Genomic DNA, 57,671 nt, shown 5'->3' on the forward strand with positions numbered 1-57,671 from the left:
ACTTGCACAACGACGGCAATCGTTGTACAAACGATTCAAGCGTACATTCTTTACTATAACTCAATTCGTATTCAAGCGAAACTAAATAACCAGTCGCTGATTGAATATCGGCAACTGGCTATCTAGAATAGAATTAGGTGTTTTGATCCCTGTCTCATTAACGGGGGTCAGTTCCCGTCCCTTCCGGCTTTTTGCTATTGATTTGGCTGCTTCTATTAAGCAACTCCTTATACTTGACAGCTTCCTTACAGCATTCTAGAGATCGTGCTAACTCCACATCTCTTCGTTGCTTTTTTGTACGACTCCAATCTTAATATACGTATAAGGAAACTCATGATCCCCCGACATAACATGAAAGATAGGAGTCGTTTGTTCCATGCCATTAGCTCGTATGTGGTAGAGCAGCCTGGCATACGCTTCTTCGGTATTCATTTCGAAGTTTGAGTAAAGACAAAGCGATATCATCGACTCTATTCCGAAATAACTCCGAAACTTAAACCCCTCAGTTTCTTTAGGTAGATCCTCTTCGATTGAAATGAAGAACTCCACTTTTACAACCTCATCCAACGGAACATTATTTAAACTGTAGAAAAAAGGCCCCTTCACTGAAACTCTCATCTTATTGACTTCTTCCAGAAACTGCGTGAGATGCAACTGCAACTCTTCATAGTGGAAGCTATATTCCCGCGAGATTACGTTAGAAGCCTGAAGGTCATCATGCGGGTTAATAATCAAGACCGCTCTCCTCCTTGCGAATCGGGGCGTAGATGTCAATTACCGGTTCACCATAAGCTGGGATATGAATGTTAAAGAATGGCTCTTCAAGGATCACTCCGTTTTCAGTGGCTGCCATTCGAAGCAGCTCGTATGATTCCTCCAAACTCTCCTCGCTGTCACTATGCCGAAATAGCAATCCGTCCTCGTATACTAAATTCGGATGGAAGCTGAAGCCATTGAGCCCTTCGACATCCACCTCCTCATTAATCGGCACATGGAAGGTGTATATGGACGTCTCCCCGTCAATACTCGCTTGAAACATAAAGGGTCCTGTAGGATAGAGGTTATTTTTAAGGACACTATTGCGAAGCTCGCGTGCGTACAGAGGCCACTCCGTAGTAAGGCACTGCACTTCAAGGCTCAATATATTCATAAATGCTATAGGTTGTCTTTTAATTCTCATTTGGTCAGGCTATCCTTTCTTGTTTCTTTGTGGTGGCCGCTCATAGATGAAGACTGGGTTTACAAACTTATAGTAGGCCAGAAAATAAAACTCCGGATAGGCGAAACTAAGGACTAGCTGTATGGGCACAATGCCTAGAAGAAGCAAGAAATTCCCTTTTCCCGTTAACGCCAAGACCATGACTACAATAATAAGCAACACAGAAAACAGAATCGCTGAGGCAGCCCACAGTTTGCAGTGCCCCTGATAATAAATTCCTCTTCCCTCTTTTCTGGTCTCTCCTTTGATAATATTTATCTTTGCCCTTTGTACAGACCACAGTAAATAAACTACGCCCAGCATCAGCAATACGAGACCATACAGCATCAGTTTAATGCTGTCTCTTTCTTCTTTTACATCCATTAGATAAAATAGATACGGATCGATAGTCATTTTAACAAGAACAATATTAACAACAGTTACATGTAAGCGCTGATATCGAAACGCTAGCTTTTCAGACAGAAAAAAAAGCATAAAAATACCATGTATGACCCATAAACCTAAGAAGAATGTTACAATAACCGTAATCCATGGAGTCTGTGTTTCATGTGAACGATCTGCAAAAAAAGGAATAAGGTTCATGAATCCGCAATATAAAAATGTTATGAGCAAAAAAGCACTTAACCCTTCTGGACTAAGCCGATGCCTGCCAACATCATAGATTCTATGTATTTGATCCTTCGTGAAGGTGTTCAGATTCATCTCTCCTACCAAATAATTTTATCGAGCTTACGAAAGCCGTCCACTAAGCCGTCTGCTATGTTATTGGCCATATCTTTTGTCACATCCACCACACTTTTCTTTGGTTCCTCCCCTAAAATCTTCAAGTTAGCTAAGAGATGAATGCCGCCCCCTATAACCGCACCAGCTACAGTACCTAGTGGCGGCATAAATAATGATCCTATCGCCATTCCGGCGGCCATTGCCGCTGAGCCCGCCATTACATCGACGGACGTATCTACAATAAACTTCTTTTTCTGTTCAGAACTAGCTCCTGCAAAATCAACATTTCCATTCTCGTTTCGGATCGTGTCAAAATTACCGCTAACGTCAAAGTATAACCCAACAATACCCGGAACCTTTGCAATCCGATCCCAATTCGTAACTCCCTTTCCAAACCATCCTCTAGGATCCAGATCCTTCAGCGGATTAATGGCTCCAGCAAATGCTGTGCTGGCTCGTTGCACTATCCCTTTACCGAGATAATCATCTAGAGCTTCTCTCAATTCTGGAAAAACATCGCTTGAAAATTTATTTATATTAAAAGTTATCTTCCCTTTAGTTTCATTATTGTAAAGCGCGATTCCATCCTTCATTAAGGCTTCAATATCATGTTTACGGAAGGTATGCCTTCTTGGAAGCAAGCCCTCAAATAGGCGCTTCCGCACATTCTCCCATTCCCCTGGATCCATCTGTCTGAGAAAAAAGGTACGCGGATCCCAAGTCCATTTTTTAATCTTAATATAGGTCTTCCCGTCCCTTGCTTCCAGAAAAAACTGTAAACCTTTCCTTAGAAGCCAATCGTGAGGATCGGCCAGCACACCGCTTACTGCGATGAGAGCCGACCTTGCCACCTTCCCGACTTCTTCTTTAGTTACCGGATTAGAACCCGTTACCAGCTTAATCGCCTTTCCTTTAAGCTCATTTTCCAAACTCTCGTATTCGCCTATACTATTAATAACGAACCGATCAAGAAGATGCAATTGGGACATCGCATCTACCAAATGATTGCCCGCTGTCCGAAGCTGCTCGTCGACATTGCAACGGTTTTGTATCTTCAAATCTATATTTCTTCGCAGCGAATTATACTGATTTTCAACACTGTTAACTGCATCGATTCTTCTTTTAATCGTGGGCTGCGTCTGCTTGAGAATTTCGAAATCGAGTTCAAATTTTTTCACTTTGGTTTCACCTACCTATTCCTCGTTGCTTGTTTCTGACGTTCAGCAAGTGCTTGAGCTGCAAGCTCTGCCTGACGGCGCTCCTCGTCCTCGATCTGATTTGCCACACGCACCAAAGTGCTGTCTGCATGGTCCAGCGACAACGATGCTTGTGCAATTTTCTTTTTTACTTGGGCCACAGCCTGTTCAATATACTGCATCTCGGGAGCCTTCCATCCCGTCTTTAGCTTCTGCAAATACGTATCCACGTCCCGTTCCGCTTGTTGAAGCGAAGCTTTGCTCGCACGAATTTGCCCAGCTTGGCTATTCGCTTGCGCTACTAAATCGCCCATCCCCCGACTTCCCTTCCTATATAATCAAATAAAATGTTTACCTTGTTATGTAACTACTAATTGTTAATTTATAACTATACTTTAACATATTAATTATCCTATGGAAATATAGTACTATTGGGTTTGAAACTAGATAAACTCTAGGAAAATACAAAAAAAATGTGATTCGAATGGGAAAGTTTGTTGCAATAATTATAGTTATCTATAGCAATAACTTTACTTACAAAAAAAAGCGCCCCTGCAAACGCACGCGCGCAGCAAGGGCACTTCTATCTTACTTTCCACTCTTACTTATTTATCCATTTCAAAAGCTTCAAAATTTGTTTCTGGCTAATTTTCCCGCCTGTAAACCGGTCAATTTGGCGAAACGGCATATTGAGCACAAAATAAACGTTATTCGCGAGCAGCGGTTTATCCATTGCGTTAAATAGCTTGTTAAAAAACATAACCGCGCCATAAAGCGTTTTACCAATTATATTTTTATTTTTGGCTTGATTGATCGTGTCGTTAAGCCCCAAATCCCGCTTAGGGTCCCAATAAGGCGATGGCGGCACATAGCCCAAAAGCTGATGATATTCCTCCGTCGTCACCTCGTGAACACGCCCGCTGTCATAATGCGGGAACCGCCCTTTTGCATGTCCGCACAGGACGGAATCTCCCTCCATGACAACCCTTTCACTCAAATGAATGGACTGAATTGAGCTGCCGATTTGGATATCATAAGCGCCTGGCTCCACGGTCCAATCGCGAACTGTTGGATTATAATACGCGAAATCGCGGTTTTCCAATTCGATAACGATCCGTTTGCTTTCGCCCGGCTCCAGAAATACCTTCTCGAACCCTTTTAGCTCTCGTTTCGCTCTAAAAATGGCGGAGTCGATTTTCTGAATATACAGCTGTGCCACTTCTTCCCCTGCAACCGAACCTGTATTCGTCACGGTAAAAGAAATCTCGTTTTGCTCCACGGCCAAATCGCTGTAACCAAACGTAGTATACGACAACCCGTATCCGAACGGGAACAGCACAGGCTTCTCCACGGTATCAAAGTAACGGTACCCGATAAAAATGCCTTCTCTATGCTCCGCAGTCGCCTCTTTGCCCGGATAATACGGAGCCGATGATACATCGCCGTAAGCGAGGGGGAACGTTTCGCTAAGCTTGCCGCTTGGATTGTATTCCCCTTTCAAAATAGCCGCCAACGCTTCAGCGCTTCCTTGCCCAGAAAGATAGGTATGAATGACGGCTTTTACATCGTGGATAAACGGCATTTCAATGGCGCCGCCGCCAGCCAGTATAACAACGATATTGGAATGGACCTTCGTCAAAGCTTGCAGCAGCACAAGCTGGTTTTCCCGCAAGCTAAGGTCAGCGCGATCTACGCCTTCCGCTTCGCTTCCTTCATCCAGTCCTAAAAACAAGAGAACGGTATCCGCTTGCTCCGCCAGTCTGACCGCTTCCGTGACCAAACCGTTATCCTTGCCGCCCATTCGTTTGAACCCTTGTGCGTAGCCGACAATTGGCAGCCCTGCCCCGCCCAGCACATCCAAATGATTAGACAGCTTCGACGGGTTGATTAGCGAGCTCCCTGCCCCTTGATAACGAGGAGTTTGAGCAAAATCGCCGATAACCGCAATCTTTTTATCCCGAGACAGTGGCAATATAGCTTCATCATTTTTCAAAAGCACAATGGAACGTTTAGCCGCTTCAATTGCTTTCGCATGATGCTCAACCACATTGATAGTTGGCGCCGCCTTTTGATCCAGCCGCGTTTCAAACACTAACTGAAGCAGCTCGTCGACGGCTTCATCCAACACATCCTCCGCCAATTCCTTGTTGCGAACCGCCTGCACAATTTCCCGATCCGTAATTCCGTTCGTCGACGGCATCTCCAGCTGATTGCCCGCTTTAAGTCCGTCGACACGGTCATTATTGCCGCCCCAGTCAGTGACGACTACGCCGTCAAAGCCCCATTCGCCCTTCAATATATCTTTCAGCAAATAGTTGTGTTCATTGGCGAATGTACCGTTTACCCGGTTGTAGGAGGTCATAATCGTTTTCGGACGGCCCTTCTCCACGACGCGTCTAAAGCCTTCCAAATACAGCTCCCTGAGCGAGCGCTCATCAACTACCTCATCAATCGTCATACGCATATGCTCTTGGCTGTTGACCGCAAAATGTTTAGGGCAAGCCGAAATGCCATTCGACTGTATGCCCTCCACCATCACGCCTGCAAGCTCGCCCGTCAAATAAGGGTCCTCGGAAAAGTATTCAAAGTTGCGGCCGCATAGCGGATTGCGCTTAATGTTGAGGCCGGGACCCAGCAGGACGCTTACCTTCTCGCTGGCCGCTTCTTTGCCAATCGTTTGGCCGACTTCACGGATCAGCTCTCTATCCCAGCTATTGGCGAGAGTGGCCGCCGTCGGGAAGCAAGTGGCGGGCAAACTTTTGTTCAAGCCCAAATGGTCGGCCTTGCCGCCTTGCTTCCTGAGGCCATGCGGGCCGTCCGTGAGCATAATGCCTGGAATGCCTAAGCGCTCAATCGCTTTTGTATTCCAGAAATTCGCCCCGGACATCAAACCCGTTTTTTCTTCCAGTGTCATCCCTTTAATTAACTCTTTATGCTTCAATCTGTTCACCCCGCATCGAGCGTACTCCGTTCACCGAAGTGACATGCTTATTTTTCAAAAAGGTACGTTTGCAAAATCGTATACAAAACATGCTGGACGCTTGTGCGAGCTCCATTCGCAATGCCCGAAGGATCCTTCTTGTACGCTTTTTCTAGCCGCTTCTCATTTGTAGACGACGACATAATGTCGAGCATCAAGTCGTTGCCTGCAACAACCGCATCCGGCGCTTTCATAAAGCCAAATACTGCATCGCTGGAAACAAATCCGTCAAAGCCCCATTCCTCGCGCAGCACATCGTTCAGCAATACGGAGTTCGCTCCCGCCCATTTCCCGCCGATAATGGAGAAGCTGGACATGGCGCCTAGCGGACTGCTTTCTTTCACTGTAATTTCAAAAGGCTTCAAATAAATTTCGCGAATCGCCTGCTCGTTCGCCCAAATCAGGTTGCCGGAGCGTGCATTCGTTTCCTGATCGTTGAGCGCAAAATGTTTCATAAAAGCAATAATGCCTTGATCTTCCGCTCCGTTGATCATCGCTGCCGCTATTTTGCCGGACAGAACTGGATCTTCGGAGAAGTATTCAAAGTTGCGGCCGCCTTGCGCCGTACGGTGAATGTTCATGCCAGGAGCATACCAGCCTTGGATGCCGTAAGCGCGCGCCTCTTTGCCGACCGCTTCTCCCATTCGGTATGCGAGATCCTTATTCCATGTGGAGGCAATAACGATCTCCGACGGGTACGATGCCGCTGTAACTGGTTTAAAGAAGTAGCTGAACCCGGCAGGGCCGTCCATCAGCAGCGTTTGTGGAACGCCGAGACGTTCGATTCCTATCGTATGATAAGCGCCGTTTGCCACATATTTAAACAATTCGTCTAATGTGAACTGGTCCATAAAGGCATCCCACTTCGGATCGTCAGCGGCGAGTCCTTTCAAGTCTTCCAGCTTAATGCCGTTATCTGCACCAAATGTCGGCATTTCAAGCTTCGAATCCTCAAGCTTTTTCGAAAATTCATCCAGTATAAATTGCGGCGCCTCATGGCTGATGCCCTCATCGGAAGGATAAGTGCCTTCCCAATCGCTGCGCGACAAATACGTCAAGTCGCCGTGTGCATTTTCGAAGCGATTTTCGTATGGCGTACCGGTATCCTTGTCTTTTTCGAATACAATTTTGTCTGCCAACTCAAGATCGTAGCTAGCGACAATGTCATGGACGTTGCGCGCCACTTTGATCGTGTACGTGCCTGGGTCAAGCACATACGCTTCTTCCGTCTTCATATCGTAGGAAGCCATTTCTTCCGTATCAAACGAAAGCGTGAGCACTTCGGATTTGCCTGGCTCAAGAAGAGACGTCTTAGCAAAAGTGGCCATTTCGATAGCCGATTTTTCAATACCGCCCGGAATGTAAGGAGCCGAGTAGTATACTTGAACAACATCTTTGCCCGCTGTATCGCCGACGTTTTTCACTTCAACTTGCAGCTCGATTTTGTCCTTGGACAGCTTTTGCTCCAGCACATTCCACTCGAAATCGGTATAGCTTAGCCCGTGTCCGTAAGGATACAGAACCGTTTTCTTATAACCTGCCTCGTCTCCGGCAAAATAAGTTTCATAGAAGCGGTAGCCGACATAAATGCCCTCTTGATAATTAAGGAACGAATATTTCAAATTGTTGTAGCCGTAGTCTCCAAAGTTTTCGCTGGCCGGAGCCGAAGAATTGTCATACACATACGTATCTGTGATGCGGCCCGACGGATTAATGTTGCCCGCCATAATATTTCCTAATGCGTTGGCGCCAAAAGGACCCGGCGTTCCAATCCAAAGCACGGATTGAATGGACTCATATTCTTCGACGAAACCAAGCTCAAGCGCATTGCCCGCGTTGACAACAATCGTCACATGCTCAAAGCTTTTTGCCACCTTTTCAATTAAAGCGCGTTTGTTTGCAGTCAACTCCAACTGCTTGGCAGTGGCGTCGCTCGCTTCTACACTTTCGCTGGCAATGACAATAACCGCATTTTCCGAATAGGCTTTTGCTTGCGCTATCGCCTCATCCGTTAAATAATCGATGGCCGGTTCATCGCTCGAAGTACCCGCCAGCATTCCTTTGACAACCTGAATGATTCCGGTATTTCCTCCGGTTTTTACTCCGGCCTCTTTGCCGACTTGCTGGTAAAAATCATAAAGTTCAGGGTTGTAAGCAATGCCCGCATTTTTTAGTCCATCAAATAGATTGACCGCGCGGGAAGTGTCGCCTGCGCCCGAACCGCCGCCGCCATAACGCAAAGCAAGCGAGGCTACGCCGAACACATTGACCTTCTTATCCTGCAAAGGCAAATGATCGTTGTCGTTCTTAAGCAGAACAATGCCTTCATTCGCGATTTCTTCCGCTATTTTCCCACCCTGCTCCCGCGCTGCGATTGCCTCAGGTGTATCCGTTACTGCCGTAATATTTTTGCCGGACAAAGCTTCGATAAGGTCGGATGCGGTTGGGGCAAATTGGGCAAACAATAAAATGAAAACAACGGCAACAATCGACCAGCCTGTGAAGCGTCTTGGCCTGTTTTTAATTTTTCTGTAGCGCTTTGCTGCTCTTTTGGATGCTCTGCGATCCTTGCGGCTCATCGCTTTCAGTTCCATTTTGAATTGCTGCTTTTGTTCTTTTCGGAGCGCTTTATCTTGATCATTAGCAGCCTTGCGTTCCCCTTCAGGCAGAGCGGCTATTTCTTCTTTCCACTTCTTGCGTTTTGCCTTGTCTTCCTTTACTTTCAGCACCAATTGTTTTTTGTTTGCGCTTCTTTGTTTAAAGTAGTTCAACACGGTGCAACCCTCCATTTGCAGTATTCTAGTTTGTTTCAGGTTCCATGCTTCAACCTTAATATAGCGCTTACATTTTTGCTATTTGGATCTTGTCATAAAAAAAGCTAAATATTGCGTTTATCCGATTATGCTGCATAATCAAAAACGCAATATTTAGCCTTCGGCATTTGTTTTTTCCAAGTCGACCATGATGATTCCGAATGATGGAACCTCAAACTCAAGAGTGTAACTTCCCTTTATATTCACCGTTTCCACGTTTCTTGAAGGACGATTGACCGCATTCCAGTAGGCGATATCTTCGAAGGACAATTTTTTGCATTTTCGAAGTTCGGCCATATCTCTTCGTCCATCAATCAGCTCCGGCGTTAATTGTTGCTTGATTAAACGGTAAGAGCCTTCAATGTTTTTTAAATCTAGCTTGTACGAAACAAACGAGCTTTTTGCTTTTTTCCAGGCTGATTGGGATGGCTCTTGCTTAAACTGAAATAAGAGACGCAGCTCATCCTCTGGGTAAACGGCTAATATCCGGTAATGATTTTGCCGTTTGGTCACAATGCAGCTTTCACTTCGAAAGACAAGCTCCTCAAACAGTCTGCCAACAAACTCGGTCGCGTACCAATTGTCCTTATACCGGCCGTCTGGCGTACATAACGAAAGTCTGTTTGCCAGCTCATCCGGAAAATAGTGAAACAGCTTGGCCGAATCCAGCGTGAGCGGAAAATAATACTGACCCGCATTTTCGCTCTGATTAATCGCGCCGATATATTGCCATACGCTTGCATTCGCTTGCGCTAAATCGGAATAAGCCTGCAAATAATCGTCATGCTCATAACCACGCATATGGTCCAAAATTCGATGTTGATACTCGATATTGGCATTTTCGCCAATGATTCGAATATACGCGGGGTCAAACAGCGCGTCAAGCGCAGTGGCCAGCGGAATTTTGTGCATGCGCGTCCAATCGTCGATGCAATAAACAGCGTTCTCGCAATCGTCATCGATGGATACAGCCCCTTCAGGAGGCATTGGAAAATGAATGACAACGTTTGAGTACCCTTTAACCAATGCTATGGCCTCTACTAACGGCAAACATAATTCCCCGCTGTTCTGGTATTCGTAGAAGCAGCGAAATTCGTAAATCCAGCGATGGCTCGTCATATAATTTTGCTGTAGATGGAGAATCAAATCAGCCAGAATCGTTTGAAACCCTCTCTTGTCTGGAAACCCAAGCTCCAGCCAATCGTCATAATCGATAGTTTGAAATTGAAGATAAGGCTGCATGTTCGCTGAAACAATCTGCTGCAACAGTCGATCCAGCTCTCTAAACGAACCAACGGGCTTGCCGTCTATAAGCTGTGTACTCACTTTTTTAAAGATGCGCGTTACCGCAACATGCTTAACCCCAAGCCTTTGCCGCGCCTCCAGCAGCCGCTCCTTATCCAGCTCGCCCTTCACCTTCAGCACATGGTTCACTTTGGAGTACCGCCCAACCGTCTTTTGCATATTGAGCTGCACCTCAATACGATCGTGGGACTGCGGCGAACCGGCGGAAAAATCACCTAAAGGCACATACGGCGAAAGCAGCTCCAGCACGTCTTGCGACAGGGCTCCGTCCGCATGATGCCCCTTCGCTTGCTGCCGTTCTTTTCGAAACTCGGCAGGTGTAAGCTTGTATCTCTCTTTAAACGCTTCATTAAAAGCCCGCATATTAGGAAAACCGTTGGCGTGCGCAATTGTAACGATCTTTTCGTTCGTGCCTTCCAGCATTCGGAAGCTATGAAAAAGGCGAACCTCTTTGATGTAATTGCCGATCGAAATGCCAAGCTGATTTTTAAAAGAATGCGCCAAATAATATTTGCTGCTGAAAAACTTCTCCGCCAGCTCATCCAAACTTAACTTCTCCGCATAATTGACATTAATGTACGAGATTAGCTCCTTCACCTTGTCCGAAGCGGCCTCTCGCTGATCCCCTTCGCTCCCTTGCGCGAGATAACGATACAACAATCCGATCAGCCTTTTGGCATAGCCTTCCATTAAATAATCAGAGCCGTCGGACGGGAAATTCATTTCGATATACAAATATGCCATGCTATGTTTAATGAGCTCATAACCGTCATTTTTGTACACGGCCGATAACGGGATGTTTAGCTTGAATGGCGGGAGCTCCTCTTGATATTCATTCGTTAACACTTTGACTTTAAGCGTCGCATTTTCTTCACTGCCAAGTACGCGTACCATATCGCCCTTGTTCAGTACAAAAATGTCTCCCGTTCGGATCAAAATATCTGAACCGTTCCGCATAATCTCCAAATAGCCGGACAGCACGAACCATAAATTCAGCTCGGTGATGAGCAGAAAGTCGACTTGCTCGATTTGTTCGATCACAGCCGTAACGAATTGGCTTGGGACGCGCTTTTCTGTTGGAGACACGGGCACCGCTCCTTTGGTCATGATGTCGTTGCATGGAAAAGTTTAATTTCAGTATAGTACATAATGGATGCTTTTCTCCAATACAACGCTAACCAATATTGGATTAACCACCTAACAGAACAGTCCCCTCATGCTTTTACTCTATATTTATCTGATTCAATAGGGTCAAAAATATCTCTCAGACCGATATAAGTGGCTATTTTGAAGTCCATAAATTTGCTGTCTAAAGGGTGGATTGCAAGGCTTACGAGTTTGAATTTGAAGTTTCCAATGGCCCTGTTTTTTTCGTTGTATTGATTTTCTATAAACATGTTCAGACCTTCATAAATGTTTATTACCAAAATGGGAAACAGTCGCTCCCACTCTTTGTTCCCTTTCAAATCGTCTTGTATGAGCGCTTCATTTTCAAAACAAATACTGCTGCCTTCGTAAGGTTCAATGATGAAATCAATAATCGCGAAATGTTCTGAACCATTCTGTCTAACATACCTTGCTTGTTTTTCCACTCGTTTTTCTACAGAAATAATGGACACTTTATCCCACTCATAAGGCGGTTGAATCCAAATCATAGTTGGCCCCTTTCTGTCCTCGCATAAGGATGGTCTATTCATAAATAAAAACGAATCACTGAAAATCGAAAGCCCATCCCCAAAGGGATGGACTTTTTCCATGCAGACCGAATCTAATCTATCCACTCGGCCGCTTGAAGCAGCCTGACGAATACAGTAGCGGCTTCCGCACGAGTAATGCGGCCCTTCGGGTTAAATGCTGCGTTAGCCGTACCCGTCATAATGCCTAACTCCACCATCAGGCGAACGTCGGCTAGCCGAGCCGGATCTACGCTCCCAATATCCTTGTACCCGTCAAAGCTTTGGCCCGCTTTCGGCAGCGTCAATCCTTCGATTTGGATGAAGGAGGCCAGCATGCTGGAAAGCTCCTCGCGTGTCACTGCCCGGTTAGGCGTAAAGCTGCCCTGTTCAAACCGATTTAACAATCCAAGCTCATTCGCCTTAACGACTTCATCGTAGTACCAAGCGCCAGCCGATACATCGTTATAAGGAGCAGGGTGGCCTTCTCCCTTTGCCTCCGCCGTACGTCCGGATGCTCGTACAAGAAGGGCGGACATTTCGGCGCGGGTCAACTCTCCTTCCGGGTTGAAGCGGCTGCCGCCCCTCCCGTTCATTAATCCTTTGGCTGCGAGTGTCTTCACAGCAGATTGACTCCAATGCTGCTGCATATCTGTAAAGCTTACAGGATGATGCGCCACGACATACGCGCTATTGGAATCGGAGCGGATCACGACCGTCCATTTCTTTCCATTTTGCACCGTCTGCGCGGGGACAAACTCAAACTGCTTTGTCGTTTCGTTATAGCGGAAAGCTCCCCATTGAGCCGGCAAACCATGGGCTTGATCCGGGAGCGTTATCGTTCTAATGAGCGCTTCTTTGAAAAGATCAGCCTTCGCGATCGTCTTACCCGAAACGGCATGGACGATCTCCACCTTATAGTCTACAATCGAGCCGATCGTCTCGCTATTTGGCATGCTGCCAGCCAAAGCTTCTTGTATTTCAGAATCGCCCGATTGATCGGTCAACGTTATCTTAAAGCTTATTTCATCCGTTTTCAGACGATGAGCGGCAAGCGTATCCGTGAGTCCAGAAATGAGCGATGCGAGACGAACAGGCACCTGATAGCTGCCAAAAGGAGTTCCAAGCTCGATTACAAATGACGCATTTTCACTTTGCAGCTCTTCCAGCACTTTTGCCGGGATAACAGCATAAGCAGAGCCATTTTTAGGCTCAACTTCAAGCGTAACGGACGGCTTCTTTGTATCCAGAAGATCCGGATCTATAGGTTTGCCGTTCAGATCGATTGTCGGTTTAGCCGGATTGGGCGGAATAGACTCTACCAGCGGCACGGATGAGGTCGATACCTGCTTCATTGTATACGCGCTTTTATTTCCAGCCTCATCCTTCACGATAAGGTTAAAGAAATAAGCCGTATGGGCCGCGAGCCCCGTCACATTCAGCTCTCCGATATTTGCCGCATAAATTTCAATCGGCGTCCCGTTCAATTCCATTTCGCTAACCGTAGCGATGTTGGGTGAGTTAGAGCGATAAACCAAATATTCGAGCGCGCCTTGAGCACTTTCGTTATCCGTCGCTTTGTTCCAATTGAGCTTTAAAGCGCTGCTTGTAATGGATGAAGCGAGAAGCGCGCCATCTGCCACAGTCGGCGGGGTCTGCTCGGGTCCAACGTTCAATACTTGAATTTGATGAGCGGAAAAATCAGTTACATATACATTGCCCCTGCTGTCTATTCCAGCACCGAGAGGATAATGAAATTGCCCTTCCCCGCTGCCTTGACTTCCCCACTGCTCTAAGTAAACCCCATTGGAGTCAAATTTTTGGATGTGATAATTATGGGCATCCACAACATATACATTGCCGCTGGTATCTACTTCTACCCCGTGCGGGCTCATAAACTTGCCATTTCCGCTGCCCTGACTTCCCCATGCCGCGATAAAAGTACCGTTCGAATCAAACTTTTGAATACGTTTATTAATATGTTCCGCCACGTAAAGGTTGTCGTTGCTGTCAATAGCGATCCCTGTAGGCCAGTTCAACTGCCCCTCGCCATTGCCAACACTCCCCCATTTTGCAAGAAACACGCCATTCGAATCGAATTTTTGGATGCGATTGTTATACTGATCCGTCACATAGACGTTGTTACGGCTATCTATTGCAATACCGGTAGGTCCGTTAAACTGGCCGTCACCGGTTCCGTTGCTTCCCCAAGCCGTAATAAATACTCCGTTGGCATCAAATTTTTGAATGTTATGGTTATACAAATCTACAACGTAAATATCATTATGGCTGTCTATCGCCATTTCGAGCGCAAATCCAAATTTCCCCGCTGTGTTCCCTTCCTCTCCCCACTTAGCAAGGAATGTACCGTTTGCATCATACTTTTGAATCCGGGCATTTCCAGTGTCCGTCACATAGAGGTTGCCATTGCTGTCTATTTCAATATCGCTAGGGTGAGATAGTTGACCGTTTCCTTTGCCCCACTGCGAAAGATAAGAGCCGTTAGAGCTTAATTTTTGATAACGAAAATTGAGCGTGTCCGCCACATAAATGTTGCCGTTGCTATCTACCGCGACTCCATGAGGGCTGTTGAGCTGGCCTGAACCGCCTCCAAGGCTGCCCCATTTTTCAAGAAATACGCCATCCGATGAAAACTTCTGAATCCGGTGATTCCACCTATCCGCGACATAAACATTGCCATTGCCGTCCACTGCAATGCCTACCGGAACGTTAAACTGCCCATCCCCGCTCCCGAGACTTCCCCACTGAGTTAAAGGTGTACCATTCAGATCAAATTTTTGAACCCGGTGGAAATAATCTGTTATGTACAGATGACCGTTGCTGCTTATGGCGATCCCTGAAGGATATTGAAATTGGCCAAGTCCACTACCGAGACTCCCCCATTGAGCCACATAGGAGCCGTCCGAATTGAATGTCTGAATACGATGGTTGGATTGATCGACTACATATATTTTGTCGTTTGAATCTATTGCAATTCCATAAGGCATATTTAATTGTCCATCATTGCTGCCCAAGGTCCCCCATTTCGAAAGGAACCCTCCATCCGAATCAAATTTCTGAATACGATGGTTTACTGTATCCGCCACATAAACATTGCCGCTGCTGTCTACCGCAATGCCGTTGGGAAATTGAAACTGGCCGTCTCCGTTGCCTGCCGTTCCCCACTGCTTAACCAAGCTGCCGCTGGCATCAAACTTCAATATTTGATGATTAATAATATCAGATACAAAAATGTGACCGTTTGCATCATGGGCAAACTGACTAGGCTTGATGAAGTCCGCATCGTTGGAAATAAACGGTTTAAATTGGAGTCCGGCAGCCGATACAGAACCCATCGCCGGGAACATCCCGAATAAGATGGCAACGGTTAGAATAGCCCCTATTAAGCCGCGTATATTTAGTTTCCATTTCCTTCTACTCATCATTAGAACTCTCCCGTTTTTAAAATTGTTGCTCTTCGTCATTTCATAGATTTCATTATTTTAACAGATTAACTATTAAATAATAAGTGTTAAAAGGGAACATAGGGACATGCCGACAGTTGAGGTTTTCCAAAAGATTAAGGCCATTCCAATTGGAACATTCCTATGGTTTCCTCATGTTCATTTTTCTCCCCTCTACCCATTTGATATGCTACACTAATCCATAGATTCCTTAATTTTAACAATGAGACCGCAGTTCATATAGTATCCGAAAGGATACAATTTCTCCGAAGGAAAGGTGAAACTCGGATGACCGAAGGCAATTGGATCAAAAGAATGGAGAGCCGCTTTTTCGTAGGACGCCAGCAGGAAAAATCGCTGTTCCTCGACTTTCTCAACCAAGAAAACAACGAGCAAAAAGTGCTTAATCTCTATGGAACAGGGGGAATCGGCAAAAGCTTCTTGCTGGACGAATATGCCAGAATTGCCGAGGCCAACGACGTCCCGTTTTTATTGCTGGATAGCAGCGATTTTGCCCATACCCCGCACAAGCTGTGTGAAAAGATCTCCTCTTTGCTTCCCGTACCGGATATCGAGCCCCTCATCCAATCTGTTGATTACTGCTTGGAACGTTTAAACCGCATAGCGGCAAAACAACGCTTCGTCATTGCCATCGACACATACGAAGAGCTCCATTCTCTTGATAGTTGGCTTCGGGACGAGTTTGTCGCCAGAACCACTCCTTCAATTCAATTTATTTTGTCTGGACGCCGCCCCTTGCAAGGGGCTTGGGTAACCTCCCCGGCCTGGCGCAGCCTAGTGAAATCGCTGCCTGTTCCCCACTTCGACCAGGACGCAAGCAAAGCTTACGGGGAAAGATACGGCATTAAGGACGAAGCAACGCTTCTTAGACTATATGAGTTGACGCTAGGCCATCCGTTAACGTTATCTCTTTCCGTTGGCTTGACCTTCGGCGGGCCACAAGCCGCCGGGGCTAATCCCGCCAACGACGAACCGGAGCGTTTGTTCCGGGAGTTAACCTATCGGTGGCTCAGAGAGGTGCCGGACGACTCGCTTCGCGATCTCGTAGAAGCCGCATCGCTCGTTCGCAGCTTTAACCAAGAGCTTTTGCAATGGATGATCGGCAGCTCCGTCTCTAGCAAAGACTTTCGGAAATTGGTCGAATTATCTTTTATCCGTTCGAGCAAAACCGGCTATCGGATTCACGCCTTGCTGCGGACCTCTCTCTCAAGAGAAATTCGCACCCATACTCCCGAACGGTTCAATCGGCTTCGTAAGCGCAGTATCGCTTATTATCATCACCAGATTGTGAATCCCTCCTCCGAGGGGGAAATGACGGACGTCATCGCAAATCTGCAATACGGGCTCGAAGACTCCGTCCTCCTTTCTACCTTTTTAGGAGAAGCGCCCGACGGGGAGTATGAATACGAAACGGTTCAAGAGTCAAATCTTCATATAGTCAATCAATATATTCAAGATGTCAGCAAGCTGGATACCAGCTATGAACGCAACTATTTTAATTCGATGACCGGGCAGCATTTGCAAATGAGCATTCCTTCACAGCATGACCGAATTGCATTCGGTCAACTGGACCCTTCCAAATTCATTCAGTTTGGACCCGATACAATTCGAATGATTAAAAATCGCAACAATGAGACGATTGGACTTGCCGTCTTCATTCCGATCCATCGAGAGTCGCTGCCTTACTTGCAGCAACTGCCGGCTTCCAGCCCCTACTTCAGCCTGCTTGGCGAAGAACAATTGACGGAGCTTCGTATGCCGCCAGATAAGCCCGCCGGAGTATTTATTTATCATGTCGACCTAAGGAAAGACGACAGTATTTCCGCCCGCGCAGCCCTCATGCGTCTCCTCTTATCCCTTTTGTTGAATCAAGGTGTGCTGCTATTTTCCAGTCCGCTTGCCTATCATCAAGAAATTACAAAAAGGATGGGGTTTTCTCCCGTTGAGGGGGCCACTCATTACGCTTTTGGTCAGGATAACCCTTCGCCTACGTTTGTTTTGGATTTGCGCGGCCCCAACCATCGTATCTACTTCGATCGCTGGGTTCAAAGTGCCGGCTTAACCGTTACGCCAAATCTTCACGAAGATTTATACGAGCTTACTCCAACTGAACGGGAAGTCGCTCAACTGGTCCTTTCAACGGAATCCATTCAAGAAATTGCCGATCAATTATCCGTTACTCATGTGGCTATTAAGAAGCATCTCGGGAGGATTTATAAGAAGACCGGCGTATCTGGGAAATCGCAGCTCATTAAGAAACTAATGGAGAGGCAGAAACATGTTTAGAGGAGAGGGAGCTGTCCCAAAAGTTATTTTTGATTTCCCTCTTCTTGTAATATGACTTTAAGCAATAAAGAGGCCTTTAAACCCACTGTAGAAGTGGATTTGAAGGCTTTTTGGCTTTACATTTGGGACTAGTCCATCCGCCTTCCCTTTAGAAAAGCAGCTTTTCTGTTCTATGGGAAAAAGCATAACCATGACGGAGTAGTTCCCGCGGTTGAGTGACCACTAGAGCGCCCGAACCCCCCTCTTCGCACATTTAGTTGTTTCACAAACCACTAGAGCGCTCGAAAACCCCTCTTTCGCACATTTAGTTGTTTCACAAACCACTAGAGCGCCCGAACCCCCCTCTTTTGCACATTTAGTTGTTTCACAAACCACTAGAGCGCTCGAAAATCCCTCTTTCGCACATTTAGTTGTTTCACAAACCACTAGAGCGCCCGCCCCCCCCTCTTTCGCACATTTAGTGGTTTCACAAACCACTAGAGTGCTGGAAAACCCCTCTTTCGCACATTTAGTTGTTTCACAAACCACTAGAGCGCTCGAAAATCCCTCTTTCGCACATTTAGTTGTTTCACAAACCACTAGAGCGCTCGAAAACCCCTCTTTCGCACATTTAGTTGTTTCACAAACCACTAGAGCGCTCGAAAACCCCTCTTTCGCACATTTAGTTGTTTCACAAGCCACTAGAGTACTAGAAGCCCCCTCTTTTGCACATTTAGTTGTTTCACAAACCACTAGAGCGCTCGAAAACCCCTCTATCACACATTTAGTTGTTTCACAAACCACTAGAGCGCTCGAAACCCCCTCTTTCGCACATTTAGTTATGCCAATAAGCCTTAAGATCGGGTAGCTTTTACCCGTCCACGATCTGCTCAGAAAGACCATTATCGATAAAAAAACAGGAATATCGATGCAAGGATGCCCCCTCAACATCGCCATTCCTTTATATGTGCTGCTTTATTCAACCTAGCGATCTCATTAAGCAAGAAACCTGCTTTTGTGGATAGCCCCTCACTATCATTTCCGGTTTTGCAGCAAGCCTGCTCTTACGCTCACAAAGCAACCTGATTGTTTAAGCATACATCAGCAATCCATGGCCACGAACCGTAGCCCGACGCAACGTTAATATGTCCCATTTGAGGCAGCATGACGCAAGGAATCCCTAAATCCATATACTTTGAAGCATCACTTATGGAGCAATAAGAATCTGACGAGGAAAAGACAAACAAAGTTTTTTCCGCAGCCTTTGCCACCTCCTCCATGTTCTCCGGAATAGGAAAAAACGTCTCAACCGGCTCATACTGCAGCAATGGCGAGGGTGGAGCTACGAGTATCGCTCTGTGTACTTTTCGTTTCAGAGCTGACGCCGCATAATGAAACCACAAGATACACGCTAAACTATGAGCCACAACAGTAACTTTTTCTTCACTTGGAATCTCTTCTAAAATGTTGGATAACCGGTTGAGCCAGACCGTTTTGTCCGGCTGATCCTTGTCCGGGAAGTCGGGAAATCGAACGGTCTCTCCTTGTTTGACCAGCTCTTTCCGAAGCCAAGCTTGCCAATGTTCGGGGCTGCTGCCGCCAAGTCCGTGCAAAATAACAAAACTTCTGCCCATACTGGGCCTCCCTTCGATCTAATTTCTCGTCAGCTTCTTGTATACAGAGTAAATGCCGTTATACTATTAATCAAATTCATCCTATTCATATTTAATATGAGGAGAAACTCATGACCATTACACAGCTTCTCGTTTTCTCGAAAGTGATTGAGACTGGAAGTTTCACAAAAGCCGGAGAAATGCTGAATATGACTCAATCCGCTGTCAGCCATGCCATTGCAGGACTGGAGTCGGAACTCGGAGTTCCGCTCATTATTCGCGACAAAAAAAGAGGGTTAATTCTCTCCAATCTTGGCATGCGTATTCTTAAGCCTACCAAAGAAGTTTTGAATAATTTATACATAATCAAACAAGAGGCAGCCGCCGAAAAAGGACTGGAAGCCGGCACGATTCGCGTCGGCAGTTTCCCAAGTACAACCGCACGCTTGCTGCCGAAAATGATCGGCACCTTCAAAAAATTGTACCCTCAAATAGAAGTGGTACTCTTTGAGGGTACAGATTACGAAGTGAGCGAATGGGTTCGTAATGGAATCATTGATATGGGCTTTATTGCCAAGCTCAACTGGGACGAATCGATTATTCCAATTACTAGAGACAAGATGGTCGCTGTCCTGTCTAAGTATCATCCTTTCTCCAACTATCAGGCCATTCCTGTGGAAATGCTTGCGGACTCACCATTCATCATGCCAACCGGCGGCTGCGAGCTTATCATTCGAGAGATTTTCGAGAGCTCCGGATTCTCTCTTAACATACAGTTTCAAGTTAGAGAACTTACTACCATATTAAATATGGTAAAGGAAGGGCTTGGCGTTACCGTCATTCCTGAGTTTGCTCTGCCGGACAGCTTGCCCGCGGTCGTTGTTCGCGAGCTAGAACCAGCCATTTGGCGGCATATAGGTCTTCGCTGCCCTTCTACGGATGAAAGTTCGCCAGCCGCTCAAAGGTTTATTTCAATTGGCCAATCTTTATTTATGTAGTGTCGTAAAAGAGCAAAAACATAAAAGGCGCCCAAACGGGTGCCTTTTATGTTTTAATACAAACTTAAATCAGAACTTACGGCACAACCACCGTATACGGTGCGGACCACGTACTTCCATAAATATTGGTTAGCTTCACCTGATAAGTGTAAGTTCCCGAAGGCAACACATATTGTGTGTAAGCTGATTGAGGATTTGTTCCATTTTCCTGCAAATTGTGTTGAAGTAAGCCACAGTTTATACAAACGCCATTGCTATAAAGATACCAATAATCCGCATTGTTGCCGCTGGCGATAGAGAACCCTTGTTTATACATACCGCCGCCTACATGGGTAACAACTACCGTTGGAACAGCAGGCGGCCCTAAGTAATCTTTTAAGGTAATGCTCGATTTCGGCGCATGAATTTGCGTTCCATTCGTTAAAACCGCTGTTACGTAATACTCGTAGACAGCCTTTAGGAAAGGAGTCGCGTCCGTACAGGTTGTTGACGTCACATTTTGGCAAACATCATGTTGAAACCACGGATAGATCATGTCATGTCTTTTCACATTGTAGTGACTTACAGAAACGCCCGAAGGAACAGTAGGTACCGTCCAGCTCACTTTCACTTGATAGCTGCCGTTTGCTCCCTTTCCTAAGTTAACCGTACTAGCTGTAAACGAACCATTCGCAAACACAGAGCCGCCTAACGAGAGTACCAATACCATTAACATTGTCAAAATGACTACTATCCACCTCTTCACCAAACCCCCACCTTTTTCCATGAATTGTTTTCAGTTGACTAAGATGAAAAAAATGTCAACTTCGAAATGAATAATACCACATCAAAAATAGTTTTAAAAGGGAATTTTTATATAAAACAGACGTGTTATATAGAACACTTGTGTGACTAAATTAGATTTCGTTAAATATTACATATGTTTTATTTTAAATCAGTATTTTTATCAATAACTTTCCGCATGAATTAAAATAAAACTCGTTATTTAATTCAATAAAAAAAGCTGCTCCTAGTCATCAAGACTTTGGAAACAGCTCTTTCTTAAATCTATGATCTTCACTATTCGGCACTTTAGGAAAAGCGCTACTCTACAATTAAGCTATCATCTGCCAAGTTACCAATATCATCAGCGGATAACCATTGGTAATGGATCAATCCCAGTTCTTCTGCCAAAGTATAAGCCGCAGGCTGCTCTTCAAAGTCATATTTGCTTATATCAAACAGCTCTTCAATCCCATCGCTTGAATTCCCATGGCTCGCAATGAGTTCCTTTATGATAGTTAGATCAAATAAGGTTTTCTCTTCTACTATTTCATCGGTCCAATCGCATTTATACTCAAAGGCTAACTCTTGTTTGTTGAATACACGGAACTGCCAGCCGTGATCCTCAGCGTACATATAGTGGACAATCAATCCGGGATTGGATTGAATGACCGATGGATGAATATCAAAAAGCGGACCCTCTATTAAAAACGAAACCCAGCCATTCGTCTCTTCAAATGCAAAGCCCCTATTTCCTGAGTTCTTGATCAACTCTACCGCCTTTGCTCGATCATCCGTTTTGAAATGATAGCTTGAACTAAATTCGCTCATCGTCACTCTCCTCCTAGCGCTAATTTCTTGGATATAAACTGCTTGAACTTTGTGAAATAACGCTCAGATGCCTCCCAGCGCTTGGAGTTTAAATAAGAAATACTTTTACGCGCGTATTCGTCAGGAGGCTGATAATGCCGGGAAACATACTGTTCATTTTCTAAGCTGTAGAAAAAGAAAGCCTCTTCAGGGGTCTGAATTTCGATTCGGGCAGCCCGATAGGCTCCATCCTCATTCGTATGCGCCTGACGAAAACGATAATAGTGAGAGCCATCCCAAAACCCGTCATTTTCCTCGCCTGCCGGATCCAATGCCTGAATGACCGGGTGCTGCAAAATTCCCTTCAAGTCGCGGCTATCAATACTCGGCAAATACAACTCGGCTACATTCACGCAGGTCAGCAGCAATGTCCAATAATAGGTCAAATGCGATAACTGCTCCTGTGGCGCGCCGGTTATGTCCTCCCACACCGCTCCTTCTTCCGCCGTTTTTCTTTGCAGACTAACGGAATGGTCGTCCTCAACATAAATAAAATAGTGATTTTCCCCGTCTTTCATGTAAATGCCAGAGTTTAGCTTGTCCCCATCCGCATCCATATGCTCCCGATTCACTCTGAAGTAAACCTCTATTTCTTCTTCCTCAAAATCAAAATTAGTCTGTTCTTCCGCCATTAAAACACAGCGGGTCAATTTTATAATATTGTTTTCATTTAATGTGCCATCGGCAAAATAAAGCTGAACAGGCTCTTTTCTCTTGAGCGCTTCGTTCAAGTTTTTTAATGCTGGCCGCCCCTGTTTAAGCACGGAAACAAGCATGCCGAAAGAAAAACCGACATCGTCATCGTCTTCCTCTACATCCAGAAAAACGTCGTCGACTAGCACTTCCCGAATATCTACAGGAAGCTCCTGACAAACCCCTTCCCCCGACCAGCCGTCTACTTCACATCCAACCCATCGAGTTCCGTCCGTCTTGAACCGATATTCGTCATCTGTAATTAACGCGGTTGCATGTAGATGGCCGACTACTATAGTTTCTCCGTGGTTGTAGGAGCCGCACAAAATTTCTTCGACCAGTAAATTGCCCCCTACGTATACCTCTTGGCCTCCCACGGCCATATTTTTAGCAGTCAAGTTCCCCATAACCATAAGCCCTATAGCGCCATCCGTTTCCGCATTATAGAGATTGTCCACCGTAAAATCCCCATCTACGAAAATAAGTATCGTCTCCTTCTGCTCCGGAAACGGCTTCTCCCAATCGAGATCGAGAGAAGGCAGCGTTAAATCCCCGTCATAATACGCCGCAATATGATCTTCCGTAAAATCCTGATAGAAACGCGCCCACCAGGAGTTCTCGGGAAACTTTTCTTTTAGTTCTGCAAGGGGTGTAAATTGAAATGTGCTGCTCATCATTTCTCTCCTTTTGGTTCCAGATTATCTCTATATTGTAAACGTTAATAGAAGATTTCTCTATCATTAATAGCCGTTTAAGCAGAGGTTCTACGACCAAGCAATGGCCCAATCTCTTCCGGGGAAGATGGCCTATGAAAGTAAAAGCCTTGACCGAACTCGCAGCCGTATTGCTGGAGTATTTTTAGCTCTTGCGATTTTTCAATGCCTTCGCAAATGACTTGCAAATTCATGCTGTGACCAATATCAATAATGAGCTTAACGATCGAAGCAGTGGGAATAGCGGTCGTCAATTCCTGCGTAAAGGATCGATCGATTTTAAGAAAGTCCACAGGCAGATGCCGCAAGACGCTGAGGGAAGAGTACCCCGTCCCGAAATCATCAATTGAAATTTTTATGCCGTGGCTCTTAAGCTCGCTCAAAATGGGGATGGATTCATTCAAGTTCTGCATCATACTCTCCGTCACTTCCATCTCCAGCAATGAGGGCTCAAACTCTGTCTCCTTCAGAATACGCAATACGTTGGAAACGAAATGAGGAGATTTGAACTGGCGAATGGAAAGGTTGACGGCTAATGTCAAATCGGGATTGCCGGAGCGCTGCCAAATCCGAACCTGCTTGCACGCCTCGTATAGCACCCATTCACCCAACTCGACAATAACACCGGTCTGCTCAGCCAGCGGGATAAAAACGGATGGCGCGATCGGTCCTAGTTCTGGATGCGTCCAGCGCAGCAGTGCCTCAAGCCCGCGAATCCTTCCTGTGCCGAGTTCTACTAACGGCTGATAGTGGATGGCAACCTGATGATTGCCAACTGCACTCCTAAGATCGTTTTCTAACTTCACTTGGCGCAGCAAATCGTCGCTTTTAATGGCGGAGAAGAAACGAAATCCATTTTTTTCGCCGCGCTTGACGCTGTACATCGCTTTATCGGCGTATTGAATCAGCTTTTCGGTATCCCGCGTATCTTCAGGATAAAAGCTAATCCCGATGCTGAGTGTCGTATAGATTTGCTTTTCAGAGATTTGAAAAGGAGTCTGAAAAGCGTAAAGGAGCTCTTTCGCCAGCGCTTCGACCTCCTCTTTTTGCTGGTAGTGAAAGAGCAGTACAAATTCATCCCCCGCATAGCGGGAAATGAAGCATGAATGTCCAACAGTGCCGTTCAATAGACTTGCGACATCTTGCAGCATTTGATCTCCCGCGTTGTGACCCATCATATCGTTCACGTTTTTGAAGTGGTCGAGATCCAGAAACAAAACGGCCAGCGGAGTTTCTTTCAACAGCTCTTCTTCCATTCGTTTCTTGAGCATTTCGCGGTTCGGCAGTGCAGTAAGCGTATCATAGTAAGCGATATGCTCCAGCTTGCCGAAAGCTTGATTAAGCTTTGCGTTTAATTGTAGATTAACGGCGTTTTCTTCCTTCAAATTACGGAAATAAAAGGCTAGAAGCGAATAAAGAATCATATTAATAACGACGCCAATCATGATCGTACGAACCATCTCCATCGTTACTTCCGGCAGATAGGTGGAAGTAAAATAAAGAAAAAAACCAGCAGCTAAATAAGTCGGGATGGGTGATGGCAGAAGGAAAGCGAGAAGAACCATAGATAAATACATGACACTCACCAGTCTATCAAACGATAGTTCCGGCAGCGCAATAAAGAAAGCGAGGTAAGCGGCCGTAGCCAGCACATATTTGAGCGAGAGTCGTTTCACAAAAATAGAGCAAAAGATGAAACCTACAAAGAGGAGAGCAAAGGCAAGGCCCTGCGAACTAGTAACGTATCTGGTCATATTTATGGAAATAGAGATGGCCGAGAGCACAATTACGACATTCGGCGTATGATGCATAAGACGTTTCGTCCAAACCTCTGACAGTTTCATCAAAAGACACCTCGTTCGGCTGAAATTTAATTTTATTATAACCCAACATCCTATAGGAAAATGAAGGTTCTTTCTCACTTCATAGATTTTCGCCAACTAACCCTGTGTCATGACCGGCTTTCGCTTTCAGCTTAAATGAAAGGCACCCGATCGGGTGCCTCCACAAAACTGGATACTATGGATTAAACGTCTTGCTTTTTCCGTTACACCTAATATTTTGACACACTCTCACATTACCCTTTTTTATCCACTGAAAACATCTGAATAGGCCCGTCCCAATCCTCTTCTCTGACCTCTTCAAAGTTGCCGTTGGTATAGTTCTGAATCGTTTTTCTCCAAAAAAGCTGCGCCGGTATGTTTTCCTCCATTTCGGCCACTTTCCAAACGCCATGAAAACGACTGAACACTTCATAAGCTGCATTTTGGCCAACTCCAGCTCCTCTATATTTTTTCATAACAAAAAACTCTGCAATGGAATAAATCGATTTGTCGTTCTCGTCCACTCCCAGCTCTCTGACCAGAGCAAATCCGGCGAGTTTCCCTTCTACACGAATAAAAAAGGGATATCGTCCCTCTTCGGTCCAGTAATGATCCAGGTATGAGTATTCATATAATCCATTTTCATTGACATCCTCGGGATCAAACTCGGTAAAATCATATTTGTATAGTTCCAGAAGATTTCTTAAAGTCGATTTTTGCTCATATTGCACTTCGTAAATGGCTGTCATTTTGCATAAGCCTTCTTTCTAAAAAAGATGAATTCTATCGGACAGCGGGTTTTATCTGTAGTACAAATATTCATGCCGTTGTCGAAGCAAAAAATAATCAATGGTTTTCCTTTGATGCTCTTTACTTCCCCATCCTAAAGCTGGAACCAAATCATGCTTTCGGAGCATTTGATAAAGAGATTTTCCGTCTATTAGAAGATCGGCAAACCTAGTATTTTTATTCCCGTCTTGGTCAGGATCGGTTTCGTGAAATCGAGTTCCAGGTTTTATTTCTAGATGACTTACTTTTATCATTTTTCACCTTTTAAAATTTATTGGGATAGTGGTCATTGTCTATTTCATCATAACACATTTTGGAAAATAGTAGATGACTCGAAGGCGTCACGGAATACCTAATCTCCAACTAAGGTAATAGGTACAAAAAAAGCCAACACGCTTTATAAGATGAAAGCGCCTTGGCTCTTATAACTACTTAAACACCATTAACTATAAACCTGTTAAATGATCTTCCGTCCCCGTAAGTTCAGACCATCTTGCCGAAAGGAATTTCGCATACTGTTTGAATCCCAAGCGCCTTTGTACTGCCTCACATCAAGTATTTCTCCATACCGGATAAAGCAGCGCCACTCCGTCACAAAATCAACGATTTCCCCTTGGCTTCTTTCTATTCCTAATAGCTCAAGCCGTCATCTCACATTGCCAATACCGCCAACAACGATTTCTTCTGGATCTTTATCTGTTACTCTACCCTTACATAGCAATTATTTTCCACCGCCCGCTTAATCCATGCATCGATTCGATCCTTAGGCAGCAAAATATTGCCCCCATACGCGTTATTTTCATGAAACTCCCAGGCTCCGAATACTAACATATGGTATTGATGGTCTATACATTTTACAAGTCCCCAAACACCGATGTTTCCTTGTGAGCCTGCACTTATGAATAACCAATCTCGATAACTGAATATATGAGGACTGTTAGAATCTCTGAACATCTCAAAATCGTCCAAATAACCGCTGTTGCCGTCACGCTCCAAAAATATCTCATTAAAATCCGTCACCATTCGTACATCCAATACTTTTATCCGCAACCAAGCTTTAAACTCATTTCGTTCCATGACACGTTCAATGGAGCACTGAACAAAAGCAGTTTGTTCTATTTCTTCGGGATGCGAATCCCAGCCGTTAAAACTGGTAAGTACCGGAGTGTACATCACCCAAAACGGTTCTCCCATTTTCATATGAAAAGGATGATGAACCTTGAGCGTTCTAAGCTGACCTCGTTCAGGCGGTTGATCCGAGCGCATCCACTGCTCCTCCTCCAATGAGGGAACCTCATCTTCAAAATCCGACCATTCAAAAATTTCATTATCATAGCCGACAATATCGAACCTTTCACTTTCCATGCTTATGCGCCTCGCTACGCCTTTACACACTCGGCATGTCAAAGCAACCAGCTCTTGTTCCATTCAAATCGCTCCCTTCAGTGACTCGGAAATACAGAAAAGACGTACCCTTAAGTACGTCAGCTCCGCTTTATTTCCTTTTCATACTCACCCTTAATGACAAAAAACGAACCGCGGATCGTTCCCGCCAGCTTGGACTTCTGCCTCGCAAACTTAAACTTCTCTGCCAGCTCCTGCGGAATTTCCATTCCTTCAGAAAGCTTAAACCCGACAGCGCGCTTCTTAGGGTCGTCAACCGTGTACATGACGTTTATGGAAAGACCGTCCTCGTAAAAGACATAAGTAAATTGGATGTTTTCCACTTGAAAACGCGATGTTTCCAAAGGTTTGGCGGCAAACTCAATGCCTCGTTCTTCTTTTAAAACTCGGTTGGCATAATCCAAATTGTCCTGGCTTTCGCTAGCCGGTACTACTTCAAATGTATGTTTGTACTTATTCATAAAGTAACGGGCTTCATTGGCGCGCAATCCTGCCAGCGCTTCCGCAACGGGCGAAGTTTCCAACCCAACTGTGGACACTTGTTTAAAATCAACGATATAGGACATATTTAGTCCTCCTTTTTTGATCTTTCGAAATGGTTAGTTGAAGAGTGATTCCTTTGACCAGTATTAACAACATTGCCGCTTCAAAAACGTTAACGCTACGATTGCGGCTTGCTTAAACCATTGTAAGGCTAACCCTCTCTCCAGAGCGAGTAATTTTGTAGATGCCCTGCTGCATTTCAACGCCATAACGCTTTTTCAACAGCCGATTCCCTTCGGAATCGCTCTCCACGACGACTAAATAATCGTATCCGCCGAGCAAATTGTCCATATTGTCCTCATAGAACATAACAATCCCGTCTACGTTCGGGGAATAGAGGTAGTACTTTCCGATATACTGCATGTAATAGTTCGTTACCTGCAAATTGTTATCCGAACCGTACATCAAATAGTTACTCGAATCCTCTTCGCCATTTGCATACCACCGATCTCCAGTCACCTCATGAACTTTGTACGGGAGCGTATTTTCATAGCTTTTGGAGATGGCCGCAATGCCGTTGTATTCCGACAGCAGCACATTGATAGCGACAGCCGTACATATCATAATTCCTTTTTGATAGAAGCTCTTCATTTTTACATTTTTGAATGCACGATCGACAGGCGTATTCCCCATTTTATAATAAAAGGATCGCTCGATATCCACTACGGCGCACAGAACGAGAGCTCCGGCAAAAAGAATGACTATGCTTGAAGCATAACGCTCAAATCCGGCCAAATAAATTGCCTCCACCGTAGGCATCGAATAGAGATACAGCCCCAAAATTCCTACATAATACAGCAAGAGCACAACATCAAGGGCAATGAGCGCCTTCCATAGCTTCCATTTCTTCTTCAACACAACCGCCGCAAAAATAGAGGCCGCCATCGCCAAAAGCTGAAATGCGACAATGCCCATGGCTGGACGCGTCGAAAGATCCGTGCTTGAGCTTATGAACAAGGAGGTAATATCCTGCATCTCCTCTTTCGTTTTACCCATCTCCGTATTTTGAAGCCCCGTAGAAGAAACGTCGAATTTATTTTCCACATCCTTAAAATCGGTTGCCATACGCCAGCTCCAGCCAAAGTAAGGGAGCAAAACGCCGCCTACAATCAAAACAATGACGAGCGCGTTCCTCCAGCCAGGTTTAGTCCAATGAGTCAGCCAAGTATAAATCAGAAAGATTAACCCGATTGCCGCAAAAAGAATGCCCGTGCTTTTAATAATAGTCAGCAGCCCTGCAAGCGGGAGAACGACGAGGCAGGCCCTCATCATTTCGTTACGGTAACGGTAAACAACCGCAAAGATGGCCAGCGCATAAATAGGGAGCAGAAAATCGACAAGCAGATTCGTAATTCGAATCGTAAGATTAAAAAAGGAAAGCGTAGAGAGCCCCAGTCCGAGAAAAGCATACAAAAGAAAGCGCCTCTTTTCCGAAACGATGCCGAACATGGCATAGAAACAGGAGAAGATGAGCAGCCCTTGTCCGAGCAGCATGACCGACTGGGAATGTCCTGCAAACCGGCAAATATAGTAGATGAAAGACGAGATGCCAAGCGGATAGTTTTTAAACTCAATCAGATTGGAATCCGGCGTTGGAAAAGCATCCGTACTTAACATCACTTTCACAACGATAGCCCAGTGGGAAAAATTATCATAATGCGTCAGTTTGTTCTGGAACAGCACAAGCAAAAAAATGAAACTTCCCGCCAAAAAAACAATATGGAAGATCGAATAGGATAAACGAAACGGTGCCCTTTTGAACAGCCAAACCAGGATGGATACAACAAAGGCTAACAGGCCCAAAAGGAGAACGGCATAGCTGACCTCATAGAGCAGTCCCCCCAAGCCGCCTATAAATACAATGCAAGCTATAGAGGAAAACACAAACACAGGTACGAACTCCCATTGCAGGGAAAGCGTGCTTCGCACGAATAGCATATAACCAAGACAGGAGAGGACCAACAAGGCAATCATTAAAAGCTGAAGCATCATCTCAATCTCTCCTGTCTCCCCTAGTCTTCTGCAGCTGAATTCGAAGCGATCTCGGCATGAGCGCGGTAGTTTGATTTAAATCGTCAAGCATCCGATCGATAAGATTCCGTTCTGCCAAATCGTCGATATTCTCAATGGAAAGAAGCGTTTCTTGCTGATCGGCCGTCAGAGTTCCTGTATGCCGCAAAATGACCTCGATATTGCTTTCGGTATACAAAGTAAGAACATCCCCTGCCGAAATATCGCCCCGAAAGCCGGAAGCGGTAAAGTACAAGTAATTAAAGCTGTGCAGCGTACAGCTAGCGCCATTTGTAAAAAAGATCGTACTTTGAAGAGAAATTCTCGGCATTTTTCTTCTGTCCGAATATGACTGCTCCATACGTTTTTGCACATTTCGCACCATACCGTCATAGGCCGTATCCCACAGATTCATCTGCTGGGGCAAAGAATGGTTTCGGTCATAAATAATTTGCATATATTGCCGCTTATCTATCTCGCTGACGGGCCGAACCGTTGCCGAATAACGCCAGCCGTCTCCGTTCTTTTTGACATAAGCGATGACGGCTTCAAGGTTCGCCTCATAACGCGCGGTTTTTACCACTAACGAAATCGTTGTTTCCGGCGGCAAAAAGATGGGAACCGGCACGTATAAAGCAATGCCATTTTCCGAAACATCGACCGTCCGGGCCTCATAGCGCAGTCCCTTTTCTTTATAATGAATCGTGACATCCTCTTGTGCCGCAATACGCTCCGTCTCGCGGTAAGCGCGGCGTCCAATCATGAAGAACAACGCGTAACAAATCGCAACCAGATTGTACGCGAGCCAGAAAATGATGATACTGCTATACATAAGAGCAAGTCCGTATTTACCGTTCACGTACCGCAATATCGCTGAAATCGAAAGAAGCAGCAGAAAGATATGCGGAAGCGCATATAACAATGAAATGACCCATTGTCGACCTGCGCCTTTCTTTTTGCTCGTCACCTTAAACTTCTTTTCACGAATGTGCAGCGTTTCGAGGACGACGGGTACAATCAAATATGGCATAAAAATCGTATCGATCACTTGACTCCAGCGCTGATTCCGAATGTTGCTGGACAAATACCGCATCGACATACTGTAGAAAAAATACGACGGAAGCCAAAAAATTAAAATTTCCCAAAAACCGGTGTTTACAATTTGGAAATCAAACAACGCAAACAAGATCGGAGCCAAAATAAAGATCAGCCTGTTAAAAAAAGACCACCAATACAAGTAGCTGCTCATATAGGTTACTCTCGTCCACAGAGGCAGCTTTTTGGAAAAGATGGCGCTTGTATTTTGCAAGCTTTGAATAATGCCTCTCGCCCAACGAACCCTCTGCTTGATCATGCTTGGGACAGTAGTTGTGGTCAGCCCTGCCGCTTGAACCTCCTCAGTGGCATAGGTGATGTAACCCTCTTGCTGCATACGCACGCTTGTCTCAAAATCTTCAGTAATCGTATTTAGCGGAAAACCGCCAATCTCTTCCATCGCCTTCCGTGAAAGGACTGTATTGCTCCCCGTATACGAAACCGCGTTAGAGGCATTGCGCAAAATATTGACCTCTCTTGAAAAAAAGTCCTGCTCGTTAGGAATTTCTTGTTCCGCATATAGGTTAAATTGAAATAAATCCGGGTTATAGAAGCTTTGCGGGGTTTGAACGAGCCCTAGCTTAAATGGCTCATCCCGTGCATCCACTCCGCGAGCCCGCCATTTTCCGCGGTCTTCTACGTAATCGGAGAGGTGAAAATACGGCACAGTCTTCATCAAAAAGGTATGCTGCGGAATCATATCCGCATCAAAAGTCGCGATAAGCGGTGAGGACGTTTTACTCAGCGCATTATTCAAGTTGCCGGATTTAGCATCTTTATTTCCGGGAAAATCAAGATACCCGATGCCAAACGCTTTGGCGAGCTCCTCCACATCCGGACGACAGCCATCGTCGCATAAATAAATATGGACCTTTTGCTTGTCGGGATAGTCCATAAAGGTACAAGCATTGACGGTTTTATATAACAAATCGACTGGCTCGTTATGCGTGGCAATAAACACATCCACATGCGGATAGTCCTCCAGCGGTATTGTTGGCAGCTCCAGCCGAGTACGCTTCTTTTGCATTTTTTGAAAAAACAATTCAAAGGTTGTGAGTACCGTTATCGTTTCCGCCCCGATGAGCAAGATGCCGAATAGAATATTGAGAAAGCCTTGATCGAGCGGCAGCGTAAACAGCATGCGCCAGAGCAAATAAATAGACATCAAGATGATGGTGACGACAAACAGAATATTTTGCCGCTTTTCGTTTTGCACTAAAGCCGCCGCCTCCTTGCTGCAAATACCCACCGCCGCTGCATGGCAAAGCTGAGCAGAAACAGCAAAGCGTCACAGATGAGTTTTGCGATTTTTTCGCTCATGAGCAATAGAGAATGAAGTAAATAAACCCCCGTGCTGGAAAGCAGGATCACTACCGCGCACAGCGTCAAATAACGCCATAGGCTGCCCCTGCTATCCTCCTTGCGGAAGACAAAATGTTTATTGAGCAAGTAGTTGACCATAATGGAAATAATTCTGGCTATAACTGTCGCAAGCAGAATTCTCAAGTAGTCCTGCTCCCCGAGTACAGGCTTCAACAAATCGATTAATAGCCAAGCGATTGCTAAATCAACGACTGAACTGGCAACCGATGACGAAATAAAGCGCAGAAAGTTGGAAAAAAGAACGCTCATGACCCGTGCGCTATCCCGTATAGCTTTAAAGTGAGTACCCGAATTTCCATTTTCATATATCACTTGAATAGGCAGGGTATGAATCGATATGCCGGATTGAATGCAGGAAATAAGCATTTGCAGCTCGTATTCAAAGCGGGTACCGCGAACCCCTTGCATAAAAGCAAGCAGCCCCGTACCGAAGGCACGAAGTCCCGTCTGGGTGTCGGACAGCTTCTTGCCATACAGCATAGCGAATAGAGAAGAAGTCATTCGATTGCCAAGCAAAGACTTCGGCGGAATTCCTCCCCCGCTAAAGTCCCTTACTCCAAGGATGAGCGCGTCAGGATGACGCTTCGCCTCTTCCGCAACCCGGTATACATCCTCCGCGGCATGCTGTCCGTCCGAGTCCGCCGTTACAACACAGGACAACTCCTCGTACTGCTGCTCTATGTATTGGAATCCGGTCTTTAGCGCAGCGCCTTTCCCCCGATTTTCCGTATGCCGCAGCAGCACGCAGCCTCTCTCGCCCAGCTCTCGGAAAATAGGCTGGTATTCCTCGCCAGAGCCGTCGTCGACAATGACAATATGCGTCAGACCATATTCTCTCAATTGCTGCACATAGGACAACAATCTCTTATCCGGCTCTAGCGACGGAATAAGGATAATCGTCCCGCCTTTTTGTTTCGACATAGTCATCCCCGCCAACTCAGAATAAGCCACAATTCGACAATTTTTATCAAATTTCACTTGCTCCTAGTGTAGTATAAAATCGAAAAAGTAGCCAGTAAACGCGGCTAATGAGCAATTGTTACCATTTTAAATCGGCTTTTACCCTATAAGTCTTTAGAGTGATTTTTCATAGAAATTATTTACACTTTTTAATATTTTTTGTATTCTCTACCTGAGCTCATCGAATTTAGATTTGAAAGGATGGATCATTTATGAAAAAGAAGATGTTCAGTTTGCTCGTTCTTTCGGCGCTGTTCGCCACCTCCGCTGCGGCCGGCTCCAGCACGGTAACCGGATTTTCGAGCGGTTCCACGCCGACGGCGACGCAGGGCACAGTTACCGCTGTTCAAGGAACAAGCGGCGGCAACGACCATGCTTATGCATCCACCTATGGGGCTCAGTCCAGCAATGCTTCAACTTCCTTTGTTTCGGTAGCTCTCGGCATCTTCTACTCCCTGCCGGGCGGTGACACAGGCTATGTTTCTACAGTAGGAGACAGCCGCTTCACTCCGGGCAGCGCGCCTAATTACGTGGTCGCTTCGTTAGCCGCCCCGAACGGCGATGCGATCCGCGCCATTTCCGCTCACTACTATTACGACCCTTCATATGGATCATGGAGCGATTCAACGCAAGTTTATTACTAATCAAAAGGAAGCCTCTGCAACGATGAGCTTGCAGGGGCTTCTTTTGACCTATCGACTTAATGGGGTCTATCAATTTATTTACATATTTTTATAGTTTTAGTACGATCTAATTGGGTTTAACAAATCCGTTAATAATCGTTTAGCCTGCATGCAGGAGGCCATAAAAGGAGAACTAATGAAAACTAATGCTATAAAAATAGCCGGGTACGTCATCGTTATCGGCATCGTACTGCTTATCTATTTTCTGACAACGGGGGATGAAACCAGGAACAACAAACCTGCCTCGGTTCCTGCCATCGGACTTACCGACATCAGCGATTTCAAACATCGGATTGAAGATACCACCAAACGAAACGTACCAAGCGATCCAAAAATGATGACCGGATACGGGCTTCGTCTATACAATTGGAACGGCGCTTTCGTCCCCTCCCCATCGGTAGAGCCTGATAAAAACAATAGGCTGCAGCTCGTTGTATCGCTGGCGAACGCAACGGAAACAGATGACAAGGTCGGCCTCCTCTTGTTTCTTGACGGCAAACTCCAGAAATACCGGGTCGACAGCAGCAAAGAGGACACATACCTTTACTCTCAGGCTATGTCGGCCAAATCAGTATTGAACGTGCCTATTACGTTGGATGCCGGAACCTCTCCGTTTTCCAAACGCAATCTGTTTATCGTAATGGTCAATCGGATGGATGAAATGCCGGGAGACAAACTAACTCATGTCGACTTTTTTACCCTGTCCATGCTAAAAACAGTCGTTTCCCCCGCTCCCGCCCAAAATACCGAAACGCCTGCGCAACCACTTGCGCCGGTAAAACCGATCCCAGCCTCCTACACCGGTTCGCTGGATTCCGGCAATGTGACTGTCGCTCTCGTACCTGAAGAAGCGGAAATCTCCTTCATTCAGCAGCCTTCGTTGTCCCTTCCGGCTGGCAAGCCGTCAAAGTTGACACTGCGGGGCACCGGAGTGCCGGGACGTTACGCGACCATTCTGTTCCGCAATCATCAGCCCGTCTTCCTTCAGGAAAGCGGTGCAGAAATTTATTGGGAGATCAAAGAAAATGAAATGCTGGATTTGCCCGTCACTCTTCCAGCCGAAGATGGACCCGGCAAAAGCCAGTTCTATTTCATCACCGTTCCGCTGAGCGACCAATTCCCTGTCGTCGTCAACTCTCCTAAAATGAAAAACGAACCTTAAAACCTACTCTATTATCCAGTATTCCCTATTTTTGATTCCTATTATAAAATAAAGAGGCATCATTGGATTCATCTCTCATTGAAGAAAGGAGGTGAAATTGATGAAAAAAATACTTTTGCTAGTAATGCTTGCCCTGTTCTCTTTCTCGGCAACTGTCTCCGCCAATCCACTGAATCCTACTCCAAGAACCGATACCTTTAATGTAGGCGCTATAGCTCAAGGCGGCAACCACATCTTGTACCTTGATGTCTGGGCTTTCTACAACACGAGCATGGTCGTCCAAGTGCTCAAAGAAGGCCCTGCCGGACAGTGGACGTCAGTCTACTATTACCCTAAAAATCTAGATGCCTCGACCTACACTTCTTATACTCTTAACGTTGGCCACCTCACTCCGGGAAATTATAAAATTACAGTCGATTTTAGCAACCTGGCCTATGTCGAAAACTATGGGTTCACACGTTCATAATGTTCGATGCCTGCGTTACTGCTTGTCCATTTCGGGGACGGGCATAGCCGCAGGCTTTTTTTCATCTATAAAGAATCAGTGAGCAGTGCCTTGCCGAAACCAATTGAGTTGAGTACAATTTCCTTAAACAACGATATGGGAGGAAATGGGATGCATCCTAAAAAAGTACCTCGTTAAGCCCGAGGCCCCCCATTCATGTGCTGTCCTGCCACTCACGCCACAATTTTAAAGGGAGATGAGCGCAAGTGCACATGAATGGACCTATTATGATTACAAGAGATCAAAGGCTTCAAACCTGCTACGAAATTGCATCCAGATTGCATGAGGTATATGGAGAAAAGATAGTTGCTATTGGAATCTACGGCTCTATTTCAAAAGGTACGGACGGCCCGTTTTCTGACATCGAGATGTTTTGCGTGCTTAATGAATTAAGCGGCGAACCCGTAGATTTCAGTTACGAATGGTCGGCGGGGCCTTGGAAAGCTGAAGTAAATATTCGAAGCTCAGATATTGTTCTCGCGGACGCCTCTACAGTTGAAGGAAGCTGGCCGCTTACGCATGGGCCATTTTTTTCTCCGCTTAGCCTGTATGACCCGGAAGGTTTCTTCCCAAAATTAAAGGAAGCCGCCGAATCTCCTGCAAGGGAAGATTTCAGAAGCGCAATAAACGAAGTGCTCATAGGAGAGATGTATGAGTTTGTCGGGAAGCTGAGAAATGCGCAATTTAGTGGATCGAGGGGCTATTTGCCCTATCTGGCCATGGAGTTCGCCCATAACGGAGCTATGCTCGTCGGTCTTCATAATCAGAAGCTATTTTCAACGGGATCAAAAGTGTTGCCGGAGGCACTGGAGTTGCCCGACCGTCCGGAAGGATTCGACCGTGTTGTTCAATTAGTAATGTCGGGGGAGTTAGCGGATCCTTCCGAAATCGTCTCGGCTTGTGAGAGCTTTTGGAACGGCCTCGCCCAATGGGCCGCCGAATATGGGTACGAAATCAATACGAAGAAAATCCCTTTTTGACCCCTTGATTTAAGGCTCGCCTTTTTACACGGGTTCCTTAAACCCAATCCCCCCTTTTTAGGGGGGATTTTTTATTGTTGACAAAACAAATAGGAATAATTTAAATTATGTTACAAACCTATTTTTATCCAAATGTTTACATCCGACTGGTTAACCAGAGGCATGCTGAATAATCCATTTATTTGGGTTACAGAAGTGTGCCTCTTTTCGTTTTGTGGAAAAATTTGAAGGGAGAATGATGAAATGACGAACTTGCAATCAAAGCTGACAGCAAGCCGGAAAAGGAAAGGAACGTTGCTTAAACTGGGGTTATCCGCGGTTATATTCGCAACTCTAGGTTCTGTTGCAGCACAAAGCATTCATGCAGATGTATCGGAGCAATTCATTCAAGGAAGTGCATCGGTGCTCGCAACGGCCGATCAGAAGGCATTGGATACGCTTAGCATTCAAATCAACCAAAGCTTCACCTATCCTGTACTGAAGGCTCAGGCCAAAGCGGCATACAAGCTTGCCTACGGCGGTCCTGTCAGCGCAGAAGCGGAAAGCCGCCTAGATAACGCAATAAATGAGCTTGCGTTCAGCGCCATTCAAAAAGCGGTCAACAACGATCCGTATCACCCCAAAGTATATTGGTTAAACTCCCCGCCGCGGAGCTGGTTTGGATTAAATGTGCCAGGCGGACGTTATTCATACGATAATCCCGATAATATTTACCGTACCATCCCGATCAATGGCTCTTCGAAATATATTATTCGCGGAAAACGGACCTTTCCAGGGCCAACCGATGTGACATTTTCCTTGATTAGCAATCCCAATTCGCAGCAGACTGTCGCTATTTTAGCAGGGAAAGACCTAGTGGTGAATACGGATGGAAGCTATATCGTTACCGTGGACAGCAATCCGGCGAATGGACGTGTCAACCATATTCAGTCTACAAGCGCAGCCGTACAGCTGTTCATCCGCAACAACCTCGGCAATTGGAATACGGAAACGCCCGACGCGCTTACAGTGGAACGAGTGCCCGACGGCAGCTGGCATGCGCCCAAAAACAATTTCACCATCGCTTCCGAGGCTTGGGTAAACCTCCAAGAATCAATCATTGATTACGGCGTTGGAGCTTTAGGGATCAAGACTCGCCTAAATCCGGTAAACACCCTGTCGAGCCCGTCCAGTTCCTCCACGTTAGGGACACTCGTCACGCAAGCAAGCTCATTCGGCCACTTCAAGCTGGCGGATGATGAGGCGCTTGTAGCAACCGTAAACACTGGCGGCGCAGGCTATCTCGTGTTTCCCGTAACGGACCCTTGGTTGGTGACTGTAAACCCTATCCATCATCAATCCAGCCTCAACAACATTCAAGCTGCGCCAAATGCGGATGGCAGCTATACCTTTGTAGTATCCGTTGCAGATACAGGAGTGGCGAACTGGATAGATACGGCCGGACTGCATGAAGGAACGATTATGGTTCGCTGGCAGAACCTGCCTAGCACAACGCCGGTATCAGGCGGACCGTCTGTACAAACGCGGGTGGTGAAGCTCGCCGATCTTGCCGGCATTTTGCCTTCCGGTACACGCTACGTCACTCCGGAGCAGCGTCAACAGCAGCTTGCAGATCGGGCAGCCGGTTACGACCTTCGCCTTCGCTGAAGATGGTCCTTTTTTCAACCTAATGTAATTAAGTAAGGAAAGATGGCCCTTATTCCGCTCTTACAGCGGTTTTAAGGGCTCCTTTCATTAGTGCTCCTTTCATACTTAATTACGGTCAAAATAATGATCCGGCAAACCCAACTCTTTCAAACAGGCTGTGAAGCTTTCTGTAAAATTGCTGTTCCCTTTGTATTCCGGCCAGACGGATTCATAATAAGGCATTAACTCCATACGAGGGACAAGTCCCCCATATAAAATCGTGTTTTGTTCTGTAAGCTTCTAACGAACGTTGTATTTGTGCGAGGACGAACCAAAGTCCATAAAATTGGTATCTTTAAGTCTCGCTTTTTCAAGTTTGAGTTTAATTCGATCGAGCTGAGTTTCTTTTTTCCAAAGTCTCATAGGGCTCACCCCTTTCTTTTTAATAATGATGTTTAGAAAACCTTATTTCAATTACCTCAACGTTAAAATACTCCCTAATCCCTATTGAATAATAATTATACTTATACTATAATTTAGTTAAATGACCTCTTTTTTTTAATAAATTCCTATACTTAGAAAAATAAACATCCCCTACGCAACTTTTCAGACACACTATTTTGCAATCCTCCTTTCATCTATCAACATTCCCTTATCTTTAAATGGATTTGACAATGAATTTCGAAGCTCTCTGGAAAGGTGGTGATGAAACTCATCGGAAGAACTTACTAGATGATTCAAAATGGAATGAATCCGCTTCACCGACAACCCATTCTGAGGAGGAACTATGAATGATGATGCAACAGCAAGCTTTGACTAATCAAATGTTAAGAGGAACCGTATTAAAAAGAGCTTTTATGACCGTTATACTTTTGGCCACCCTGCTGCTTTCATTCGCACCTTCGGCATTCGCTGCTTTTTCTTACACGAGCCCGACTTACAGCCTTAGCGGCGGGACCCTGTACTTCGGTCAAGGCGTAATCGTGAATACCGGCAAATCCTACGATACTCTTAATATTAACGTATACAAAAAGGTATGTACGACAGCAACGTCCTGCACAAACGTATGGGTCGCTTCCAAAACCGTATCCCTCTTCTCACAGCAATATATCTACCCAGGCGCATCTGGGGCACCACTTATCCCTATCGTTACAGGTGCGACCGCAGGACAATATTTTTACACGCTATCTGCTTCAGGCAGCTGGCATGTCATGGCCAGCGTCCACAATTAATCGTTACAAAACATAAGCAACCAAAGCCTCTATTCCGCTTAATGGAATGGAGGCTTTTTATTTACCCCTATATTGTAAAATAAACTTGACAAATAGTCTTATTCGAAATACATTATGTATAGTTTAGTTTACATTGACGAATTGTATTTTAATGAGGAGGCCACTATGTCCTACCAAGAGAAAAAAACCTTTGTTTCGATGATTAGCAGTATCCTTATCTTCACTCTCTACACTCTATATGCGATAAAAAATGCCGACGAAGGCAGCATCACCTCAAGCAGCGACTTCAGCTTTTGGGGTTCCTTCATTCTAGTGTTGCTCCCTGTCTCCATTATTGCTAAGATTATCATTCATATCGTGTTTAGCATCATTAATAAAATAGCCACGAATGAGGATGAACCTCATTTTGAAGACGAACTAGATAAGATCATCGAGCTGAAGGCCGACCGGATTTCGCTTTATGTGTTTTGTATTGGATTTATTTTATCGATGATTCCGCTCGTTACGGATCTTCCAACTTACTACACGTTTGCTGCGTTGATCTGCTTCGGTTTTGTGTCCGATCTGACGGGACGCATCGCTCAATTATATTTTTACAGGAAAGGAGTTTAACATGGGAAAGGATGCGATCAGCAATCAAATAAGGAATCTTCGCTTCCAACATAACGAAATGACTCAGCAGCAATTAGCAGATAAAGCCGGGGTCACCAGACAAACGATCGTCGCTATTGAAAAGGGCAATTATTCCCCTTCGCTAGAGCTCGCTTTTCGCATCGCGCGCGTTTTCGGCAAGTCCATCGAAGACGTTTTTCACTATGACGAAGAGAAATAAAGAGCGGATCAAACTTTATTCACTCGCATATCCCGCGAACATCCGCCGCTGGCAGGTATTATAGGGAGGTTCAAGATGCTGAGGAAAAGTGCAGATTGGAATAGAAAGCATGCGCGAATAACAGGATTACTTTTGATAGCCGGGCTCGTTACAGGAGTATTTAGCGTTGTCCCTGTTATAGACGGGGCAGATTACCTTGCCCGGGCTTCGGCAAATGAAACGGGTGTGCTGACAGGAGCTTTTTTCCAATTGTTAATGGTTGCCGCTTATGTAGGGATTCCGATTGCGATGTATCCGATTTTAAGCAAGCATCACAAAAGTTTAGCTCTTGGGTCTGTCGCATTCGGCATCATTGCTGGTGTATTTATTATAATCGGTACCCTCATTCTTCTGCTGCTTCTGACCTTGAGCCATGAGTTTGCACAAACCGGAGGGGCGAATGCCTTCTATTTTGAGACACTAGGCGGATTGATGCGGGAAGGCCGCGACTTGGTCAATCATGTCGCCACGACGCTAGCTTTTGCATTGGCTTTGCTCTTGTTTAACTGTATCTTTTACCGAGTGAAATCGGTTCCGCGCTGGTTGTCCGTTCTCGGCCTTGCGGGGTCTGCCTTATCCATTCTGGCTAGCCTACTATTTATGCTTCGCTTCATCGGTCTCGACACAGCTTACATGGCGCTTAATGCTCCAATAGCTCTGCAACAATTGATGTTGGCGATATGGCTGTTAGTTAAGGGATACAATCGGCCAGAACAACCTGTTGAGCCCCATTAAATTAAACGTTACAGCAAAGAAGGTGTGCGGTATGGATAAATTGGAACGGTTTTGGGACAAATCGGCAAGCCGATACGATCAATTGGAGATTCATGATAACGAGACTTACGTTGATATTATAGAAAGAACGAAATCGCATCTCAAAATAAGCGATACTGTTCTGGACTTCGGCTGTGGGACGGGGCTAATTTCCAATGAAATCGCACAAAATGTGAACGAGGTTTCTGCAATTGACATCTCTTCCAAGATGATCGAAATTGCAGAAAATAAGGCCAAAGAACGGAACATTGCCAATATCGACTATGCTCATGCGACTATTTTTGATGAAGGGCTAAAGAAAGGTTCCTTTGATGCCATTCTCGTATTTCATGTTCTGCATTTGTTGGAAGATGAGCGCATCGTTCTACAAAGAATAAATGAACTGCTGAAACCGGGCGGATTATTGATTTCGGCTACCCCTTGCTTGGGAGAGAAAAGATTTCTAAAAAGCTTATTATTCCTCGTCAGCAAAGCCCGCTTGATCCCAAAGGTGCAACCATTTAAAGTGCAACACTTAGTAGGAGCCATTGAGGAGCGGAATTTTTCTATCGTCGAAACGGATTGTTTAAAAGAAAGCTCTCGGGAATATTTTGTGGTGGCGAGGAAAAATTGAGGATTTTTAAGAGGCCACCCCTTAATTTTTGGCTTAGTGGTGAGCGAAAGCCGCCTGACCTTAAGGCATGCCTTCGCAACTAGAAACCCGTCGCGTGCTCTAGTGGTTTCTCACACAACTAAACCTCCAAAAAGAGGCTCCGCGCGTGCTCTAGTGGTTTCTCACACAACTAAACCTCCAAAAAGAGGCTCCGCGCGTGCTCTAGTGGTTTCTCACACAACTAAACCTTCAAAAAGAGGCTCCGCGCGTGCTCTAGTGGTTTCTCACACAACTATGGGCACTTCTCATTCAGGAAATTACAGCCGAACTTCCTTCGTTTGCTGATCCAGCAATTTCAACAGATGAGGAAAGCGGTACTCTCCATGCATGCTCTGAATATGCTCGGCAGCGGTTTCCAGTTCGACTCCGACAGATGTAACATATAAGGGCTTGGAGCTTTTGCCTCGGTAAACCTTTTGGACATAGGCCTCATTGTCGTGAAAGGATGTTTTTGCAACACCGATCACCGGAATTTGTTCGGAGAAATGGGTGTACACATAGTGTCCAAGCCCATACTTCTTATCGTTGTCTAGGTACACATAACCATCCACAACGATGGTTCGAATTTGGTTTATGTCCGTAAGCTTCAGCAACTCTTGTATGCAAGGCAGCTCTCTTTTATAAAATAAGCCAGGTTCGTAATCATGAGGATTTTCCGTATAAGAGGTAACAATATCAAGCGGCTTAGCATTTTCCCAATGCTGAAAAATGACCCCGACCGCTTTCGCCATATGCTCTTCATAGTACACATCGACTGCGATGATAATAATAAGCACCTCCCTTGCAGGCAACCATTCGTATTAAATCAATTAGTTGCACCTATTACACTCCTTATAGATGAAGTTTTGTCGCGATGTTATTGAAAACTTAATAGAGCAAAAATATCATTCGGATGCTCAAACTTATACTTGGCCGGAATTACGTCCGGCTGCTTGCATCCCCACAGCGCTAATCCAAAGTCGACTCCAGCGTCGCGCGCGCATTCGTAGTCGTAGATCGTATCCCCAATGTAAATGGATGTATCCGCCCGCGCTCCTGTAACTTCAAGGAACTTAAGCAAAGGCTCCGGATGGGGCTTATGCAGCTTCGTATCATCCGCACATACCGTATATTGCAAATCACGCACAAGACCAAAAGGGACGAAGTCATCGATAACCTGTTGATTCGTCTTGGACGTTACGATCCCCGTTTGGATCGAGCGCCATTTTAGATCAGCAAGCAGCTCCTGAATTCCTTCAAATACATGAATAGTATCTTCAAAATCTCTCATAAAATCATTCCAGCATTTATTCGCGTAATCAACGTCTTCAATCCCGAGCTGGCGTAAGGATACCGCCCCTGGAATCCCTAGCACAAACGCGAGGTCATGCTGGCTTATTTCCCGATTATAATTATTTTTCAGCAGCTTCTGCAATGATCCCAGCACCGCTTGTTCTGTGTTTATAAGTGTACCGTCAACGTCAAAAATAAAGGTCGTATACATGAATTTCATCCTCCTTCAGCAAAGTTAGAAATGTGTCGCTACCTGTATGCTAAAGTATGAAATCCATTTCAGGTCAATAGCTAAATCGATTGGCGCAAAATAATTTGATAAGGAATCTCTATCTTATCCCTTGATTTCTCCGTTGCAAGATCAAAGGCTTGCTCACCGACCCTCACCAATTGATGATTAACCGTAGATAGGCTTAGTCCAATTCCAATAGGCTGATTCTCTTGTCCGATAATCGCCAAATCTTCCGGCACCTCAAGCCCAATGCCCCGCGAATACTGATAAATTCCCGCCGCAACCTCATCCCCGTTCGCATAAATAGCGGATGGTTTATCCGGCAAATGCAGCAGCTGTTGTGCAGCTCGTCTCCCATCATCCATATTGTAGCAATTTCTAAAATGATATTGTGGCGGCAACTCACCAAATATATGCTGGTACGCTTTGATTGTCAGCTGAGTACTATTGCTCTCTTCCCCTCTTGCCGTCGTAAAAGCGACCCGTGAATGTCCTTTATCCTTTAGCAGTTGGAACGTTTCCACAAAGGATGCATATCGATTCATGTAGGCGCAGCCAATTTCAGGATGATCCGTAAATTCGCAAGCGACTATCGTTCCATACTTTGTATAGGGCACAATGGCATCCCAAGTGTTCGAACGAGAGGTGATGATAATTCCGTCGAGTTGTTTATTTTTCAGCATTTTTAAACAGCTGATCTCTTTATCCGGATCATACTTGGTAGGCAAAACCATCACCGTATAGTCACGCTCGACCGATCTATTTAGCACACCATGGAGCAGTTGATCAAAAGCTTGATTGTTGTTGTATGGCATAATTACTCCGATTATTCTTGTCTCCCTGCGAATTAAATCGACGGCCAAACGGTTTGGCGTATAGTCCAACTCGTCAATTACACGCTGTACAGCTCCCCGCATCGATTCCGACACATAAGGATGATGATTCAGAACCCTCGATACTGTCGATACGGACACTCCCGCACGTTTAGCGATATCATGGATATTGGCCATGGTCACCCTCCCCTATACCAATTTTAAGGACTTCTATTAAATGGTTCCGTACATATATTGTAGACTAGCCAGCATGGAATCTCTACCAAACCAATAACGGAGAAGGCCAAGCTATGAACGAAAAGAGTGATTTCATGAACAAACCCTGCTGCTCCAATCGTTTGGAGCAGCAGGGTTTGCTTTGTTTTACCGTGATTCGAATCAACGGTCATCTTTTACATGGATTCTCGACAATGAATTTATTTATCGAATGCTCCCATCGATTTCTAAAGCTCTTTCTACCAAATAGACGAAATCGTCCTGCCGCTCGCTTGCGGCTGTTTCTCTAGCCAGACGAAGCACCTCCTGCAAGCGCTCCCCTTCACCGCCTTCGCGATGCTTCATAATTTCAGCAAATTCGGCCACGGAAGCGATAAACCGGGCTTCTTCAGACAACTGACCGGATAGTCGGATCGGCTCCGACAATTGTTCCGTTTTATTTTTCTCATCCACGTCTTTATAGCGGATTGTCACTTTCCCGATTTGAGTTGAAGCTTTATCTTGTAGAATAACTTCGTATAGCGCCGTAACGGTGTGGCCCGCTCCTATCTCCCCGCCATCCACGCGGTTGTTCTGGAAATCCTCGTCCGCAATAGCCCGATTCTCGTATCCGATCAACCGGTAGCTGTCGACTTGGTCCGGATCGAATTCCACTTGAATTTTTGCATCCTTGGCAATCGTTTGAAGCGTTCCGGTCAACTCCTCTTGAAAAATGGTTTTCGCTTCATCGATATCGTCGATATAAGCGTAGCTTCCGTTCCCTTTATCCGCCAGCTGCTCCATAAGAACATCGTTGTAATTGCCCATACCGAAACCAAATGTGCTTAAGTAGATATTGCGCCCGGAGTAGTCTTCAATCGTTTTCAAAATGCTCTCGGGACCCGTTTCGCCAATATTGGCTACACCGTCAGAGCACAAAATGACGCGGTTAATTGACTCTTTATCATAAGACTTGCTTGCCATCTTGTACCCCTCTAGCAGGCCCGCCTCCACATTGGTGGCATCCTCGATTTGAAGGGAGTCTATTACATCCAAAATAAGGTCGGCATTTTCTACTGACGTCGGGTCCAGCACTTTACGAGCCGTACTGCCATAAACGACAATGCCGATTTGATCGCTTGCATTTAGCTGATTCACGAGCAGCTTCAACGATCTTTTGACAAGTTCGATCCGGTTGTCCTTATTCATCGAGCCGGATACGTCAATCACGAACGTCAGATTCGCTCTTTTCCGATTTTCATCGGCGATTTCTTTCCCTTTGATTCCTATTCGAACTAACTGAGCTTCCGCTTTATTCCCAAAAGGAGCAGGTCCTCCACCCGCATAGATGGCAAACGTGCTGTCTGTGGGCGGATCGTACTCGAAATCGAAGTAGTTGATAAATTCCTCAGGACGGACCGCCTCCCCAGGAGGCAAACTTCCTTCCTCTATGTAATTTCTGGCGAGCGTATAGGAACCTGTATCTACGTCGAGCGCGAAGGTAGAGAACTGGTCCTCCGCGGTATTTACGTAGGGATTCGTTCCGTAATCTTGGAAATACATATCATCGTACGATTGTGTGGAATCTTGCGATTGCTTTTCCTCTGACTGGATCGGAGCCCTTTGCGTATAAGAATGATCGGCACTAGAATCGCCACTGCTGCAACCCGCAATCAAACTAACCAGTAAGCCCAATACCAACAACATGCCCAACGTTTTTCTCATTCTCATTTCCCCCTAAAATTTCGAATGACGTTCTCTCTGTTCTCTTCCACAAAATGTATGTTACAGAAATATTACAATTATATTACGTTTCCATTTCTGAATATGTTGCAGTCGATTTAACATTTTTTTCTTTTTTGGAATTTCCACCAAATAGGCAAAAAAACGACCGCCGGGAAAGCTCAGTCGCTTGTTCTTTTTGACCTGAAATAGATGCCTGATTTTCGGCTACCGACGCCAAAGGATCAGGGTATAATAAACACAATTCTATAGGGTGAAGGTGTAGTCATGATTCGTAGCGAAGTGCACAAAGCTGAATACTACAGGGCACTTATTGATACGCAATTAGCTTCAGGTTACCATTCCAGCAGCGGATTTAGAGATGCATTCTCCCGCATCATGGGAGCGCCTCCTACACAACTGAATGAAAATCGAATAAATTAATTCAAATTGCTGAGTTGAAACTGGCGCGCAAAGCGTTGGATAAACGTTTTGGAAATATGCGTTTCCTTGTTCGTCTCGGAGCGAGCCCATCCCAACAGGATGGGTTGTTCCTGCTCCATTTGTTCAATTTCCCGCAAAACCGTATTCCCGTTCAGTCTTTCCAAAAATGAAAAATCATACCCGATCGTCACCCCTAAACGTTCCTTTACAGCCGTCGATATTGCAATCGGGTTGTTGCTTGTGAACAAAATGTTCAGCGGGCCATGCATTTTCGTATATTTGAGGATGAACTCATGAATGTATTCCTCGTCATACAATACAAACGTTTTCTGCCGCATTTCTTCCGGAGAAATGCCTCCCGCGTTCGTCGTTACGGCTTCTTCCCAATCGGCGCAAATGATTTTGCCTTCCCAAATGGGATCAAATGCGATCCCCGTTCCCAAATTGTCCTCGTTTTGTTTGGTGCCGATTAGACCGATATCGACTTTATTGTGCCGGATCGCTTCTAACGTTTCCTTAGATCCCGATTCGATAATTCGAATGGTCACGTTCGGATAATCTTTGCGTATGCTGGACACCGTTTGAAGCAATGTTTTCATCGCAGCGGGAAAAGATGCTACTCGCAGCTCCGCTTCATGATAGGGGGATAGCTGCCTCGCCTCTTCTTTCATCTCTTGCAGCTTGCCGATGACTTCGAGAGCTTTTGCGATAATGGGCATGCCCTCGGGTGTCGGCCGAGAACCCAATCGAGAACGCTGAAAAATGCGAATGCCTAGCTCAGCCTCCAGATTTGCAATGGATTGGCTAAGCGCCGACTGCGACACATGCAAATTATTCGAGGCCGCCGACAGCGATTTGGTTTTCGCTACCTCCACGATATAATGCAACTGCTCCAAGTTCACGCCGTTTTCCTCCTTATAACATTAGCTATTCTAATATTACAGTAAATTATATTAATTATACTAATCGTAATGCCAGCAGTATAATATTGGCGATTGCAGGTCATTGTTAAGTTGACTGTTTTTTGGACCTTTCAGCACCATTCATTCTACAGCTAGAGGAGTAGATTCAATATGAGACTTCAAGGCAAAACAGCAATTATCACTGGCGGTGCTAACGGCATCGGTAAAGCGACGGTGAAGAAGTTTCTTGCACATGGCGCAAATGTTGTATTTACCGACATCAATGAACAAGCAGGCGCCGCAGCACAACAGGAATTCCAATCCATCGGCGGCGGACATTCTGTTTTCGTAAAACACGATGTGCAAAAAGAAGAAGATTGGGCGCTTGTCGTCCGCACCGCGAAAGAAAAATTTGGCCGCATCGATACTTTGTTCAATAATGCAGGAATATACAGCGCGAAGCCGATTCCCGACTACTCCGTCGAGGAATGGCAGCGGTTGCTTGGCATTAACGTCATTGGCGTTTTCCTCGGCATTAAACATGTCGTGCCGGAGATGCGCGCGGGACAAGGCGGCTCCATTATTAACGCCTCTTCTATTGCCGGACTAAAAGGACAACTCAATCATTCCCTATACGGGGCTAGCAAAGGAGCCGTACGCATTTTGACTAAAGATGCGGCTATTGAATTGGCGGCGGATCAAATTCGCGTCAACTCGGTACATCCCGGCGTCATCCAGACGGAGATGGGCGATGCGGTCGCGTCGGGCTTTCATGTTACAACGGATCAACTTGCTGCCGGCATTCCAATGAAACGAGTGGGAGCGCCAGATGACATCGCAAACATGGTTGTATTTCTAGCTTCGGATGAAGCTGCCTACATTACAGGTACCGAAATGGTCGTAGACGGCGGGGCAACCGCAAAATAATAATGATAAAGGAGAATAATCCTATGAAACTAAACGGTAAAGTCGCTATCATAACGGGCGGAGCGTCGGGCATCGGCAAATCAGCCGCAGAACGCTTCATTCGAGAAGGCGCAAAGGTAGTCGTCAGTGACATCGCACCTCAAGCGGACGAGCTCATCAGCGAGCTGACTAGCACTGGCGGCGAAGCGATCTATATAAAAGCGGATGTCTCCAGCGAAGCGGACGTGCAGCATTTGGTTGCAAAGACGGTTGAGCATTTCGGCCAGCTCGACATCATGGTTGCCAACGCTGGCATCGGTCATGCGTCCACTCCGATCGAAGATTACACGTTGGATCGTTGGAAGCAAATGATCGACATTAATTTGACCGGAGTATTCCTCTGCGACAAATACGCCATTGAGCAAATGATGGCACAGTCCACAGGAGGCGCCGTCATTAACACGGCTTCCATCATGAGCCACGTCGGCATGCCGAACCTGACATCCTACAACGCGGCGAAAGGCGGAGTAGCGAATATGACCCGTTCGCTCGGCATTTCTTATGCCAAGCACGGCATTCGCGTCAATGCCGTATGCCCAGGCTTCATCGACACGCCGATATTGAGCAGCTCTGATGAAGCGATGCGCGCCCGCCTCGTCAGTTTGCATCCGATCGGCCGCCTAGGACGCGCTGAAGAAATCGCAAGCGCGATGGTTTTCCTTGCTAGCGATGACGCTTCCTTCGTAGTTGGTACAAATCTTCTTGTTGACGGCGGCTATACTGCTCAATAATTTTTATCGAAAAGTTAACGGAGCCCAAAGTGTACAGACAAAAAAAGAGCATGTCGCGCTGCGGCATGCTCTTACTCATTTAACGCTCCCTCTACTCTCATTAACCGCTCAGCCATTCAGACCTATCGGCATAAAACGTCCTCTAATTGTTCGGGTGAGCGTTATCTTCATCATTCATTTAGAATGCAAAATGAGCAATTCCCCCTGTGATCAAAGCTACAACAAAAAAGAGAGCAAAATACCACTTCATAAATTTCCAGCCAATGTTAGACCCGTCCTCCCACCATATTTTCCAATAGATGACCGCTCCAAGCAGAAGAATACCCAAAAAGGCGCCGAGAAATGACATATCGTTCTCACCTGTTCCTCTCTGATTTTGACCTGTATCTTCTACCTTAATGGAATAATCTTTATTGCTGAATACCTAAAAAGAGGTATTTTGAAAAGATTGCAATGTTGCGAAGTCCAATTCAGCCTAGGGATTCAGATCAAGTAGTGTGTCTTCTAACGACCCTTAGTCAAAACATCCGCCAAAATATCCACTTGCTTCATCGCGAAGTCCTTCCAGTGCTTCCGCTGTTTTCCGATCGTACATTGTCCTCCCCCGCCTGGCAAACGCTGATGAGCAAGTTCAATGATGAGTCTAGTTATTTCGAAATAGGCTTGAGACAACCATCATCAGGACGTTTTATCCATATTACAAAATTAGATAGTTTTCGACATTTGTATACAGTTTTTCTAGTCTTTTAAGCACTTCCCGACATCCAGGCACTCAACTAAACTAAAGTAGAAAGAATACGAATCGAGAGGAGGTGAATACGATGAGAAAAGCGATTTTCCTAGTGCTGTTAGCCTTTTTCGCCTTTTCGGCGTCAGCATCCGCTGCTTTTACCGATACGATGTACGGTCAAATCAATCCGGGCGCTGGTGGCTATTACAAGCTTAATCTAGGTATTGAAGCCCATCCTATTACAGAAACTGCAGTCGTAACCGTCTACTTTAAGTACGCCCAGAATGACCCCTACTCGTACAGATCCTCGCATACGTTTACTGTACCGGCAAGCGGATACAGCTATCATCAAATCGATATCGGCACTCTACCGGCCGGCTTCTACAAAATTGATATTACCTTCAATGGAGTTTCTTATGCCAACGTTGATATAAGAAATCTGCAGCGCATTTCATAATCAAAAGCCCTGCGGCTCCAACCAATTGGAATCGCAGGGCTTAATTATTTTCTAGGTGGCGAATCTTGAATCACTGTGTAACCAGGCCAGTACGCCGACGCTTGAGCGTTGAAAGAAATAGAAGCGCAATAACGGCCAAAAGCACCAAACTCATTTTTTTGCCTCGTTCACCATCATTTTTGCATCTCCCTTTTAAATAAAATTGGTCGTTTCAATTACCAAATTAGGTTGATCCCTCCCTCTATTACTTGCGGACAAATTGTAAACATCCCTTCGTCTAACCTGCCTCCCATAATCAACTTTAGTAAACAAAAGCATCATAGGATAAGTGACGACCGTCACATTTGAAAAAAACTTATTTTTCCCATTAAAGGATTGAATTATCTAAAGTAGAATAAATAAAAAGGGCATTATTTAACATCCAAAGGATGTGTAGACACATGCGAATGTCAACCGTTGAAACACTAAACAATTCGAAAATATTTTCTATTTTTTATCATGTTTTGGCCATTTTTTATTTCTCGCTCATCCTCACCTATTTTGTTTCATCCCAATTCCGGGGATTAGAAATGGTCATTATGGTCATTGGTCTGTACCTCCTGAGGCACTCCAAGCTGTTTTCCACTCATCCGAAGCATCATCTTCTGGCAGGCATCTTACCTCTTATTGAGTTTATTTTTCTTATTCTATTATTTCTCCCTAGCAAATCCGGTGTTGAAATGTTCGTTATTGATCTTTTTATAATTAATCTTCTATTGAACTATAGGCCATGGTACGCATTTTCATTTGCCTATGGCGGTTATCTAATCATTAATTTGTTGTATCCGAATGGGCAAACTCTATTGCAAAGTGTATTTACTTTTTTGAACTACTCATGTGTGATGATTTCGGTTTGGAGCGTTAAGCAGCTTTTAAATCAAAAAGAGATGGGGCAACGATTGAACAAGGCGCTAGTTCAAGAAGCTAAAATGAAGGAAGAAGTAGCCGCTCTCCGGGAGCGAAATCGGATCGCGGAAGAGGTTCATGATACGGTTGGCCATACGTTAACGACAGCGATTGTCGCACTAGAAGGGGCCGAGCTGCTTTTTGCTCAAAACCCAGAAGCCGCCTGCCAAAAAATGAAAGGCGCGCGTGAACAAATGAAACAAGGCCTCGGAGATATCCGGTATGTCGTCAAAGAATTAAAAGCTAAGGACCGCAGCTTGAGCACCCTTAGTCTAAAAGAAAGGCTGCATAACATGCTAACAGATACTACGAGGCAGACGAGTGTTCATTTTATTTTTAACTACGAGGTCACAAGCCCCCTACTCTCTCTTCAAGAGTACGTTATCATTAATGCAATTAAAGAGTCGATTACCAATGCGATAAAGCACGGGCACCCAAATACAATAAGAGTCACCGTTATGGAGCAACAGGACATCATTCAGCTTACCGTTAGCGACAATGGAAGAGGCAGTGAAGCGGTCACATTCGGATTTGGTTTAACGACCATGGAGCAAAGGATTACCGCAATAGGAGGACAACTTCAAATACAAAGCGAACCGATGAACGGGTTTACCCTCCATATTGAGATGCCTCTTGCAAGGGAGGGCTTACATGGAGCAGGAGCGCAAAATAAAAGTTATGTTAGTGGATGATTAGACCATTTTGCTCGAAGGTTAAGAAACGTTGCTTGGAATCAAATCCAACATCACGATCATTCGCACTGCCCGTTCGGGTGAAGAAGCGCTTGAAATGCTTCATTCCGCTGTGCCGGATATTGTTGTTGACCGGGAAAGTGGCGTATAAACTCGCTTCCAACATTCGCAGCCATATTATTAAAAAGGAATCTAACGTAGCGTTACGTATATTCCACTAAGCTCCTGAGTTTATATGTCCATCTATCAGAATTAGATAAGGCCCAAAGCGTCGTTCGCTTAGGGCTGTTTATGTTGAGTCAACATTCCCGTTCTCCCTCCCCCATCCCTCGATTTAATATGCTAAACTATTCAATAGATTTCTCAATTTTATTAAGCCGCTCATGCGGCCTTGATGCTTATCCATTGCAGGTTGGGGGAATTCATTTGTTTCGAATCATGATCGTAGAAGACGACGAGAAGGTCAGACGGATTGTAGCTGAGACGATGCGCAAATGGCAATATGAGGTCGTTGAGCTGTCCTCTTTTGAACAGGTATTAAAAGACTTTGTGAACGAAAAACCGCATTTGGTGCTGCTGGATGTTAATCTGCCTATGTACGACGGGTATTATTGGTGTCAGCAAATCCGCTCCGTCTCCAAAGTGCCTATTATTTTTCTTTCCTCACGCAATCAGAATATGGACGTCATTATGGCGATCAATATGGGCGCGGATGATTATGTGCAGAAACCGTTTGACCTCGGTATACTCGTGGCGAAGGTGAGCGCATTGCTGCGTCGCAATTACACCTATCAGGATGAGAGCCTTCAAATCGCCCATCGTCAGCTTATTTTTCATTTGTCCAATTCCACCATCCAATACGGCGAGCAGACCGAAGAGCTGTCGCGGAACGAATTCATTATTTTGCAAACGATGATGCGAAATATTGGCAAGATCGTCCCCCGGGACGATTTGATGCAAATGTTATGGAATGATGAGCAATTTGTGGACGACAACACGCTAACCGTTAACGTGAACCGATTGCGGCGCAAAATTGCGCTTCTAGGGATCGAGGACTTCATCGTTACGCGCAAAGGAATGGGGTATCTCATCGAATGAGATTCTGGCGATTTCTGAAGTATGAACGGCCGTACATTTACCTGTATGCCACAGGCATCCTTCTAACGATTGCCTTGTTTGCGACAGATCCGCAAGTGACGTGGCGCTGGCACAATTTCTTTTATGCGCTGACACTGAGCCTGTTCTTTCTGGCCGCCTTCCTGCTCCATCGCTATTTGAAGACTGTGCAGGCTATCCGCCACATGCGCGATGACGATACTGAACCGTTGTCTCTGGAGGCCGAAGCTCACCGCGAGGCGGCACAGCAGCTGGAGATCAAGCATATTCGTACTCTAAATGAGGTGCAGGATAAGCAAAAAGAATATTATGACTTCATAGTCTCGTGGTTTCATGAAATAAAGACACCTATTTCTGTTTTGCGGTTAATGCAGCAAACGGAGATCGATTCCAAAAGCGTAGAAGAAGAGGTATCCCGAATTGAACACTACGTCGATCAAGCCTTGTACTACGCCAAGCTCGACAGCTTCAATCAGGATTATGAGATTGTGAACTGCAATTTAGAGCTGCTATCCAAAGGGGTTGTCAAAAATCACTCCAAAACGTTCATTTCCAAAAAAATAAGCATTCAATTGGACGTAAAATCCTTTTTCGTGCAAAGCGATCCGAAGTGGCTGCTTTTTATTCTCAATCAATTGATGACAAATAGCCTGAAATATACCGCCGATAAGGGGCAAATCTCCATTTCCACCGAGGTCACGCAGCAAGAGAAACTGCTCATCATCCGCGACAATGGCATTGGCATTGCTAGTAAAGATCTGCCGAGAATATTCAACCGGGGATTCACCGGTACAAACGGACGCGCGTTAATCAAGTCGACAGGCATGGGTTTATATCTGGCTCAGGAGCTGTCGAGGAAGCTTGGGCACTACATTACATGCCAATCCGAGGTTGACCGCTTCACCGAATTTACGATCCACTTCCCGAAAAACCATGATCCTTACCTGAGCATTCTGCAAAAAAACAACGAAGAAACGCAATGACCCGCAGAGGTTCATTGCGTTTTTTGCTGTCTGCTACAATTTATCGCTTACGATTTTATAATAGATATTCGTGGAAGAGACATAGAACAGTAAATAAATGAAGAAGTAGACACCCATAATGCCCCATACCACGCCTGTAAGTCCGGGGAAACCCTGTACAGATTCCAAGATGTAATACTTGATAATAAACCAGCTATGCAGGACGCCGAGTACAATTGGCGGCAAAAAGACGAACAGAAGCTGCTTGCGAATGACGCTTTTTATTTGCCGGTTGTCTACGCCCATTTTCCGCAGAATCGTATATTGCAGCCTTTCATCGGTCGCTTCGCGCAATTGCTTGAAATAAATGACGCTGGCTAACGCGAAGATCGCAATCAGCGCAAGGAACCCGCTGGCGAACAGCATTAAGGACGAGCCTTCGATCTGCTTAGAATACACATCCGCGAACGAAGAGTAATAAGCTCCCGGCGTCCCAGTTACAATGGCGTGTATTTGCTGCGAGAGCTCCCCCGCTGTGTTCGCGTCGCCAATGTCGTAAATTTCAAATGACCGGGCAGCCGCATGACCGGACAAGTCTTGATACGCTGTATCGGAGATCACGAACACCGCAGGCTTATGGACCATTGAAAGAACGGGGTCCGAAGCCCAGCCGAGATAGGCATAGTCTTTTTTCTCGGTCAACTTAAAAGTCGTTTCCGTATCCGTCTTGACGGTAAAGCTAGGCTGCTCTCCCGGTGAATACCGGGCAGGAAAATCCGAGCCTTGCGATAGAGAGACCGCTTCATTTCCTTGCAGCTTTACGCTTTGCTTATGACCCCGCTTATCGATCAGCTCGTTGTAGTTCCGTTGGGATACTAGCAAAATGTCCGCTGTGTAATACTGTGGATTGTCCACAGCGATAGTCATATCCGTTACAGGCGAAGCTATTAAACCTTCATGCGTCAGATGAAAGTTAATGTTGTGCTTCGAGCTTTTGATCAAATCATCGATTTTAGCATTTGTCGGTTCATCGATAGACTGGAATGCTATATCATTCGGCAAATTTATTGCGACCGCATCGAATTGCACCTTATAGTTAACGGTCATAAAACACATTAACATCATGATTGCCGCGCTGAACAAGGAGATAAACGTTAAATTCAAGGTGTTGCCCCTAATTTGAAAACGTAAGGAGGAGGTCCACAACACGGTATTGCCTTCATGGTAGCTTTTGCGACGGCTTAGCGTTCGAAGCAGCCACCCTGCAAACTGGCGGAAAAACAAATACGTTCCTCCAATCATTCCGATCGAGACGGCAATCAAGCTCAACGTTGCGTAGTCCTGCCAGAAAACGGAACCCTTCCCGCTGCTGATTAAAGCAAAAGCCATACCGAGAAGAAGCAAGGAGAGCAGCGCCATAACGGCGGAGATTCGGACGGGCTTCTCCGACCTCTGCTTGGCATGGAACAATTCCGTAAGCTGCACTCGGTTCACCATCAAGTAGCTTTGTACGCTGATGACGAGGGCCAGCAACAAAAACAGTCCTGCTGTGGAAAGGATCGCTTGTATAGGAAACGATAGCGAAATGACCTGATCATACTGCATGAGATTCATCAGCAGCATCCCGAACAGCTTGGACAGCAGCCCTCCTAGCAGCACCCCTGCGACCAGAGAAATCGAGCTTATAAACAGCGTTTCATAAAATACCATCACTGTAATTTGACGTTCGCTTAAGCCGTACAGCAAATACATTCCGAACTCTTTTTTACGCTGTCTCATAAAGAACGAATTGGCATACAGAATAAAGAAAATGATGAAGATAAAGACGACAACTGACGCAATGGCTACACCTGTTTGGAAGTTTTTGCGGTTTTGCAGCGCATCCATAATTCCTTCGTTATACATGAGAGACGAGAACGTAAATTGAATGATGACACCCGCGATCATTGAAAATAAATAGAGGGTATAGAGCCGAAAATTACGCTTTACGTTCCGAATCGTTAAATCGAGCAGACTCATCGCGCATTGCCTCCCAATAAACTTTGGGTTTCCAGAATACGGTCGTAGAATGCCTTCTGGGTCTGATCACCCGCATAAAGCTCATTTACAATGCCCCCATCGCGCAGAAAAATGACCCTTTTGCAATAGCTCGCGGCATAGATATCATGAGTGACCATCATAATCGTTGTGCCAAAAGCTTCGTTGAGCCCGACCAGCTGCTCCAGCAATTGAGTCGCCGATCGTGAATCAAGCGCCCCTGTCGGCTCATCGGCAAATACAATGGCCGGTTTCGTAATGATAGCCCTCGCCGAGGCAGCGCGCTGTTTTTGCCCGCCTGAAATTTCATTCGGATACTTATGTAATATCCCCTCAATATTTAGCGCCTGCAAAATGTGCTTCAGCCTGGCCTCCATCTCCTCAGACTTGAACTTGCGCAGCGAAAGCGGCAGCAAAATGTTTTCCTTCACCGTTAACGTGTCTAGCAAGTTGTAATCTTGAAAAATAAACCCCATACGCTCTTGCCGGAACTGCCGCAGCGATCCTCTATTCAAATCCAGCAGCGGCTTCCCCTCCAGCCAAACCTCACCGCCGGTAAATTGATCGATCGTAGACAACACATTCATAAGCGTCGATTTCCCTGACCCCGAAGGCCCCATTACCGCTGTAAATTCCCCGGCCTCTATGACCAAATCGATATTTCTGAGCACTGCTGTCGTTCCATAATTTTTAGATAAATTTTTGGTTTGAATAACGTTTCCCATTCGCTTCTCCCTCCTCTTTCTATTACTGACTATAGCCGCATTTTCCAACCGCAACCATAGAAGTAACAGAAGGCAACGTGACGTTTTTGTCACTATCGGCATGGCTAGATATCGGTTTAATTATTCATATTGCTTTTGCACGCCCATTTGGGTAGGATTGACAGCTTCAATTCCATATGTTACTTTTAACCTATGTTACTTATAACGAGGTGTAATGATGTCCATTCAATCAGCCATATTAGGCATACTGAGTTGGAAGTCCTCTACAGGCTATGAATTAAAAAAGATTTTTGAGGATTCCTCCTTCATGTATTGGTCCGGTAATAATAATCAAATTTACAAGGCTCTTATGAATATGGAAAAGGAAAATTTTGTTTCAAGCGAAGTGATTCATCAGGATAGCTCTCCTTCCAAAAAAGTATATACGATAACAGAAGAAGGACTTCAAGAGCTAAAAAAATGGCTTGTGTCAACACCAGAAGCACCTGAGATCAAAAAGACATTTTTGGTACAGCTCGCATGGTCAGATAGGTTAAGCAATCAAGAATTAGGAGAAGCACTCTCAAAATATGAAAATGAAATCAACCTGCAATTGTTTATGCAGAATGAGAAATACAGACGTGCTCTTTATTCACCTAATAGAAGCGCTAGGGAAAGCTTAATATGGGAAATGATTTCAGAAAACATTATCTCAACCTATACTAATGAACTTAATTGGGTTCGTGAAACGCGCCGCAAGTTGTTTGAAAACGAAGCAGTCGAGGAAAAAACAGAATAGAACGATCTAGGTAGTGAAATAGAGGGTCAAAAAATAGATGAATGGCTTATGAAATAGTAAAGAAGGTGAGAAGTAATGGAAAAGATATATAAGTCAGAGGCAGGCAAACGAGCAGTTTTAGAACAGTACCGA

The 57,671-nt window shown here is 45.4% G+C and carries 51 protein-coding genes and 1 pseudogene (1 of these 52 running past the window's edge); 22 read left to right on the forward strand and 30 right to left on the reverse strand.

Annotated features, from left to right (window positions below):
- Positions 1-126 (forward strand): IS3 family transposase (locus ACFQZE_RS14725; protein WP_379359255.1); only part of this gene is annotated, 126 nt, incomplete at its 5' end.
- A gap of 141 nt (positions 127-267) precedes the next feature.
- Here ACFQZE_RS14725 and ACFQZE_RS14730 read toward each other — a convergent pair.
- The 10 genes from ACFQZE_RS14730 to ACFQZE_RS14775 form a co-directional block, all read right to left on the reverse strand.
- Entirely contained in the window at positions 268-735 is a 468-nt protein-coding gene (locus tag ACFQZE_RS14730; protein ID WP_379358257.1) for a DUF5085 family protein, read from the reverse strand.
- Positions 725-1,039: a hypothetical protein gene (locus ACFQZE_RS14735; RefSeq protein WP_379358259.1), complete on the reverse strand. Its 315-nt coding sequence runs from the start codon at positions 1,037-1,039 to the stop codon at positions 725-727. Before ACFQZE_RS14735 ends, ACFQZE_RS14730 begins: the two co-directional genes overlap by 11 nt.
- 150 nt (positions 1,040-1,189) lie before the next feature.
- Positions 1,190-1,921 (reverse strand): hypothetical protein, encoded by a 732-nt coding sequence (locus ACFQZE_RS14740; protein ID WP_379358261.1) that lies wholly within the window; start codon positions 1,919-1,921, stop codon positions 1,190-1,192.
- 5 nt (positions 1,922-1,926) lie between these two features.
- A complete protein-coding gene (locus ACFQZE_RS14745; protein ID WP_379358263.1) occupies positions 1,927-3,120 on the reverse strand; it encodes a hypothetical protein in 1,194 nt (397 codons plus the stop codon).
- 11 nt (positions 3,121-3,131) lie between these two features.
- Positions 3,132-3,452, reverse strand: coding sequence for a hypothetical protein (locus ACFQZE_RS14750; RefSeq protein WP_379358265.1), 321 nt, complete (start codon positions 3,450-3,452; stop codon positions 3,132-3,134).
- 287 nt (positions 3,453-3,739) lie between these two features.
- Positions 3,740-6,052, reverse strand: a complete 2,313-nt coding sequence (locus ACFQZE_RS14755; protein WP_379359257.1) for a glycoside hydrolase family 3 C-terminal domain-containing protein — start codon at positions 6,050-6,052, stop codon at positions 3,740-3,742.
- 74 nt (positions 6,053-6,126) lie between these two features.
- Positions 6,127-8,892: a beta-glucosidase gene (locus tag ACFQZE_RS14760; RefSeq protein ID WP_379358267.1), complete on the reverse strand. Its 2,766-nt coding sequence runs from the start codon at positions 8,890-8,892 to the stop codon at positions 6,127-6,129.
- A gap of 153 nt (positions 8,893-9,045) precedes the next feature.
- The gene (locus tag ACFQZE_RS14765; protein WP_379358269.1) at positions 9,046-11,322 is read right to left on the reverse strand and encodes a helix-turn-helix transcriptional regulator; all 2,277 of its coding nucleotides are present in this window, start codon (positions 11,320-11,322) and stop codon (positions 9,046-9,048) included.
- Positions 11,323-11,450: 128 nt separating this feature from the next.
- The gene (locus tag ACFQZE_RS14770) at positions 11,451-11,891 is read right to left on the reverse strand and encodes a hypothetical protein (RefSeq protein WP_379358271.1); all 441 of its coding nucleotides are present in this window, start codon (positions 11,889-11,891) and stop codon (positions 11,451-11,453) included.
- Between the two features lie 113 nt (positions 11,892-12,004).
- Positions 12,005-15,355 carry a 6-bladed beta-propeller gene (locus tag ACFQZE_RS14775; RefSeq protein ID WP_379358273.1) on the reverse strand — a complete coding sequence of 1,117 codons (3,351 nt, stop codon included), beginning with the start codon at positions 15,353-15,355 and terminating at the stop codon, positions 12,005-12,007.
- Positions 15,356-15,661: 306 nt separating this feature from the next.
- On the opposite strand from ACFQZE_RS14775, the gene ACFQZE_RS14780 reads away from it, so the two are divergent.
- Entirely contained in the window at positions 15,662-17,680 is a 2,019-nt protein-coding gene (locus ACFQZE_RS14780) for a LuxR C-terminal-related transcriptional regulator (RefSeq protein WP_379358275.1), read from the forward strand.
- A gap of 1,049 nt (positions 17,681-18,729) precedes the next feature.
- Here ACFQZE_RS14780 and ACFQZE_RS14785 read toward each other — a convergent pair.
- The gene (locus ACFQZE_RS14785; protein ID WP_379358277.1) at positions 18,730-19,293 is read right to left on the reverse strand and encodes an RBBP9/YdeN family alpha/beta hydrolase; all 564 of its coding nucleotides are present in this window, start codon (positions 19,291-19,293) and stop codon (positions 18,730-18,732) included.
- Positions 19,294-19,403: 110 nt separating this feature from the next.
- On the opposite strand from ACFQZE_RS14785, the gene ACFQZE_RS14790 reads away from it, so the two are divergent.
- Positions 19,404-20,270 (forward strand): LysR family transcriptional regulator, encoded by an 867-nt coding sequence (locus ACFQZE_RS14790; protein WP_379358279.1) that lies wholly within the window; start codon positions 19,404-19,406, stop codon positions 20,268-20,270.
- Between the two features lie 76 nt (positions 20,271-20,346).
- Here the strand turns inward: ACFQZE_RS14790 and ACFQZE_RS14795 are convergent, their stop codons facing one another.
- The 11 genes from ACFQZE_RS14795 to ACFQZE_RS14845 all read right to left on the reverse strand — a co-directional run bounded on the left by ACFQZE_RS14795 (position 20,347) and on the right by ACFQZE_RS14845 (position 33,276).
- The gene (locus ACFQZE_RS14795; protein WP_379358281.1) at positions 20,347-20,991 is read right to left on the reverse strand and encodes a hypothetical protein; all 645 of its coding nucleotides are present in this window, start codon (positions 20,989-20,991) and stop codon (positions 20,347-20,349) included.
- A 362-nt stretch (positions 20,992-21,353) separates the two neighbouring features.
- On the reverse strand, positions 21,354-21,863 hold the full coding sequence (locus tag ACFQZE_RS14800; RefSeq protein WP_379358283.1) for a hypothetical protein: 510 nt from the start codon (positions 21,861-21,863) through the stop codon (positions 21,354-21,356).
- A gap of 2 nt (positions 21,864-21,865) precedes the next feature.
- On the reverse strand, positions 21,866-23,272 hold the full coding sequence (locus ACFQZE_RS14805) for a hypothetical protein (protein ID WP_379358285.1): 1,407 nt from the start codon (positions 23,270-23,272) through the stop codon (positions 21,866-21,868).
- A gap of 74 nt (positions 23,273-23,346) precedes the next feature.
- Positions 23,347-25,152, reverse strand: coding sequence for a putative bifunctional diguanylate cyclase/phosphodiesterase (locus tag ACFQZE_RS14810; protein WP_379358287.1), 1,806 nt, complete (start codon positions 25,150-25,152; stop codon positions 23,347-23,349).
- Positions 25,153-25,385: 233 nt separating this feature from the next.
- Entirely contained in the window at positions 25,386-25,880 is a 495-nt protein-coding gene (locus tag ACFQZE_RS14815; RefSeq protein WP_379358289.1) for a GNAT family N-acetyltransferase, read from the reverse strand.
- A 497-nt stretch (positions 25,881-26,377) separates the two neighbouring features.
- Positions 26,378-26,515 (reverse strand): ATP-grasp domain-containing protein, encoded by a 138-nt coding sequence (locus ACFQZE_RS14820; RefSeq protein WP_379358291.1) that lies wholly within the window; start codon positions 26,513-26,515, stop codon positions 26,378-26,380.
- Positions 26,516-26,619: 104 nt separating this feature from the next.
- Positions 26,620-27,285, reverse strand: a complete 666-nt coding sequence (locus tag ACFQZE_RS14825; protein ID WP_379358293.1) for a hypothetical protein — start codon at positions 27,283-27,285, stop codon at positions 26,620-26,622.
- 119 nt (positions 27,286-27,404) lie between these two features.
- Positions 27,405-27,890, reverse strand: a complete 486-nt coding sequence (locus ACFQZE_RS14830; protein ID WP_379358295.1) for a phage tail protein — start codon at positions 27,888-27,890, stop codon at positions 27,405-27,407.
- 112 nt (positions 27,891-28,002) lie between these two features.
- Complete coding sequence (locus tag ACFQZE_RS14835; protein WP_379358297.1) at positions 28,003-29,859, reverse strand: hypothetical protein; 1,857 nt, start codon at positions 29,857-29,859, stop codon at positions 28,003-28,005.
- 1 nt (position 29,860) lies between these two features.
- Positions 29,861-32,188 carry a glycosyltransferase gene (locus tag ACFQZE_RS14840; RefSeq protein ID WP_379358299.1) on the reverse strand — a complete coding sequence of 776 codons (2,328 nt, stop codon included), beginning with the start codon at positions 32,186-32,188 and terminating at the stop codon, positions 29,861-29,863.
- Positions 32,188-33,276, reverse strand: coding sequence for a GtrA family protein (locus ACFQZE_RS14845; protein ID WP_379358301.1), 1,089 nt, complete (start codon positions 33,274-33,276; stop codon positions 32,188-32,190). Before ACFQZE_RS14845 ends, ACFQZE_RS14840 begins: the two co-directional genes overlap by 1 nt.
- 251 nt (positions 33,277-33,527) lie before the next feature.
- On the opposite strand from ACFQZE_RS14845, the gene ACFQZE_RS14850 reads away from it, so the two are divergent.
- The 10 genes from ACFQZE_RS14850 to ACFQZE_RS14895 all read left to right on the forward strand — a co-directional run bounded on the left by ACFQZE_RS14850 (position 33,528) and on the right by ACFQZE_RS14895 (position 41,761).
- The gene (locus ACFQZE_RS14850) at positions 33,528-33,959 is read left to right on the forward strand and encodes a hypothetical protein (RefSeq protein ID WP_379358303.1); all 432 of its coding nucleotides are present in this window, start codon (positions 33,528-33,530) and stop codon (positions 33,957-33,959) included.
- Between the two features lie 175 nt (positions 33,960-34,134).
- Positions 34,135-35,160 carry a hypothetical protein gene (locus ACFQZE_RS14855; protein ID WP_379358305.1) on the forward strand — a complete coding sequence of 342 codons (1,026 nt, stop codon included), beginning with the start codon at positions 34,135-34,137 and terminating at the stop codon, positions 35,158-35,160.
- A 100-nt stretch (positions 35,161-35,260) separates the two neighbouring features.
- Positions 35,261-35,626, forward strand: coding sequence for a hypothetical protein (locus ACFQZE_RS14860; protein ID WP_379358307.1), 366 nt, complete (start codon positions 35,261-35,263; stop codon positions 35,624-35,626).
- A gap of 245 nt (positions 35,627-35,871) precedes the next feature.
- On the forward strand, positions 35,872-36,645 hold the full coding sequence (locus ACFQZE_RS14865) for an ANT(4')-I family aminoglycoside nucleotidyltransferase (protein WP_379358309.1): 774 nt from the start codon (positions 35,872-35,874) through the stop codon (positions 36,643-36,645).
- A gap of 243 nt (positions 36,646-36,888) precedes the next feature.
- Entirely contained in the window at positions 36,889-38,292 is a 1,404-nt protein-coding gene (locus ACFQZE_RS14870) for a hypothetical protein (RefSeq protein WP_379358311.1), read from the forward strand.
- A 770-nt stretch (positions 38,293-39,062) separates the two neighbouring features.
- On the forward strand, positions 39,063-39,503 hold the full coding sequence (locus ACFQZE_RS14875) for a hypothetical protein (RefSeq protein WP_379358313.1): 441 nt from the start codon (positions 39,063-39,065) through the stop codon (positions 39,501-39,503).
- A 165-nt stretch (positions 39,504-39,668) separates the two neighbouring features.
- The gene (locus ACFQZE_RS14880; protein WP_379358315.1) at positions 39,669-40,115 is read left to right on the forward strand and encodes a hypothetical protein; all 447 of its coding nucleotides are present in this window, start codon (positions 39,669-39,671) and stop codon (positions 40,113-40,115) included.
- A 1-nt stretch (position 40,116) separates the two neighbouring features.
- Positions 40,117-40,335 (forward strand): helix-turn-helix transcriptional regulator, encoded by a 219-nt coding sequence (locus ACFQZE_RS14885; protein ID WP_379358317.1) that lies wholly within the window; start codon positions 40,117-40,119, stop codon positions 40,333-40,335.
- A gap of 75 nt (positions 40,336-40,410) precedes the next feature.
- Positions 40,411-41,109, forward strand: a complete 699-nt coding sequence (locus ACFQZE_RS14890; RefSeq protein ID WP_379358319.1) for a DUF4386 domain-containing protein — start codon at positions 40,411-40,413, stop codon at positions 41,107-41,109.
- 31 nt (positions 41,110-41,140) lie between these two features.
- Positions 41,141-41,761: a class I SAM-dependent methyltransferase gene (locus tag ACFQZE_RS14895; protein WP_379358321.1), complete on the forward strand. Its 621-nt coding sequence runs from the start codon at positions 41,141-41,143 to the stop codon at positions 41,759-41,761.
- Positions 41,762-42,057: 296 nt separating this feature from the next.
- Here ACFQZE_RS14895 and ACFQZE_RS14900 read toward each other — a convergent pair whose 3' ends face one another.
- The 4 genes from ACFQZE_RS14900 to ACFQZE_RS14915 all read right to left on the reverse strand — a co-directional run bounded on the left by ACFQZE_RS14900 (position 42,058) and on the right by ACFQZE_RS14915 (position 46,057).
- Positions 42,058-42,576: an endonuclease V gene (locus ACFQZE_RS14900; protein WP_379358323.1), complete on the reverse strand. Its 519-nt coding sequence runs from the start codon at positions 42,574-42,576 to the stop codon at positions 42,058-42,060.
- An 80-nt stretch (positions 42,577-42,656) separates the two neighbouring features.
- The gene (locus ACFQZE_RS14905) at positions 42,657-43,283 is read right to left on the reverse strand and encodes an HAD family hydrolase (RefSeq protein WP_379358325.1); all 627 of its coding nucleotides are present in this window, start codon (positions 43,281-43,283) and stop codon (positions 42,657-42,659) included.
- A gap of 80 nt (positions 43,284-43,363) precedes the next feature.
- Positions 43,364-44,314 (reverse strand): LacI family DNA-binding transcriptional regulator, encoded by a 951-nt coding sequence (locus ACFQZE_RS14910; protein WP_379358327.1) that lies wholly within the window; start codon positions 44,312-44,314, stop codon positions 43,364-43,366.
- Between the two features lie 243 nt (positions 44,315-44,557).
- Positions 44,558-46,057 carry a vWA domain-containing protein gene (locus ACFQZE_RS14915; protein ID WP_379358329.1) on the reverse strand — a complete coding sequence of 500 codons (1,500 nt, stop codon included), beginning with the start codon at positions 46,055-46,057 and terminating at the stop codon, positions 44,558-44,560.
- Positions 46,058-46,378: 321 nt separating this feature from the next.
- Here ACFQZE_RS14915 and ACFQZE_RS14920 point away from each other — a divergent pair.
- Positions 46,379-46,492: pseudogene (locus ACFQZE_RS14920) on the forward strand (bifunctional transcriptional activator/DNA repair enzyme protein Ada); the annotation flags it as partial.
- Positions 46,493-46,494: 2 nt separating this feature from the next.
- On the opposite strand, the gene ACFQZE_RS14925 reads toward ACFQZE_RS14920, so the two are convergent.
- The gene (locus tag ACFQZE_RS14925) at positions 46,495-47,400 is read right to left on the reverse strand and encodes a LysR family transcriptional regulator (RefSeq protein ID WP_379358331.1); all 906 of its coding nucleotides are present in this window, start codon (positions 47,398-47,400) and stop codon (positions 46,495-46,497) included.
- A gap of 171 nt (positions 47,401-47,571) precedes the next feature.
- Here ACFQZE_RS14925 and ACFQZE_RS14930 point away from each other — a divergent pair, with 171 nt between their 5' ends.
- On the forward strand, positions 47,572-48,327 hold the full coding sequence (locus ACFQZE_RS14930) for an SDR family NAD(P)-dependent oxidoreductase (protein ID WP_379358333.1): 756 nt from the start codon (positions 47,572-47,574) through the stop codon (positions 48,325-48,327).
- Positions 48,328-48,350: 23 nt separating this feature from the next.
- Complete coding sequence (locus ACFQZE_RS14935; protein WP_379358336.1) at positions 48,351-49,097, forward strand: SDR family NAD(P)-dependent oxidoreductase; 747 nt, start codon at positions 48,351-48,353, stop codon at positions 49,095-49,097.
- A 178-nt stretch (positions 49,098-49,275) separates the two neighbouring features.
- On the opposite strand, the gene ACFQZE_RS14940 is transcribed toward ACFQZE_RS14935, so the two are convergent.
- Entirely contained in the window at positions 49,276-49,446 is a 171-nt protein-coding gene (locus tag ACFQZE_RS14940; protein WP_379358338.1) for a hypothetical protein, read from the reverse strand.
- A gap of 472 nt (positions 49,447-49,918) precedes the next feature.
- Here ACFQZE_RS14940 and ACFQZE_RS14945 point away from each other — a divergent pair, with 472 nt between their 5' ends.
- The 4 genes from ACFQZE_RS14945 (at position 49,919) to ACFQZE_RS14960 (ending at position 54,020) form a co-directional block, all read left to right on the forward strand.
- A complete protein-coding gene (locus tag ACFQZE_RS14945) occupies positions 49,919-50,284 on the forward strand; it encodes a hypothetical protein (RefSeq protein ID WP_379358340.1) in 366 nt (121 codons plus the stop codon).
- Between the two features lie 569 nt (positions 50,285-50,853).
- Positions 50,854-51,921: a sensor histidine kinase gene (locus ACFQZE_RS14950; RefSeq protein WP_379358342.1), complete on the forward strand. Its 1,068-nt coding sequence runs from the start codon at positions 50,854-50,856 to the stop codon at positions 51,919-51,921.
- A gap of 426 nt (positions 51,922-52,347) precedes the next feature.
- Entirely contained in the window at positions 52,348-53,019 is a 672-nt protein-coding gene (locus tag ACFQZE_RS14955) for a response regulator transcription factor (protein ID WP_379358343.1), read from the forward strand.
- The gene (locus ACFQZE_RS14960; protein WP_379358344.1) at positions 53,016-54,020 is read left to right on the forward strand and encodes a sensor histidine kinase; all 1,005 of its coding nucleotides are present in this window, start codon (positions 53,016-53,018) and stop codon (positions 54,018-54,020) included. The genes ACFQZE_RS14955 and ACFQZE_RS14960 overlap by 4 nt, the downstream gene beginning before the upstream one ends.
- Before the next feature lie 33 nt (positions 54,021-54,053).
- Here the strand turns inward: ACFQZE_RS14960 and ACFQZE_RS14965 are convergent, their stop codons facing one another.
- Both ACFQZE_RS14965 and ACFQZE_RS14970 read right to left on the reverse strand, forming a co-directional pair.
- Positions 54,054-56,018: an ABC transporter permease gene (locus ACFQZE_RS14965; protein ID WP_379358345.1), complete on the reverse strand. Its 1,965-nt coding sequence runs from the start codon at positions 56,016-56,018 to the stop codon at positions 54,054-54,056.
- A complete protein-coding gene (locus tag ACFQZE_RS14970; protein ID WP_379358346.1) occupies positions 56,015-56,761 on the reverse strand; it encodes an ABC transporter ATP-binding protein in 747 nt (248 codons plus the stop codon). The genes ACFQZE_RS14965 and ACFQZE_RS14970 overlap by 4 nt, the downstream gene beginning before the upstream one ends.
- Before the next feature lie 214 nt (positions 56,762-56,975).
- On the opposite strand from ACFQZE_RS14970, the gene ACFQZE_RS14975 reads away from it, so the two are divergent.
- Both ACFQZE_RS14975 and ACFQZE_RS14980 read left to right on the forward strand, forming a co-directional pair.
- The gene (locus ACFQZE_RS14975; RefSeq protein ID WP_379358348.1) at positions 56,976-57,539 is read left to right on the forward strand and encodes a PadR family transcriptional regulator; all 564 of its coding nucleotides are present in this window, start codon (positions 56,976-56,978) and stop codon (positions 57,537-57,539) included.
- Between the two features lie 75 nt (positions 57,540-57,614).
- Positions 57,615-57,671, forward strand: the beginning of a protein-coding gene (locus ACFQZE_RS14980) for an alpha/beta fold hydrolase (protein WP_379358350.1). Its footprint extends 801 nt past the window's final position; 57 of the gene's 858 nt are visible here — the first part of the coding sequence; it begins with the start codon at positions 57,615-57,617; its stop codon lies beyond the right edge, outside the window.

Origin of the sequence: Paenibacillus sp. GCM10027627, from assembly GCF_042675505.1 — a bacterium.
Classification (GTDB): domain Bacteria; phylum Bacillota; class Bacilli; order Paenibacillales; family Paenibacillaceae; genus Pristimantibacillus.

What these genes read in the sequence shown, in the direction of transcription:
- ACFQZE_RS14805 (WP_379358285.1), bottom strand. Translation starts at nt 23,272, where the DNA reads ATGATGAGCAGCACATTTCAATTTACACCCCTTGCAGAACTAAAAGAA.
- ACFQZE_RS14775 (WP_379358273.1), bottom strand. Translation starts at nt 15,355, where the DNA reads ATGATGAGTAGAAGGAAATGGAAACTAAATATACGCGGCTTAATAGGG.
- ACFQZE_RS14970 (WP_379358346.1), bottom strand. Translation starts at nt 56,761, where the DNA reads ATGGGAAACGTTATTCAAACCAAAAATTTATCTAAAAATTATGGAACG.
- ACFQZE_RS14845 (WP_379358301.1), bottom strand. Translation starts at nt 33,276, where the DNA reads ATGTCGAAACAAAAAGGCGGGACGATTATCCTTATTCCGTCGCTAGAG.
- ACFQZE_RS14755 (WP_379359257.1), bottom strand. Translation starts at nt 6,052, where the DNA reads ATGACACTGGAAGAAAAAACGGGTTTGATGTCCGGGGCGAATTTCTGG.
- ACFQZE_RS14850 (WP_379358303.1), top strand. Translation starts at nt 33,528, where the DNA reads ATGAAAAAGAAGATGTTCAGTTTGCTCGTTCTTTCGGCGCTGTTCGCC.
- ACFQZE_RS14810 (WP_379358287.1), bottom strand. Translation starts at nt 25,152, where the DNA reads ATGAAACTGTCAGAGGTTTGGACGAAACGTCTTATGCATCATACGCCG.
- ACFQZE_RS14835 (WP_379358297.1), bottom strand. Translation starts at nt 29,859, where the DNA reads ATGATGCTTCAGCTTTTAATGATTGCCTTGTTGGTCCTCTCCTGTCTT.
- ACFQZE_RS14780 (WP_379358275.1), top strand. Translation starts at nt 15,662, where the DNA reads ATGACCGAAGGCAATTGGATCAAAAGAATGGAGAGCCGCTTTTTCGTA.
- ACFQZE_RS14740 (WP_379358261.1), bottom strand. Translation starts at nt 1,921, where the DNA reads ATGAATCTGAACACCTTCACGAAGGATCAAATACATAGAATCTATGAT.
- ACFQZE_RS14890 (WP_379358319.1), top strand. Translation starts at nt 40,411, where the DNA reads ATGCTGAGGAAAAGTGCAGATTGGAATAGAAAGCATGCGCGAATAACA.
- ACFQZE_RS14960 (WP_379358344.1), top strand. Translation starts at nt 53,016, where the DNA reads ATGAGATTCTGGCGATTTCTGAAGTATGAACGGCCGTACATTTACCTG.
- ACFQZE_RS14895 (WP_379358321.1), top strand. Translation starts at nt 41,141, where the DNA reads ATGGATAAATTGGAACGGTTTTGGGACAAATCGGCAAGCCGATACGAT.
- ACFQZE_RS14735 (WP_379358259.1), bottom strand. Translation starts at nt 1,039, where the DNA reads ATGTTTCAAGCGAGTATTGACGGGGAGACGTCCATATACACCTTCCAT.
- ACFQZE_RS14855 (WP_379358305.1), top strand. Translation starts at nt 34,135, where the DNA reads ATGAAAACTAATGCTATAAAAATAGCCGGGTACGTCATCGTTATCGGC.
- ACFQZE_RS14880 (WP_379358315.1), top strand. Translation starts at nt 39,669, where the DNA reads ATGTCCTACCAAGAGAAAAAAACCTTTGTTTCGATGATTAGCAGTATC.
- ACFQZE_RS14930 (WP_379358333.1), top strand. Translation starts at nt 47,572, where the DNA reads ATGAGACTTCAAGGCAAAACAGCAATTATCACTGGCGGTGCTAACGGC.
- ACFQZE_RS14860 (WP_379358307.1), top strand. Translation starts at nt 35,261, where the DNA reads ATGAAAAAAATACTTTTGCTAGTAATGCTTGCCCTGTTCTCTTTCTCG.
- ACFQZE_RS14915 (WP_379358329.1), bottom strand. Translation starts at nt 46,057, where the DNA reads ATGAGAAAAACGTTGGGCATGTTGTTGGTATTGGGCTTACTGGTTAGT.
- ACFQZE_RS14885 (WP_379358317.1), top strand. Translation starts at nt 40,117, where the DNA reads ATGGGAAAGGATGCGATCAGCAATCAAATAAGGAATCTTCGCTTCCAA.
- ACFQZE_RS14905 (WP_379358325.1), bottom strand. Translation starts at nt 43,283, where the DNA reads ATGTATACGACCTTTATTTTTGACGTTGACGGTACACTTATAAACACA.
- ACFQZE_RS14875 (WP_379358313.1), top strand. Translation starts at nt 39,063, where the DNA reads ATGATGATGCAACAGCAAGCTTTGACTAATCAAATGTTAAGAGGAACC.
- ACFQZE_RS14950 (WP_379358342.1), top strand. Translation starts at nt 50,854, where the DNA reads ATGGTCATTATGGTCATTGGTCTGTACCTCCTGAGGCACTCCAAGCTG.
- ACFQZE_RS14870 (WP_379358311.1), top strand. Translation starts at nt 36,889, where the DNA reads ATGACGAACTTGCAATCAAAGCTGACAGCAAGCCGGAAAAGGAAAGGA.
- ACFQZE_RS14785 (WP_379358277.1), bottom strand. Translation starts at nt 19,293, where the DNA reads ATGGGCAGAAGTTTTGTTATTTTGCACGGACTTGGCGGCAGCAGCCCC.
- ACFQZE_RS14910 (WP_379358327.1), bottom strand. Translation starts at nt 44,314, where the DNA reads ATGGCCAATATCCATGATATCGCTAAACGTGCGGGAGTGTCCGTATCG.
- ACFQZE_RS14830 (WP_379358295.1), bottom strand. Translation starts at nt 27,890, where the DNA reads ATGTCCTATATCGTTGATTTTAAACAAGTGTCCACAGTTGGGTTGGAA.
- ACFQZE_RS14975 (WP_379358348.1), top strand. Translation starts at nt 56,976, where the DNA reads ATGATGTCCATTCAATCAGCCATATTAGGCATACTGAGTTGGAAGTCC.
- ACFQZE_RS14935 (WP_379358336.1), top strand. Translation starts at nt 48,351, where the DNA reads ATGAAACTAAACGGTAAAGTCGCTATCATAACGGGCGGAGCGTCGGGC.
- ACFQZE_RS14815 (WP_379358289.1), bottom strand. Translation starts at nt 25,880, where the DNA reads ATGACAGCCATTTACGAAGTGCAATATGAGCAAAAATCGACTTTAAGA.
- ACFQZE_RS14770 (WP_379358271.1), bottom strand. Translation starts at nt 11,891, where the DNA reads ATGATTTGGATTCAACCGCCTTATGAGTGGGATAAAGTGTCCATTATT.
- ACFQZE_RS14825 (WP_379358293.1), bottom strand. Translation starts at nt 27,285, where the DNA reads ATGGAAAGTGAAAGGTTCGATATTGTCGGCTATGATAATGAAATTTTT.
- ACFQZE_RS14800 (WP_379358283.1), bottom strand. Translation starts at nt 21,863, where the DNA reads ATGAGCGAATTTAGTTCAAGCTATCATTTCAAAACGGATGATCGAGCA.
- ACFQZE_RS14940 (WP_379358338.1), bottom strand. Translation starts at nt 49,446, where the DNA reads ATGTCATTTCTCGGCGCCTTTTTGGGTATTCTTCTGCTTGGAGCGGTC.
- ACFQZE_RS14965 (WP_379358345.1), bottom strand. Translation starts at nt 56,018, where the DNA reads ATGAGTCTGCTCGATTTAACGATTCGGAACGTAAAGCGTAATTTTCGG.
- ACFQZE_RS14945 (WP_379358340.1), top strand. Translation starts at nt 49,919, where the DNA reads ATGAGAAAAGCGATTTTCCTAGTGCTGTTAGCCTTTTTCGCCTTTTCG.
- ACFQZE_RS14790 (WP_379358279.1), top strand. Translation starts at nt 19,404, where the DNA reads ATGACCATTACACAGCTTCTCGTTTTCTCGAAAGTGATTGAGACTGGA.
- ACFQZE_RS14750 (WP_379358265.1), bottom strand. Translation starts at nt 3,452, where the DNA reads ATGGGCGATTTAGTAGCGCAAGCGAATAGCCAAGCTGGGCAAATTCGT.